Origin of the sequence: Mycobacterium sp. 852002-50816_SCH5313054-b, from assembly GCF_001667185.1 — a bacterium.
Lineage (GTDB): Bacteria > Actinomycetota > Actinomycetes > Mycobacteriales > Mycobacteriaceae > Mycobacterium.
The window spans coordinates 1-57671 of record NZ_LZIC01000115.1 but is presented as its reverse complement, the minus strand read 5'-3'; the positions used below and the strand labels follow the sequence as shown (position 1 = coordinate 57671).

At 67.5% G+C, this 57671-nt stretch carries 49 protein-coding genes and 1 pseudogene (1 of these 50 running past the window's edge); 23 read left to right on the top strand and 27 right to left on the bottom strand.

Features of this window, described 5'->3' with window-relative positions:
• The 3 genes and pseudogenes from ileS to A5787_RS27465 all read left to right on the top strand — a co-directional run.
• Positions 1 to 979, top strand: partial view of an isoleucine--tRNA ligase gene (gene ileS, locus A5787_RS21120; RefSeq protein ID WP_066970628.1) — the 3' end only. It extends 2171 nt beyond the left edge of the window; the window shows 979 of its 3150 coding nt (coding positions 2172-3150); its start codon lies off the left edge, out of view; its stop codon occupies positions 977 to 979.
• 93 nt (positions 980 to 1072) lie between these two features.
• Positions 1073 to 1935, top strand: a pseudogene (locus tag A5787_RS21115) (DUF559 domain-containing protein).
• Between the two features lie 162 nt (positions 1936 to 2097).
• A complete protein-coding gene (locus tag A5787_RS27465; RefSeq protein ID WP_066970626.1) occupies positions 2098 to 3009 on the top strand; it encodes a hypothetical protein in 912 nt (303 codons plus the stop codon).
• Positions 3010 to 3090: 81 nt separating this feature from the next.
• On the opposite strand, the gene A5787_RS21105 is transcribed toward A5787_RS27465, so the two are convergent.
• Positions 3091 to 3585, bottom strand: a complete 495-nt coding sequence (locus A5787_RS21105; RefSeq protein WP_066970624.1) for a hypothetical protein — start codon at positions 3583 to 3585, stop codon at positions 3091 to 3093.
• A 49-nt stretch (positions 3586 to 3634) separates the two neighbouring features.
• On the opposite strand from A5787_RS21105, the gene A5787_RS21100 reads away from it, so the two are divergent.
• A complete protein-coding gene (locus A5787_RS21100; RefSeq protein WP_066970652.1) occupies positions 3635 to 5020 on the top strand; it encodes a DNA polymerase IV in 1386 nt (461 codons plus the stop codon).
• On the opposite strand, the gene A5787_RS21095 is transcribed toward A5787_RS21100, so the two are convergent.
• Complete coding sequence (locus A5787_RS21095) at positions 4985 to 5923, bottom strand: asparaginase (protein ID WP_066970654.1); 939 nt, start codon at positions 5921 to 5923, stop codon at positions 4985 to 4987. The genes A5787_RS21100 and A5787_RS21095 overlap by 36 nt on opposite strands.
• 43 nt (positions 5924 to 5966) lie before the next feature.
• On the opposite strand from A5787_RS21095, the gene lspA reads away from it, so the two are divergent.
• Together lspA and A5787_RS21085 are read left to right on the top strand one after the other, a co-directional pair.
• The gene (lspA, locus tag A5787_RS21090) at positions 5967 to 6557 is read left to right on the top strand and encodes a signal peptidase II (RefSeq protein WP_197507324.1); all 591 of its coding nucleotides are present in this window, start codon (positions 5967 to 5969) and stop codon (positions 6555 to 6557) included.
• A complete protein-coding gene (locus A5787_RS21085; protein ID WP_082977353.1) occupies positions 6554 to 7480 on the top strand; it encodes an RluA family pseudouridine synthase in 927 nt (308 codons plus the stop codon). Before lspA ends, A5787_RS21085 begins: the two co-directional genes overlap by 4 nt.
• Here the strand turns inward: A5787_RS21085 and A5787_RS21080 are convergent, their stop codons facing one another.
• Together A5787_RS21080 and A5787_RS21075 are read right to left on the bottom strand one after the other, a co-directional pair.
• A complete protein-coding gene (locus tag A5787_RS21080) occupies positions 7481 to 8239 on the bottom strand; it encodes a class I SAM-dependent methyltransferase (RefSeq protein WP_066970618.1) in 759 nt (252 codons plus the stop codon).
• A 54-nt stretch (positions 8240 to 8293) separates the two neighbouring features.
• Positions 8294 to 8698, bottom strand: coding sequence for a group 1 truncated hemoglobin (locus A5787_RS21075; protein WP_066970616.1), 405 nt, complete (start codon positions 8696 to 8698; stop codon positions 8294 to 8296).
• A gap of 223 nt (positions 8699 to 8921) precedes the next feature.
• On the opposite strand from A5787_RS21075, the gene A5787_RS21070 reads away from it, so the two are divergent.
• Genes A5787_RS21070 through A5787_RS21060 form a run of 3 tightly spaced genes read left to right on the top strand, consistent with a single transcriptional unit; the run spans position 8922 to position 11180 of the window.
• Positions 8922 to 9941, top strand: coding sequence for an SDR family NAD(P)-dependent oxidoreductase (locus tag A5787_RS21070; RefSeq protein ID WP_066970614.1), 1020 nt, complete (start codon positions 8922 to 8924; stop codon positions 9939 to 9941).
• Between the two features lie 4 nt (positions 9942 to 9945).
• The gene (locus A5787_RS21065) at positions 9946 to 10749 is read left to right on the top strand and encodes an SDR family oxidoreductase (protein ID WP_066970612.1); all 804 of its coding nucleotides are present in this window, start codon (positions 9946 to 9948) and stop codon (positions 10747 to 10749) included.
• Positions 10749 to 11180 (top strand): SRPBCC family protein, encoded by a 432-nt coding sequence (locus A5787_RS21060; protein WP_066970610.1) that lies wholly within the window; start codon positions 10749 to 10751, stop codon positions 11178 to 11180. The genes A5787_RS21065 and A5787_RS21060 overlap by 1 nt, the downstream gene beginning before the upstream one ends.
• Here A5787_RS21060 and A5787_RS21055 read toward each other — a convergent pair.
• The 3 genes from A5787_RS21055 to A5787_RS21045 all read right to left on the bottom strand — a co-directional run bounded on the left by A5787_RS21055 (position 11152) and on the right by A5787_RS21045 (position 15243).
• A complete protein-coding gene (locus A5787_RS21055) occupies positions 11152 to 14064 on the bottom strand; it encodes an RND family transporter (protein WP_066970607.1) in 2913 nt (970 codons plus the stop codon). The two genes, A5787_RS21060 and A5787_RS21055, sit on opposite strands and share 29 nt — an antisense overlap.
• Entirely contained in the window at positions 14061 to 14492 is a 432-nt protein-coding gene (locus A5787_RS21050) for an MmpS family transport accessory protein (protein ID WP_369829151.1), read from the bottom strand. Before A5787_RS21050 ends, A5787_RS21055 begins: the two co-directional genes overlap by 4 nt.
• 142 nt (positions 14493 to 14634) lie before the next feature.
• Entirely contained in the window at positions 14635 to 15243 is a 609-nt protein-coding gene (locus A5787_RS21045) for a TetR/AcrR family transcriptional regulator (protein WP_066970604.1), read from the bottom strand.
• 99 nt (positions 15244 to 15342) lie between these two features.
• Between A5787_RS21045 and dnaE the strand changes: the two genes are divergently transcribed.
• Positions 15343 to 18882, top strand: coding sequence for a DNA polymerase III subunit alpha (dnaE, locus tag A5787_RS21040; RefSeq protein ID WP_066970603.1), 3540 nt, complete (start codon positions 15343 to 15345; stop codon positions 18880 to 18882).
• A gap of 91 nt (positions 18883 to 18973) precedes the next feature.
• Here dnaE and A5787_RS21035 read toward each other — a convergent pair whose 3' ends face one another.
• Together A5787_RS21035 and A5787_RS21030 are read right to left on the bottom strand one after the other, a co-directional pair.
• Positions 18974 to 19921 (bottom strand): MBL fold metallo-hydrolase, encoded by a 948-nt coding sequence (locus A5787_RS21035; protein WP_066970601.1) that lies wholly within the window; start codon positions 19919 to 19921, stop codon positions 18974 to 18976.
• Positions 19918 to 20364 carry a PPOX class F420-dependent oxidoreductase gene (locus A5787_RS21030; RefSeq protein WP_066970599.1) on the bottom strand — a complete coding sequence of 149 codons (447 nt, stop codon included), beginning with the start codon at positions 20362 to 20364 and terminating at the stop codon, positions 19918 to 19920. The genes A5787_RS21035 and A5787_RS21030 overlap by 4 nt, the downstream gene beginning before the upstream one ends.
• A 60-nt stretch (positions 20365 to 20424) precedes the next feature.
• On the opposite strand from A5787_RS21030, the gene A5787_RS21025 reads away from it, so the two are divergent.
• The 4 genes from A5787_RS21025 (at position 20425) to A5787_RS21010 (ending at position 25126) form a co-directional block, all read left to right on the top strand.
• Positions 20425 to 20814, top strand: a complete 390-nt coding sequence (locus tag A5787_RS21025) for a MerR family transcriptional regulator (protein WP_066970597.1) — start codon at positions 20425 to 20427, stop codon at positions 20812 to 20814.
• Between the two features lie 14 nt (positions 20815 to 20828).
• Positions 20829 to 21308, top strand: coding sequence for a VOC family protein (locus tag A5787_RS21020; RefSeq protein WP_197507320.1), 480 nt, complete (start codon positions 20829 to 20831; stop codon positions 21306 to 21308).
• Between the two features lie 72 nt (positions 21309 to 21380).
• On the top strand, positions 21381 to 23207 hold the full coding sequence (gene fadD11 / locus A5787_RS21015) for a fatty acid--CoA ligase FadD11 (protein WP_066970595.1): 1827 nt from the start codon (positions 21381 to 21383) through the stop codon (positions 23205 to 23207).
• Entirely contained in the window at positions 23204 to 25126 is a 1923-nt protein-coding gene (locus A5787_RS21010) for a lysophospholipid acyltransferase (RefSeq protein WP_066970593.1), read from the top strand. The genes fadD11 and A5787_RS21010 overlap by 4 nt, the downstream gene beginning before the upstream one ends.
• A gap of 15 nt (positions 25127 to 25141) precedes the next feature.
• Here the strand turns inward: A5787_RS21010 and A5787_RS21005 are convergent, their stop codons facing one another.
• From A5787_RS21005 to A5787_RS20995, 3 genes are read right to left on the bottom strand one after another with little or no spacing between them, the layout of a single operon-like run.
• On the bottom strand, positions 25142 to 25576 hold the full coding sequence (locus tag A5787_RS21005; RefSeq protein ID WP_066970592.1) for a VOC family protein: 435 nt from the start codon (positions 25574 to 25576) through the stop codon (positions 25142 to 25144).
• 10 nt (positions 25577 to 25586) lie between these two features.
• Positions 25587 to 26039: a helix-turn-helix transcriptional regulator gene (locus A5787_RS21000; RefSeq protein WP_066970590.1), complete on the bottom strand. Its 453-nt coding sequence runs from the start codon at positions 26037 to 26039 to the stop codon at positions 25587 to 25589.
• 8 nt (positions 26040 to 26047) lie between these two features.
• Positions 26048 to 27061 (bottom strand): DUF4331 family protein, encoded by a 1014-nt coding sequence (locus A5787_RS20995; protein WP_066970587.1) that lies wholly within the window; start codon positions 27059 to 27061, stop codon positions 26048 to 26050.
• A gap of 117 nt (positions 27062 to 27178) precedes the next feature.
• Here A5787_RS20995 and A5787_RS20990 point away from each other — a divergent pair, with 117 nt between their 5' ends.
• From A5787_RS20990 to A5787_RS20980, 3 genes are read left to right on the top strand one after another with little or no spacing between them, the layout of a single operon-like run.
• Positions 27179 to 27616 carry a nitroreductase family deazaflavin-dependent oxidoreductase gene (locus A5787_RS20990; protein ID WP_066970646.1) on the top strand — a complete coding sequence of 146 codons (438 nt, stop codon included), beginning with the start codon at positions 27179 to 27181 and terminating at the stop codon, positions 27614 to 27616.
• Positions 27617 to 27648: 32 nt separating this feature from the next.
• Positions 27649 to 28938, top strand: a complete 1290-nt coding sequence (ilvA, locus tag A5787_RS20985; RefSeq protein ID WP_066970585.1) for a threonine ammonia-lyase — start codon at positions 27649 to 27651, stop codon at positions 28936 to 28938.
• A gap of 8 nt (positions 28939 to 28946) precedes the next feature.
• The gene (locus tag A5787_RS20980; protein WP_066970583.1) at positions 28947 to 29852 is read left to right on the top strand and encodes a phosphatase PAP2 family protein; all 906 of its coding nucleotides are present in this window, start codon (positions 28947 to 28949) and stop codon (positions 29850 to 29852) included.
• On the opposite strand, the gene A5787_RS20975 is transcribed toward A5787_RS20980, so the two are convergent.
• Positions 29840 to 30493 (bottom strand): pyridoxamine 5'-phosphate oxidase family protein, encoded by a 654-nt coding sequence (locus A5787_RS20975; RefSeq protein WP_066970581.1) that lies wholly within the window; start codon positions 30491 to 30493, stop codon positions 29840 to 29842. The two genes, A5787_RS20980 and A5787_RS20975, sit on opposite strands and share 13 nt — an antisense overlap.
• A gap of 40 nt (positions 30494 to 30533) precedes the next feature.
• Between A5787_RS20975 and A5787_RS20970 the strand changes: the two genes are divergently transcribed.
• Positions 30534 to 31841 (top strand): aminotransferase class I/II-fold pyridoxal phosphate-dependent enzyme, encoded by a 1308-nt coding sequence (locus A5787_RS20970; protein ID WP_066970579.1) that lies wholly within the window; start codon positions 30534 to 30536, stop codon positions 31839 to 31841.
• Here A5787_RS20970 and A5787_RS20965 read toward each other — a convergent pair.
• Complete coding sequence (locus tag A5787_RS20965) at positions 31831 to 32424, bottom strand: mismatch-specific DNA-glycosylase (RefSeq protein WP_082977352.1); 594 nt, start codon at positions 32422 to 32424, stop codon at positions 31831 to 31833. The genes A5787_RS20970 and A5787_RS20965 overlap by 11 nt on opposite strands.
• Positions 32425 to 32507: 83 nt before the next feature.
• Complete coding sequence (locus A5787_RS27855; RefSeq protein WP_197507319.1) at positions 32508 to 32663, bottom strand: DUF6131 family protein; 156 nt, start codon at positions 32661 to 32663, stop codon at positions 32508 to 32510.
• Between the two features lie 92 nt (positions 32664 to 32755).
• Here A5787_RS27855 and A5787_RS20960 point away from each other — a divergent pair, with 92 nt between their 5' ends.
• Positions 32756 to 33427: a response regulator transcription factor gene (locus A5787_RS20960; RefSeq protein WP_066970577.1), complete on the top strand. Its 672-nt coding sequence runs from the start codon at positions 32756 to 32758 to the stop codon at positions 33425 to 33427.
• Here the strand turns inward: A5787_RS20960 and A5787_RS20955 are convergent.
• The 7 genes from A5787_RS20955 to A5787_RS20925 form a co-directional block, all read right to left on the bottom strand.
• Positions 33424 to 34338 (bottom strand): class I SAM-dependent methyltransferase, encoded by a 915-nt coding sequence (locus A5787_RS20955; protein ID WP_066970575.1) that lies wholly within the window; start codon positions 34336 to 34338, stop codon positions 33424 to 33426. The two genes, A5787_RS20960 and A5787_RS20955, sit on opposite strands and share 4 nt — an antisense overlap.
• A gap of 82 nt (positions 34339 to 34420) precedes the next feature.
• Complete coding sequence (gene treZ / locus A5787_RS20950; RefSeq protein ID WP_066970573.1) at positions 34421 to 36148, bottom strand: malto-oligosyltrehalose trehalohydrolase; 1728 nt, start codon at positions 36146 to 36148, stop codon at positions 34421 to 34423.
• Positions 36141 to 38441, bottom strand: coding sequence for a malto-oligosyltrehalose synthase (treY, locus tag A5787_RS20945; RefSeq protein ID WP_066970571.1), 2301 nt, complete (start codon positions 38439 to 38441; stop codon positions 36141 to 36143). Before treY ends, treZ begins: the two co-directional genes overlap by 8 nt.
• Positions 38442 to 38444: 3 nt before the next feature.
• Entirely contained in the window at positions 38445 to 40640 is a 2196-nt protein-coding gene (gene glgX, locus A5787_RS20940) for a glycogen debranching protein GlgX (protein WP_066970569.1), read from the bottom strand.
• A gap of 37 nt (positions 40641 to 40677) precedes the next feature.
• Positions 40678 to 42825 carry an acyltransferase family protein gene (locus A5787_RS20935; protein ID WP_066970567.1) on the bottom strand — a complete coding sequence of 716 codons (2148 nt, stop codon included), beginning with the start codon at positions 42823 to 42825 and terminating at the stop codon, positions 40678 to 40680.
• A 92-nt stretch (positions 42826 to 42917) separates the two neighbouring features.
• On the bottom strand, positions 42918 to 43682 hold the full coding sequence (gene ripD, locus A5787_RS20930; protein ID WP_066970565.1) for an NlpC/P60 family peptidoglycan-binding protein RipD: 765 nt from the start codon (positions 43680 to 43682) through the stop codon (positions 42918 to 42920).
• A gap of 298 nt (positions 43683 to 43980) precedes the next feature.
• A complete protein-coding gene (locus A5787_RS20925; protein ID WP_082977358.1) occupies positions 43981 to 44403 on the bottom strand; it encodes a hypothetical protein in 423 nt (140 codons plus the stop codon).
• A gap of 62 nt (positions 44404 to 44465) precedes the next feature.
• On the opposite strand from A5787_RS20925, the gene A5787_RS20920 reads away from it, so the two are divergent.
• The 3 genes from A5787_RS20920 (at position 44466) to A5787_RS20910 (ending at position 47262) form a co-directional block, all read left to right on the top strand.
• A complete protein-coding gene (locus A5787_RS20920) occupies positions 44466 to 45770 on the top strand; it encodes an adenosylmethionine--8-amino-7-oxononanoate transaminase (RefSeq protein ID WP_066970561.1) in 1305 nt (434 codons plus the stop codon).
• 117 nt (positions 45771 to 45887) lie between these two features.
• Entirely contained in the window at positions 45888 to 46358 is a 471-nt protein-coding gene (locus A5787_RS20915) for a hypothetical protein (RefSeq protein ID WP_066970559.1), read from the top strand.
• Between the two features lie 367 nt (positions 46359 to 46725).
• A complete protein-coding gene (locus A5787_RS20910) occupies positions 46726 to 47262 on the top strand; it encodes a PE family protein (protein WP_197507317.1) in 537 nt (178 codons plus the stop codon).
• A 46-nt stretch (positions 47263 to 47308) separates the two neighbouring features.
• Here A5787_RS20910 and A5787_RS20905 read toward each other — a convergent pair whose 3' ends face one another.
• From A5787_RS20905 to A5787_RS20890, 4 genes are all read right to left on the bottom strand, one after another.
• A complete protein-coding gene (locus A5787_RS20905; protein ID WP_066970555.1) occupies positions 47309 to 50224 on the bottom strand; it encodes an RND family transporter in 2916 nt (971 codons plus the stop codon).
• A gap of 143 nt (positions 50225 to 50367) precedes the next feature.
• Complete coding sequence (locus A5787_RS20900) at positions 50368 to 53238, bottom strand: RND family transporter (protein WP_066970553.1); 2871 nt, start codon at positions 53236 to 53238, stop codon at positions 50368 to 50370.
• Entirely contained in the window at positions 53235 to 53651 is a 417-nt protein-coding gene (locus A5787_RS20895; RefSeq protein ID WP_066970642.1) for an MmpS family protein, read from the bottom strand. The genes A5787_RS20900 and A5787_RS20895 overlap by 4 nt, the downstream gene beginning before the upstream one ends.
• Before the next feature lie 321 nt (positions 53652 to 53972).
• Positions 53973 to 55385 (bottom strand): hypothetical protein, encoded by a 1413-nt coding sequence (locus A5787_RS20890; protein WP_066970551.1) that lies wholly within the window; start codon positions 55383 to 55385, stop codon positions 53973 to 53975.
• A gap of 367 nt (positions 55386 to 55752) precedes the next feature.
• Between A5787_RS20890 and A5787_RS20885 the strand changes: the two genes are divergently transcribed.
• Complete coding sequence (locus A5787_RS20885) at positions 55753 to 57021, top strand: glycosyltransferase (protein WP_066970549.1); 1269 nt, start codon at positions 55753 to 55755, stop codon at positions 57019 to 57021.
• A 51-nt stretch (positions 57022 to 57072) separates the two neighbouring features.
• On the opposite strand, the gene A5787_RS20880 is transcribed toward A5787_RS20885, so the two are convergent.
• The coding region (locus tag A5787_RS20880) for a GMC family oxidoreductase (protein WP_231994093.1) at positions 57073 to 57671 on the bottom strand (599 nt) is incomplete at its 5' end.

Genomic DNA, 57671 nt, shown 5'->3' with positions numbered 1-57671 from the left:
GGAGTCGATGGAGACCTGCGACATTTCCGGGGCCTGCGAGCAGCTGCGCCAGTTCACCGAGGCGCTGACGAACTGGTATGTGCGACGGTCGCGTTCGCGGTTCTGGGAGGAAGACGCCGAGGCCATCGACACCCTGCACACCGTGCTGGAGGTGACCGCTCGGTTGGCCGCTCCGCTGTTGCCGTCCGTCACCGAGGTCATCTGGCGGGGGTTGACCTTCGGGCGTTCGGTGCACCTGACCGACTGGCCCGGAGCGGACGTCCTATCGGCGGATCCCGATCTGGTCGCCGCCATGGATCAGGTGCGGGAAGTCTGCTCGGCGGCGTCGTCGCTGCGCAAGGCCAAGAAGCTGCGGGTTCGCCTGCCGCTGCCGAAACTGACCGTGGCGGTGGGCAATCCGCAGCGGCTGGAGCCGTTCGTCGACCTGATCGCCGACGAGCTCAACGTCAAGCGTGTCGAACTCACCGACGCGATCGACACGTACGGCCGGTTCGAGCTCACCGTCAACGCGCGGGTGGCGGGGCCGCGGCTGGGCAAACACGTGCAGGCCGCCATCAAGGCGGTCAAGGCCGGCGAGGGCGTCGTCAACCCCGACGGCACCCTGACCGCGGGCCCCGCGGTGCTGCAGCCCGAGGAGTACAGCTCCCGCCTGGTGGCCGCGGATCCGGACTACACCGCGGCGCTGCCCGACGGGTCCGGTCTGGTGGTGCTGGACGGCACGGTGACGCCCGAGCTGGAGGCCGAGGGTTGGGCCAAGGACCGGATCCGCGAGCTGCAGGAGCTGCGCAAGTCGACCGGGCTGGATGTGTCCGACCGCATCAGCGTGGTGATGTCGGTGCCCGCCGGGCGGGCCGACTGGGCGCAGGCGCACCGTGATCTGATCGCGGGGGAGATACTCGCGACCAGTTTCGAGTTCGGCGAACCCGCCGACGGCGCCGAGATCGGTGACGGCGTGCGGGTAGCTATCGCGAAGGCATGACCGCGAGAGTGCAACTGGCGACACGTTTCCCGAGTAGGGGTGTCGCCAGTTGCACTTTCGCGCGGTGTCGGAGGCCCATGGCATTCTTCGGCCATGGGGAAGGGGACACCATTTATCGGCACGCACGCGGTCGATGCGGGCACCGTCACGGAACGTGAGCTCCGACGGTCGTGCACGCGGATTATCGCAATGTCTATCAACGGGGTGGCAGCGTCCTGACCGCGAAGGATAGGGCGGTGGCCGCCTGGCTGTGGTCGGGCAAGACGGCGGTTGTCGCCGGGAACTCCGCCGCCGCCTTGCTCGGCGCGGAGTGGGTCGATCCGCACGCGCCGGCGGAGCTCATCAGCAGTCGCAAACGCTCGCCGCGGTTGATCGTCACGCGGAACGAGTCGTTGTTGGCCGGGGAGATCACCTCAATGAATAGCGTGGCGGTCACGTCGCCGGCCCGCACCGCGTTCGACTTGGGACGGCGTCCCAGGCTGGTCCCCGCCGTTGTCGCTGTCGACTCGTTGGCGGGGGCCACCGGCTTTCCGGTCGATGAGGTACTGCCGCTGATTGAGGCGCACCGCGGCGCTCGCGGCGTGAGGCAGTTGCGACAAGTGCTCGCTCTCGTCGATGCGGGAGCAGAATCGCCGCAGGAGACTCGGACCCGGCTCGCGATCATCTCCGCCGGCTTACCCAGACCCCAAACCCAAATACCGGTCCGCAACGAGTGGGGCGCCGTGCTGGCGCGCATCGACATGGGGTGGGAGCAGTGGCGCGTCGGTGTCGAATACGACGGAGCGCAGCACTGGACCGACCCGCGGATTCGCGCCAGGGACATCGACCGCGCCGCTGAGTTGGAGCGACGGGGCTGGCGGATCATCCGAGTCAGCGCCGACCTGCTGCGGAACCGACCCGACATCGCCATCGCCCGGATCCGCGGAGCTCTGGTGGCGGCGGGCTGTCCCTGTTGACCGCGAAAGTGCAGCTAGCAACGCATTTCGCGAGTGAGGGCGTCGGTAGTTGCACTTTCGCGGCAAAAAGTTCCGAAAAAACTGTCCGAGCCATCGGGGGTGGCTGCTCCTACCTGTGACGGCGGCCCAACGGGGGTCGCGACCACAGTTAAGGAACACGCCATGAGCACCATCGAAGACTTCCAGTCGAGGACCTTCGCCGCCCTTCGGCCCGACGACCTGACGGTTGCCGCTATGCCCCACGAGGACCTCACCGTCGGCGAGGCGTGGGCGTCGAGCCCCCTGGGCGACCCCGCGATCGAGGACGGATCGATGTCCACGCCCGCGGAATTCGAGGACTTTGCGCCCACGACCGTGACCGCGAAGCCGCGCTCCAGGGGCACGAACTTCTTGGTGGCGGGGGCGGTGGTTGCGGCGCTCGGCGCGGTCGCCGGCGTCGGCCTGATGCTCATCGATGGGTCGGGCAAGGAGCAGAAGCCGGCCGTCGTGGTGCCGAACTCCGTCGTCAGCCCGGCGTCGCCCCAGGCCCCCAGCGCGGTTGCGCCGCCGGCCGTGGCGCCGGCTCCGCCCTCGGCGGCCACGCCTCCCGACGCCGCGCAGGTCTCACCCGGTGCGACCGGACCCGCCGGCGGCGGGGAAGCGCCCGTCGTGGTCCTGCCCGCGCCTGCGCCGGCGCCCGTGGCGGCCCCGGCCGATCCCGGTGCCCCGGCCGACCCGGGCACCCCGCCGCCCCCTCCGTCGGTGACGGTCAACGTCCCGGGAGTGATCCCGGTGCCCGTGCCCGTGCCCGTTCCCGTTCCCGTGCCGCCGCAGCAGGGTGGCGGCCAGCAGCAGGGTGGTGGCCAGCAGCAGGGTGGTGGCCAGCAGCAGGGCGGTGGCCAGCAGCAGGGCGGCGGGCAGCAGGGTGGCGGCCACCCGCCGGTCCAGTGCCTTGCCTGCCAGCAACATCCGATCCAGCAGCAGCCGATTCACCCACTGCCGATCCAGCAGCAGCCGATCCACCCGCAACCGATCCAGCAGCAGCCCGTTCACCCGCAGCCGATGCAGCAGCTGCCGACCCCCGGGAAGAAGTGAGCCCGGTTGCTCAACCGCGAGAGTGCAACTGCCGACAGGTTCCCGAGAGGGCCGGTCGGCAGTTGCGCTTTCGCGGTCTGGTTACCCGCGCGACCGAAGCGCGCGGCGGGCGTGCGGCCAGAACGGCATCCCCGCCACGACCGTCGCGCCGGTCGCGATGACGCCGACCGCGACGTCGACGCTCTGACGGCCGTCGCGCGCCCAGTAGACGTCCTTGAGGTCCAGCAGCAGGGCCAGCTCGTCGACGATCATCGCGTTCGCGGCGCCGTACGCGATCGCCGCCGCGGGGTGCCGCCGCTGCTTCTCCGATCCGCGCAGACCCACGCCGGCCACCGTCGCCAGCATCCCGATGCCGATGTTGTAGTGGTGAAAGTGCTTGCCGCCCAAGCTCACTCCGCCACCCGACGGCCCGTGGCCGGCTCGGATCCAGTGCGTGAGCCCGCGCAGACCGGCAAACGTGAGCGTGAACGACGTCCAGGCCAGCACGGTGGCCTGCTCACCGGGTAGCAACCGCTGGTCCCACTGGTGGCGCAACCGCGCCAGCCGGGGCTTCGGCGCGCTTCGCTCGGCGTCCATACCCCAGGACGTTAGACCAATAGCATCTGCAGTTGTGGAGTCCCGCTGGGTGCTGCACCTGGACATGGACGCGTTCTTCGCCTCCGTCGAGCAGCTGACCCGACCGACCCTGCGGGGGCGGCCGGTGCTGGTCGGCGGGCTGGGCGGCCGGGGAGTGGTGGCCGGCGCCAGCTACGAGGCGCGGGTGTTCGGCGCCCGGTCGGCCATGCCGATGCATCAGGCGCGCCGGCTGATCGGTGTGACCGCGGTGGTACTGCCGCCGCGCGGTGTGGTGTACGGGGTGGCGAGCCGCCGGGTCTTCGACACGGTGCGCCGCCTGGTGCCCGTCGTCGAGCAGCTGTCCGTCGACGAGGGCTTCGGTGAACCGCAGGGGCTGGCCGGGGCGGCGGCCGGGGAGGTCGAGGCGTTCTGCGAGCGTTTGCGGCGACGCATTCGCGACGAGACCGGGCTGGTCGCCTCCGTCGGCGCCGGTTCGGGCAAGCAGATCGCCAAGATCGCGTCCGGCCTGGCCAAACCCGACGGCGTGCGGGTGGTCCCGCACGCCGAGGAGCAATCGCTGCTCGGGGGGTTGCCGGTGCGGCGGCTGTGGGGCATCGGCCCGGTCGCCGAGGAAAAGCTGAATCGGCTCGGCATCGAGACGATCGGGCAGCTGGCCGCGCTGACCGACGCCGAGGTGGCCAACCTGCTCGGCGCGACGGTCGGTCCGGCGTTGCACCGCCTGGCCCGCGGCATCGACGACCGCCCCGTCGCCGAGCGTGCGGAGGCCAAGCAGATCAGCTCGGAGTCGACCTTCGCCGTCGACCTGACCAGCCTCGAGCAGCTGCGCGACGCGATCGACCCGATCGCCGAGCACGCGCACCAACGCCTGCTGCGCGACGGCCGCGGCGCGCGCACCGTCACGGTCAAGCTGAAGAAGTCGGACATGAGCACGCTGACCCGCTCCGCGACGCTGCCCTACGCCACGACCGAAGCGGGCGCGTTGATCGCGCTGGCCCGCCGGCTGCTGCTCGACCCGCGCGAGATCGGGCCGATTCGCCTTCTCGGCGTAGGGTTTTCGGGCCTGAGCGACGTGCGCCAGGAGTCGTTGTTTCCCGACCTGGACCTGGCGGGGGAGGTGTCCGACGAGCAACAGGTGCAGACGGCGACCGAGGCGATGTTCGCGCCCGCCCCGGAAGCGTCGGCGTGGCGGATCGGCGACGACGTCTCCCACCGCGAACTTGGGCACGGCTGGGTGCAGGGCGCCGGCCACGGGGTGGTGACCGTGCGGTTCGAGACCCGCGGCTCGGGGCCGGGCCCGGCGCGCACGTTCCCCGCCGACACGAGCGACCTCACCGGCGCCAACCCCGTCGACTCCCTGGACTGGCCCGACTACATCGGCGCGCTGCAGGCCGACGCGGTGCTATCCCCAGCGGTCGATGACGTCGGCGACGGGTAGCCCCGCGGCCAGCGCGGCCATCGCCAGGACCCGCGCCTGCGGCGGCCGCAGCCTCGGCACCATCACCGCGCCGGCGGCCGCCATCTCGTGGCCGGGGCCGTAACTCGCGCCGACCCGCCCGCCGGGGACGCGGGTGGACACCGCGATGACCACCCCGGCGCCGCAGTGCCGGCGCACCCCCTCGACCACCGCCGCTCCGGCGTTGCCCGAGCCCAGCGCCTCCAGCACGACGGCTCGGGCGCCCGCGGCCACACAGGCGTCCAGCGCCACCGAGTCACTGCCCAGGTACGCCGCGACGATGTCGACCCGCGGCGCGCCAACGGCGCTGAGGTCGCCGAGATACGGTCGCGTCTTGGCGCCCGCCAGCGTCACGTCGCCGCGCACCGCGCCGACGAGCTCGCCGGCGAAGCCGCTCAGCTCGTCGGTGGCAATCTTGTGCATGCCCAGCGGCTGCAGGACCCGGCCGGCGAAGCACACCAGGACCCCCAGGCCGCGGGCGGCGGGGCTGGCCGCGACCGCCAACGCATCGCGCAGGTTCCCCGGGCCGTCGGCGTCGGGGGCGTCGGCGCTGCGCATGGCCCCGGTCAGGGCGACCGGAACGTCGCCCGCGTGGGTGAGGTCCAGCCACAGGGCGGTCTCTTCCATGGTGTCGGTGCCGTGGGTGATGACCACACCCTCGGCGCCGTCGTCGATCGCGGCGCGCACGGCGTCACGGATGCGGTCCCAGTCGGCCGGCGTCAACTCCGAGCTGTCGAGGGACATCAGGTCGACGACACTGACGTCGAACGTCCCGCTGAGGGGCGCTGTGAGGTCCGCGCCGCTGTAGGCGGGTCGTCGCACCCCGTCGGCGCCTTTGCCGGTCGATATCGTGCCTCCGGTGGCGATGACGGTAAGGCGGCCCATGGTGGCATCATCGCGCACGTTCGGCTTAGGGGATGATGGTGACGTGTCCGACGAACCATCAGGGCCGGCCCCGGAGGTGGCCGAAGCCGAACCCGCACCCACCAGGCCGCCGAGGCGGCTGCGCCTGCTGCTGTCGGTCGCGGCGGTGGTGCTGGCCCTCGACATCGTGACGAAGGTGCTCGCCGTCAAGCTGCTGCCACCGGGCCAGCCGGTGTCGATCATCGGCGACACGGTGACCTGGACCCTGGTGCGCAACTCGGGCGCGGCGTTCTCGATGGCCACCGGGTACACCTGGGTGCTGACGCTGATCGCGACGGGCGTGGTGGTCGGCATTTTCTGGATGGGGCGACGGCTGGTGTCGCCGTGGTGGGCGGTCGGGCTCGGAATGATCCTCGGCGGCGCCATGGGCAACCTCGTCGATCGCTTCTTCCGGTCGCCCGGGCCGCTGCGCGGCCACGTCGTGGACTTTTTGTCGGTCGGCTGGTGGCCGGTATTCAATGTCGCCGACCCGTCGGTGGTCGGCGGGGCCATCCTGCTGGTGGCGCTGTCGATCTTCGGCTATGACTTCGACACCATAGGTCGTCGGCGGCCCACCACCCCGGAGAGCGGCCGGCGAGAGGCCGGCCAGCGTTGAGCGAACGATCGATGCCGGTCCCCGAGGGACTGGCGGGCATGCGCGTCGACGCCGGGTTGGCGCGCCTGCTGGGGCTGTCGCGCAGCGCGGCGGCCGCGCTGGCCGAAGGCGGTGGCGTCGAACTCGACGGGGCGCGGGCGGGCAAGTCCGACCGCCTTACCGGTGGCGCCTTCCTGCACGTGCGCCTGCCCGAGGCGCCGGCCCCGCCGGAAAACACGCCCGTCGACATCGAGGGCATGACGATCCTGTATTCGGACGACGACATCGTCGCGGTCGACAAGCCCGCCGCGGTGGCCGCCCACGCGTCGGTGGGCTGGACCGGTCCCACGGTGCTCGGCGGTCTGGCCGCCGCCGGTTACCGGATCACCACCTCCGGCGTGCCCGAGCGGCAGGGCATCGTGCATCGCCTCGATGTCGGCACCTCCGGGGTGATGGTGGTGGCGCTGTCCGAGCGCGCCTACACGGTGCTCAAGCGGGCGTTCAAGCAGCGCACCGTCGACAAGCGTTACCACGCGCTGGTGCAGGGACATCCGGATCCGTCCAGCGGGACGATCGACGCCCCGATCGGACGGCACCGCGGCGGCGAGTGGAAGTTCGCCGTGACCAAGGATGGCCGGCACAGCCTCACCCACTACGACACCGTCGAGGCCTTCGTCGCGGCGAGCCTGCTCGACGTGCACCTGGAAACCGGTCGCACCCACCAGATCCGGGTGCACTTCTCCGCGCTGCACCATCCGTGCTGCGGTGACCTCGTCTATGGAGCCGACCCGGTGCTGGCGAAAAGACTTGGGCTGGAACGGCAATGGCTGCACGCTCGTTCGCTGTCCTTCGCCCACCCGGCCGACGGCAGGCGGATGGAGATTGTCAGCCCTTACCCACCCGATCTGCAGCACGCGCTCGACGTGTTGCGCGCCGAGGGCTGATCACCCCGCCCTGCGGGCCTCGACCAGGACGCGCGTCGGGTGCGCGACGAAGGGCCCGTCGGCCTCGATCTGCTGGTGAAGTTGCCGCAGCCGGTCCCGGTAGCGCTCCACGGTGAAGTCCGGCACCGTCCACACCACCTTGCGCAGGAAGTAGACGACGGCGCCGATGTCGAAGAACTCGGCCCGGAGCCGCTCCGCGCGCAAATCCACGACCTGCAGGCCCGCGGCCTCCACCTGCGCGCGCACGGAGTCGGGGTGAAACTCGGCCCATTTCTCCGGTTGTGGCCCGATGAAGTACTCGACGAGCTCGCCCATGGTGGCGGGCCCGATGTGCTGCGCGAAGTAGGTGCCGCCCGGCCGCAGCACGCGACGGATCTCGGCCCACCACACCGAGATCGGATGACGGGTGGTCACCAGATCGAACGCCTCGTCGGCGAACGGCAGCGGCGGCTCGTCCCGGGTGGCCACGAGGACCACGCCCAGCGGATGTAGGCGTTTGGTCGCCAGCGCCGCGTTCGGGGGCCACGTCTCGATGGCCGCCATGGTGGGCGGAAACGGCCCCGCGCCCGCCAGCACCTCGCCGCCGCCGGTGTGAATGTCCAGCGCGGCCGACACCGTCGCCAAGCGACCGCTCAGCTTCCGCTGGAAGCCCCAGGACGGCCTCTCCTCGGTCGCGCGGCCGTCGAGCCAGGAGAAGTCCCAGCCGTCGACGGGTACGGAATCGGCTTCGGCGACCAGATCTTCGAATGTGCGGGACATGCATTGCATTGTCGCCGAAGCTCCGAGATCGCCGCCATGGTCGCGGCCGGCGGGTCAGACCGTGCTGGTTTCGGGCGAGGCGATCTCCGGGGCCAGCGGCGCGATGGCGCTGAGGATGTCGGTCACGGTCCCCGACGGCACCCCGGCGGCGGCGAGCGCCTCGGCCAGGTGCCCGGCCACCAGGCTGAAGTGATGCATGTTGATGCCGCGCCCCTGGTGCACCTGCTTCATCGGCGCGCCGGTGTAGGGCTCCGGCCCGCCGAGCGCGGCCGCGAAGAACTCGACCTGCTTGCCCTTGAGGCGGTTCATGTTCGTGCCGGTGAAAAAGCCCGACAGTTGGTCATCGGCAAGCACCCGAACGTAGAAGTCCTCGACGACGACTTCGATGGCCTCGTGCCCGCCGATCCGGTCGTAAATCGTGGTCGGCTCAGGTTTGCGGAAGCGTGCCAAAATTTTCATATAGCCGATTGGAACATTGCGGCGTTGCCCACCAGTTAGTGCACGATCACACCCCGATTACCCTCTGTAACACGGGGATTGCCCTCGACTGGCCGCGGCTCGGGTCGTCGTGTGAGCCGAGGGATCACGGTTCACCTGGCGGCAATCCTGCCTCCGACGGCCGGCGGATGCCCTAGGTTGGTTCTATGACCCACGTCACATTGCCCGTCAGGAGCGAACGCCGATGAATCTCCTTGGTGACTTGACCAGCCTGGTGGAAAAGCCATTCGCGGCGATGTCCAGCATCATCAACACCCCCAACTCGGCCGGGCGATACCGGCCGTTCTATCTGCGGAACGTGCTGGATGCGGTGCAGGGCCGCACCCTCAAGGATGCCGTTCGGGGCAAAACCGTCCTGATCACCGGCGGGTCCTCGGGCATCGGGGAGGCCGCCGCCAAGAAGATCGCCGAAGCGGGCGGCGTGGTGGTGCTGGTCGCGCGCACCCGGGAGAACCTCGAGAAGGTCGCCTCTGAAATCGAGGGCAACGGCGGAACGGCCCACGTCTATCCGTGCGACCTGTCCGACACGGACGCCATCGCCGCGATGGCTGACCAGGTGCTCGACGACCTCGGGGGCGTCGACATCCTGATCAACAACGCCGGGCGGTCCATTCGGCGCTCGCTGAAGCTGTCCTACGACCGCATCCACGACTACCAGCGGACCATGCAACTGAACTACCTCGGCGCGGTCCAGCTCATCCTCAAGTTCATCCCCGGGATGCGGGAACGCGGCTTCGGGCAGATCATCAACGTCTCCTCGGTCGGCGTGCAGACCCGCGCGCCGCGTTTCGGCGCCTACATCGCCAGCAAGGCCGCCCTGGACAGCCTGTGCGACGCCCTGCAGGCCGAGGTGGTGAACGACGACGTCAAGTTCACCACCGTGCACATGGCGCTGGTGCGCACGCCGATGATCAGCCCGACCACGATGTACGACAAGTTCCCCGCGCTCACGCCGGACCAGGCGGCCGGGGTGATCGCGGATGCGATCGTGCACCGGCCGAGGCGGGCGAGCTCGCCGTTCGGGCAGTTCGCCGCGGTCGCCGACGCGGTCAACCCGGCGGTGATGGACCGCCTGCGCAACCGCGCGTTTGGCATGTTCAAAGACTCCGACGCGGCCAAGGGCGGCGAATCGTCGGGCGATGCAGAACATTTCGACAAGCGCAGCGAGACGTTTGTCCGGGCGACCCGAGGGATACATTGGTGACAACATGAGTCTTCCGAAACCTGACACCGATACCACCGTCGTCATCACCGGCGCCTCCTCCGGCATCGGCGCCGAATTGGCTCGCGGCCTGGCCCGCCGCGGATTCCCGCTGCTGCTGGTCGCGCGGCGCCGCGAGCGGCTCGACGAACTCGCCAACGAGGTGGGCCAGGAATACTCGGTGGCGGTCGAGGTGCTGCCGCTGGACCTCAGCGATCCCAAGAGCCGCGCCAAGCTGGCGGACCGGCTGCGCACCGAGCCGATCGGCGGGCTGTGCAACAGCGCCGGTTTCGGCACCAGCGGGGTCTTCTACGAGCTGCCGCTCGATCGGGAGAGCGAACAGGTCACACTCAACGCGCTGGCATTGATGGAACTCACCCACGCGGTCCTGCCCGGCATGGTCGAGCGCGGCGCCGGCGCGGTGATGAACATCGCGTCGATCGCCGGTTTCCAGCCGTTGCCCTACATGGCCGTGTATTCGGCCACCAAGGCGTTCGTGCAGACGTTCTCCGAGGCCATCCACGAGGAGCTGCACGGAACCGGGGTGTCGGTCACGGTGCTGTGCCCGGGCCCGGTCCCCACGGAATGGGCCGAGATCGCCAACGCCGAGCGGTTCAGCATCCCGGTGGCGCAGGTTTCGCCGCGCGACGTGGCCGAGGCGGCCATCGGCGGGATGCTGGCCGGCAAGCGCAGCGTGGTTCCGGGCATCGTGCCCAAGGTCGTCAGCACCGGCGGCAGGTTCGTGCCGCGCACCTTGCTGCTGCCCGGGCTGCGGATCGGCAACCGATTCCGCGGCGGGCCAAGCCGCTGATGGCCGCGGTTGACCTGACCGCCGACATGCCGATGACCCCGCAGGACATGTGGGGCCACGTCTCGGACCTGTCGGAATTGGGCGAATGGCTGGTGATGCACGAGGGCTGGCGCAGCGAGCTGCCCGACGAGATCAGCGAGGGCACCGAGATCGTGGGAGTGGCGCGGTCCAAGGGCCTGCGCAACCGGGTGACGTGGACGGTGACGAGGTGGGACCCGCCGCACGAGGTCGCGATGTCGGGGTTGGGCAAGGGCGGAACGAAATACGCCGTCACGCTCACGGTGCGCGCCGCCGGGGACGGGTCCACCCTGGGCCTGCGCCTCGAACTGGGGGGACGCGCGTTGTTCGGCCCGGTAGGTTCCGCCGCGGCCCGCGCGGTCAAAGGGGACGTCGAGAAGTCGCTCAGGCAGTTTGTGGAGCTGTACGGCTAGGCAGCACCGCCGGGTCGTCGTCCTCCCATAGGAGCAATTGCCGCACCGCCGCGCGCGACCCGTAGGGCTGCAGCATCTGGCTGGCCGGCCGCGGCCGCACGCGTTGCGGCCACCAGAACCAGCGCCCCAGAAGCGTTGCGACGGAAGGCGTCATGAAGGAACGCACGATCAGCGTGTCGAACAACAGCCCCAAGCCGATGGTGGTCCCGATCTGGCCCAGCACTTGGAAACCGCTGAACACGAACGCGCACATGGTGACCGCGAAGACGAGGCCGGCGGAGGTCACCACCGAGCCGGAGCCGGCCATCGAGCGGATGATGCCGGTCTTCAGGCCGGCATGGATCTCCTCTTTGAATCGCGAGATCAGCAACAGGTTGTAGTCGGACCCCACCGCCAACAGCAGGATCACCGCCAGCGCCAGCACGACCCAATACAGCTTGATGCCGAACATGTACTGCCACACCAGCACGGACAGCCCGAAGGAGGCGCCGAGGGAAAGGGCCACCGTGCCCACGATGACCAGCGCCGCGACCAGGCTTCTCGTGATGATCATCATGATGAGCAGAATGAGGGCCAGCGCGGCGAGCCCGACGATCAGCAGGTCGTACTTGGCGCCGTCCTGGATGTCCTTGTACGTCGCGGCGGTGCCACCGATGTAGATCTGGGCGTCGGCCATCGGCGTGCCCTTCAGGGCCTCGTGCGCGGCGGTGACGATCGGGTCGATGTGGGAAATGCCTTGCGGCGTGGCGGGATCGCCGTCATGGGTGACGATCATCCGGGCCGCCTTGCCGTCGGGCGAGAGGAACAGTTTCAGCCCGCGCTTGAAGTCGGGGTTGTTGAACACCTCGGGGGGCAGGTAGAAGCTGTCGTCGTTCTTCGCGGTGTCGAAGGCCCGCCCCAGCGCCGTCGCATTGTCGATCGCGGCCTGCGTCTGGGCGTTGATGCCGCCCTGGGTGGCGTGGCTCGCCAACGCCAGTTCGCGGTTGGTCTCCTGGCTGTCGATCTGGGGCGGGATCAGTGCGACCAGTTTCGGCTGCAGCGCGTCGAGCTTGTCCAGGGTGGCCGTCAGGTTTTCGAATTTTTCGGTGAGCTGATCGACGCCGTCGAGGGCGTCGAGGACCGAACGGATCGCCCAGCAGGCGGGGATGTCGAAGCAGTGTCTCTCCCAATAGAAATAGCTGCGGATCGGCCGGAAGAAGTCGTCGAAATTCGCGATCTTGTCCCGCAGGTCCCTGATCGTGTCGACCGTGTCGTGAAAGCTCTGCGTTTCGGCGTGGGTGGCCGAGGCGAGCTGCTGCTGCAGGGCGTACTGCTGCTTGAGGATGTTGATGGTCTTCGCCAGTTCGCCGGCCTGCTTCAGCAGGTCGTCCGCCCGATCCCGTTGGTACGTCAGGTTTTCCTGCTGGGCGGCGCTCTGATTGCTGATCACGAAGGCCAGCGAGCTGTGGTCGAGCGGGGTTCCCAGCGGCCGGGTGATGGTCTGGACCTGCGCGACGCCGCGCACGTGGAACACCGCCTTGGCCACCCGGTCCAGGATGAGCATGTCGGCCGGGTTGCGCATGTCGTGATCCGTTTCGACCATCAGCAATTCGGGCTCGAGCCGGGCGCGCGAGAAGTGCTTCTCGGCGGCGGTGTAACCGATGTTGGCCGGAGCGTTGGCGGGCATGTAGGGGCGGGTGTCGTAGCTCGTCTTGTAGCCGGGCAACGCGAGCAGGCCGACCAGGGCCAGGGCGCATGCCGCCGTGAGGATGGGGGCGGGCCAACGGACGATCGCCGTGCCGATCCGTCGCCAACCGCGGGTTCGCATCGCGCGTTTCGGCTCGAACACGCCCAGGGCGGCGCCCAGGGTGAGCACCGCGGGGCCCAGGGTGAGCGAGGCGAAAAGCGCCACGAGGATGCCGAGAGCGGCTGGGATGCCCAGGCTTTGGAAATACGGCAGCCGGGTGAAACCCAGACAGGCCACCGCGCCGGCCACGGTCAGGCCCGAACCCAGGACGATGTGGGCCGTCCCGTGATACATGGTGTAGTAGGCGTTTTCCTTCTCCTCGCCGGCACCGCGCGCTTCCTGATAGCGGCCGACGAAGAAGATCGCGTAGTCCGTTCCGGCGGCGATCACCAGCAACGTCAGTAGGTTCGTCGCGTACGTCGACAGCCCGATGATCCCGGCGTTGCCCAGGAAGGCGACGATCCCTCGGGCGGCGGACATTTCGATGAGGACCGTGACGAGCACGAGCAGCATCGTGAAGAGGGAACGGTAGACGAACAGCAACATCACCGCGATCACGCCGACGGTGATCGCCGTGACCTTCGCGGTGCCCTTGCTGCCGACGTCGAACTGATCGGAGATGAGCGGCGCCGCGCCGGTCACATAGACCTTGACGCCGGGCGGGGGTTGCATGTGCTCAACGATGTCGCGGACGGCGCCGACGCCCTCGTTGGCCAGCGCCGAGCCCTGATTGCCCGCGAGGAACAGCTGGACGTAAGCGGCCTTGCCGTCGCCGCTCTGCGATCCCGCAGCGGTCAGGGTGTCGCCCCAGAAGTCCTGAACGTGCTCGACGTGCTTGCGGTCCTGCTCGAGCTTGCGGACCATCTCGTCATAAAAGCGGTGTGCGTCCGCGCCGAGCGGCTTGTCGCCTTCCAGCACGATCATGGCCGAGCTGTCGGTGTCGAACTCGTGAAACGCCTGACCGATGCGCTTGATCGCCTTCAGCGATGGCGCGTCGGGGGAGTTCAGCGCCACGTTGTGGGTTTTTCCCACCTCTTCCAGCTGCGGCACCGCGATGTTGGTGATGGCGGCCAGCGCCACCCAGAACAGCAGGATCGGCACCGAGAGCCGGCGGATGGTGTGCGGCAGGCGGGGCCGCGTCCGTTGATCGTTGCTCATCCCGACTTATCCAGACAGAAGGTGTAGGCGTCGACTTCGTTCACGGTGCGTTCGTCCTTGACCTCGCCGTTGACGGTGATCCGGCAGCCGAGGGTGCCGCCGGTGCCCTGCGCCACCACGTTGCCGACGACCGCGGGCTGCGTGGTGGTGATGGTGTACGACCAGGGCAGGGGCGCGTTTCTGACTTGCTGCGGCTGAGCGTTGACGTCCAGGTAGTTGATCGTCGCCACGGCGCCCGGCGTGCCGAAGACTTCGAGAACCACCTGTTTGGGGTTGAACGGCACGATCTCGTTGGACAGGCCGCTGTTGGCCGAGACGTTGGAATGGGAGCCGAAGATCCCGTGCAGGCGATAGATCGCGAATCCCGTGAGCACGACGACGAGCACCGCGACCAACGGTATCCACCGTCGCCTGACGACGGATGTAATCGAAATCCCCTTCACCCGTTGGCCTTTCGATGCTCGGGCGACGCCATCACGCTGCCGTGGTAAGCGCGATCGCTGGGTATGACCCTACGGTACTGATCAGTACTGTGCAAGAGACGGGACCGTACACTTCGCGGACCATCTATCAACTGGCCTGATATCCGCTGGAGCGGGTGAGTCCGGGCAGGATGAAGTCGTCCACCAGGGCCTGCACGGTGTGCCGCGTGGGCGGCCGGCCGGGAATGATCGAGCGGAAGATCAGGTATCCGGGCAGCAGGTCCCAGAGCTCGTCGGCGATGGCGGTCTCGTCGATCTCGCCGCGGTCGGCGGCCTGTCGCAGGATGTGCTGGATCGCGGTCTTGCGCTCGTCGAGGAATTGGTGCTGCAGGGCGTCACGCAGGGCGGGGTGGCGCGACACCTCGACGAGCACCGCCCGGATGGTGCCGGCGTTCAGTAGGCCCTGCTGGTAGATGTTCTCGCCGATCTGGAGCAGATCGCCGCGCAACGTGCCGGTTTCCGGGGGGACCGCGACCTGGCGGATGCCCTCGATGAAGGCGGCCAGCACCAGTTCGGCTTTCGAGGGCCAGCGCCGGTACACCGTGGCCTTGCTGGCCCGGGCCTCGCTGGCCACGGCGTCGACCGTCAACCCGTCGTAACCGTGCTCCTGCAAGAGCCGCAACGTCACCGCGAGCAACTCGGCCTCGCGCGGCGACCACGGCGACGGCCCCGCGCACCGGTCGGCAGTCTGGCGCATGCGCCCACCTTAGATCCGCGGGGCCCGGGCGCGTGAGTTAAAGACACACTCGCGACACGCCGGGGTTGCGTCGGTGGTCGGTCATAGACTGGCGTCCCTATGAACCAGTCGTCCTTCGTGCACCTGCATAACCACACCGAGTACTCGATGCTGGACGGGGCCGCGAAGATCACGCCGATGCTCGACGAGGTGCAGCGGCTGGGGATGCCTGCGGTCGGGATGACCGACCACGGGAACATGTTCGGCGCCAGCGAGTTCTACAACGCGGCCGCCAAGGCGGGGATCAAGCCGATCATCGGGGTGGAGGCGTACATCGCCCCGGGTTCGCGCTTCGACACCCGGCGCGTCACCTGGGGGGACCCCAGCCAGAAGGCCGACGACGTCTCCGGCAGCGGTTCCTACACGCACCTGACGATGGTGGCCGAGAACGCCACCGGCCTGCGCAACCTGTTCAAACTGTCCTCGCTGGCCTCCTTCGAGGGCCAGCTGAGCAAGTGGTCGCGGATGGACGCCGAGCTCATCGCCGAACACGCCGAGGGCATCATCATCACCACCGGCTGCCCGTCCGGGGAGGTGCAGACCCGGCTGCGCCTGGGCCACGACCGGGAGGCGCTGGAGTCGGCCGCCCGATGGCGCGAGATCGTCGGGCCGGACAACTACTTCCTCGAGCTGATGGATCACGGCCTGTCCATCGAACGCCGGGTCCGCGAGGGCCTGCTCGAGATCGGCCGCAAGCTCGGGATCCCGCCGCTGGCCACCAACGACTGCCACTACGTCACCCGCGACGCCGCCCACAACCACGAGGCGCTGCTGTGCGTGCAGACCGGCAAGACGCTGTCGGACCCCAACCGGTTCAAGTTCGACGGCGACGGCTACTACCTGAAGTCGGCCGCCGAGATGCGTCAGATCTGGGACAACGAGGTGCCCGGCGCCTGCGACTCGACGCTGCTGATCGCCGAGCGCGTCCAGCCCTACGACGAGGTGTGGGCGCCCCGCGACCGGATGCCGGTCTTCCCGGTGCCCGAGGGGCACGACCAGGCGTCGTGGCTGCGGCATGAGGTGGACGCCGGGTTGCGCCGGCGGTTTCCCGGGGGCGCGCCGGACGGTTACGCCGCGCGCGCGGAATACGAGATCGGCGTCATCTGCGGCAAGGGCTTCCCGTCCTACTTCCTGATCGTCGCCGACCTGATCAATTACGCCCGCTCGGTGGGCATTCGGGTGGGCCCCGGCCGCGGTTCGGCCGCCGGATCGCTGGTCGCCTACGTGCTGGGCATCACCGACATTGACCCGATTCCGCACGGCCTGCTGTTCGAGCGGTTCCTCAACCCCGAGCGCACGTCGATGCCCGACATCGACATCGACTTCGACGACCGTCGCCGCGGTGAGATGGTGCGCTACGCCGCCGACAAGTGGGGCTCCGACCGGGTGGCCCAGGTGATCACCTTCGGCACCATCAAAACCAAAGCGGCGCTGAAGGACTCGGCGCGCATCCACTACGGCCAGCCCGGTTTCGCGATCGCCGACCGGATCACCAAGGCGCTGCCGCCGCCGATCATGGCCAAGGACATCCCGCTGTCGGGCATCACCGACCCGAACCACGAGCGCTACAAGGAGGCCGCCGAGGTCCGCGGCCTGATCGAGACCGACCCGGACGTGCGCACCATCTACCAAACCGCACGCGGCCTGGAGGGTCTGGTCCGCAACGCCGGCGTGCACGCCTGCGCGGTGATCATGAGCAGCGAGCCGCTCACCGAGGCGATCCCGCTGTGGAAGCGCCCGCAGGACGGGGCCATCATCACCGGCTGGGATTACCCGTCGTGCGAGGCCATCGGCCTGTTGAAGATGGACTTCCTGGGCCTGCGCAACCTCACGATCATCGGCGACGCGATCGAGAACATCAAGGCCAACAAGGGAATTGACCTCGATCTCGAGTCCGTGCCGCTGGACGACAAGGCGACGTATGAACTGCTGGGCCGCGGCGACACGCTCGGGGTGTTCCAGCTCGACGGCGGGCCCATGCGCGACCTGCTGCGCCGCATGCAGCCGACCGGGTTCGAGGACATCGTCGCGGTGCTCGCGCTGTACCGGCCCGGCCCGATGGGCATGAACGCCCACAACGACTACGCCGACCGCAAGAACGGGCGCCAGGCGATCAGGCCGATCCATCCCGAGCTCGAAGAGCCGCTGCGCGAGATCCTCGCCGAGACCTACGGGTTGATCGTCTACCAAGAGCAGATCATGCGCATCGCGCAGAAGGTGGCCAGCTACTCGCTGGCCCGAGCCGACATTCTGCGCAAGGCGATGGGCAAGAAGAAACGGGAAGTGCTGGAAAAGGAGTTCGAGGGCTTCTCCGATGGCATGAAGGCCAACGGCTTTTCGGCCGCGGCCATCAAGGCGTTGTGGGACACCATCCTTCCGTTCGCGGACTACGCGTTCAACAAGTCGCACGCCGCGGGCTACGGCCTGGTGTCCTACTGGACGGCCTACCTGAAGGCCAACTACGCGGCCGAGTACATGGCCGGCCTGCTCACCTCGGTCGGCGACGACAAGGACAAGGCCGCGGTCTACCTCGCCGACTGCCGCAAGCTGGGCATCACCGTGCTGCCGCCGGACGTCAACGAGTCGGGACTGAACTTCGCCTCCGTCGGCGCCGATATCCGCTACGGGCTGGGCGCGGTGCGCAACGTCGGCGCGAACGTGGTGAGCTCGTTGATCGGCACCCGCGGCGAGAAGGGCAAGTTCACCGACTTCTCGGACTACCTGAACAAGATCGACATCTCCGCCTGCAACAAGAAGGTCACCGAGTCGTTGATCAAGGCGGGCGCCTTCGACTCGCTTGGGCACGCCCGCAAAGGCCTGTTCCTGGTGCACACGGACGCCGTCGACTCGGTGCTGGGCACTAAGAAGGCCGAGGCGATGGGACAGTTCGACCTCTTCGGCGGCTCCGAGGGGGAGGGGGCCGCCGACTCCGTGTTCACCATCAAGGTGCCCGAGGACGAGTGGGAGGACAAGCACAAGCTGGCCCTGGAGCGAGAGATGCTGGGGCTGTACGTGTCCGGGCATCCGCTCAACCGGGTGGCCCACCTGCTGACCGCCCAGGTCGACACCGCCATCCCGGCGATTCTGGACGGCGACGTCGCCAACGACACGCAGGTGCGGGTGGGCGGCATCCTGGCTTCGGTGAACCGGCGGGTCAACAAGAACGGAATGCCCTGGGCATCGGCGCAATTGGAAGACCTCACCGGTGGCATCGAGGTGATGTTCTTCCCGCACGCGTACTCGACGTTCGGCGCCGACATCGTCGACGACGCGGTGGTGCTGATCAACGCCAAGGTGGCGATCCGTGACGACCGCATCGCGCTGATCGCCAACGAGCTTGTGGTGCCCGACTTTTCCAGCGCCCAGGCGGACCGGCCGATCGCCGTCAGCCTGCCGACACGGCAGTGCACCTTCGACAAGGTCAGCGCGCTCAAGCAGGTGCTGGCTCGCCATCCCGGTACCTCGCAGGTGCACCTGCGGCTCATCAGCGGGGACCGCATCACCACCCTCGAGCTGGATGCCTCGCTGCGGGTGACGCCCTCGCCCGCGCTGATGGGCGACCTGAAGGCGCTGCTCGGCCCGGGGTGCCTGGGGGGTTAGCCGGTCAGTCCGGGCCGCGAGGGTGCGCAGATGTACACGATTTTCGGCGTGTCGCCGTACAAACACGCGCGCTCGCGGGGGAGGGGGACAGCTAGGCGGGCAACTGCAGCGCCGCCTGATGGTCGTGGGTGGGGATGATCGTCACCGCGCGCCGCGCCAGGTGCAGGCGGTGCAGCGTTCGGAAGGTTTCGTCGCGATCCTCGTCCACCAAAGCGCCCGGGTAGCTTGACTTTTGCCGGACCTTCTCGATCTGCAGCGCGTGCCAGGCCGCGTCGCCGGCGATCAGGATCCAGCCCCGCGCGGTGTGCAGCAGCACCCCGACGCTGCCGGGCGTGTGCCCGGCCAGGTTCACCAGGAGGACGGAGCCGTCACCGAAGAGATCGTGGCTGCTGGTGAAGGTCAGCACCGGCGGTCCGTCCAGGTCGTATTCGACGACGGGCCGAGCGCGCAGCGAATCGCGGACGCCGCCGACGGGCGCGACCGGTCCCGACCCGATCCACTCGCTTTCCGTGCGGTGCAGGTGCACAGGGAGACCGGGCATGTCCAGCAGGCCCGACACGTGATCCCAGTGCGCATGAGTGGGCAGCGCGAAATCCAGCCGCGGCGATTCGGGCAGCCCGGTCAGCGCCGTGATCGTCGGGATTGTCTCGGCGGGCGGCCGAACCGCGACGCGCAGCACCGCGGGCAGCTGGGCGATCGCCCGCCGCTCGACGTCCGTGCACACCGCTGGGTCGACGATGAACGTGGCCTCCGGATGCCTGACGACGAACGACGTCAGCGAATTCTCGACGCGCGCAGGGGCGAACGTGCCCTCGACGATCGCGGCGGTCGGCACCGGGCGCGGCACCTGGGGCAGCGCGGTCACCGCGACGGTGCGGCCGGGATCCGGCAGTCCCGCGTCGGCGATGCCGCGGAGGAACCGCCGGTCGGGGCGCCGCGGCCGCACCAGGCCGCGGACGAGTCCGGCTGCGGCGGTGCAGCATTGGCGGATGGTGGGGGAGCGGACGGGGTCGGGCGCGGGGGTGGCGGTCTGGGTCATGGCAGCTCCACCCGCACGATCACGCTGTCGGGCCAGACGCGACGGTCGCGCGCGCGCCGCAGCTTCTCGCGGACGCACAGGTCCCGATGGACGTTGGTCACGCCCGGGACCTTGATCAGCGGAACGACGTTCCACTGCCAGCCGTAGCGTCGGTGCAGTACGCGGTTGGCCCGCTCGGCGTCGGCGCCCGACAGGATCGTGGCGCGGCCGGCGACCGTCGTAGCCCCGGCCGGGACCCGGCCCCGGTAGTCGCAGGCGGCGAGTTCGACGTCGCGCCGCGCCGCCAGCCGCCTGGTCTTGGGGCCCACCTTGGTCCGGAACAGCAACGCGTCACCGTCCAGCCCGAACCAGACGGGGGTGTCGGCCGGTGTGCCGTCGCGGCGGAAGGTGCGCAGCAGCGCGTATCGGGCGCGGCCCAGCTCGTCGAGCGTTTGTTTGTGCATGGACGTAGTCAACGACTTAGAGTTAGCTCTAAGTCAAGCATCGAATTCTCGGGAGGCCCCATGGCTGCACGGCTGACGATCGGGGAGGTGGCGCGCCACGCCGGGGTCGCGGCCACCACGCTGCGCTACTACGAGCAAATCGGGCTGGTTTCGGCGCCGGCGCGCCTCGGCGGCCAGCGCCGCTACGACGATTCGGTGCTCACCCGACTCGAGGTGATCCGGCTCTGCAAATCCGCGGGCTTCGCGCTGGAGGAGATCCAGCTCCTGTTCGCCGACGACGCGCCGGGGCGGCCCGCGAGCCGGGCGCTCGCGGAGGCCAAACTCGCCGAGATCGACGCCCAGATGGAGTCGCTGGCCCGGGCGCGGGCCGTCATCGAGTGGGGTATGCGCTGCACGTGTCCGTCAATTGACGCGTGTACCTGTGGGATTCATACTGCGGTGCCCGCCTGAATAAAGGAGCAGCAGTGAACCAACCGCATTCCCTTGCCGTGCAGAGCTTCTCCCACGTCTGCGTCGGCGTCTCGGATATCGAGGCGTCGTGCAAGTTCTACACCGCGGTGCTGGGCATGGACGTCGTGTTCGACGTCGAGCTGGCGGGGGCCGGATTGGACTCGGTGACCGGCGGGGCCGCGCAGCAGGGCCGCATGATCGGAGGGCTGATCGGCGGCGTCATGGTCGAGCTGTTGTCGCTGGGCGCGGTGCCCGAAACCCCGAGCGGGCCGCACCTGGGCTACACCAACGTCTCGTTCCGCGTCGACGATCTCGACGCCACCTACGACACCGTGCGACGGCACCACCCCGACGTCCGGGCCGAGCCGCCCGTCGACATCGGCGGAGTCCGGATGTTCTTCATCTACGACCCCGACGGCACCCCCATCGAACTTCTGGAGTTACCCGGCGGCGCGTCGAGCACCGTGCAGCTCTGGCGTCCCGATGCCGGGTGATGTATTCCGTGCCCCTGAGCACGGACGTACGCTCACGAAGGGCAATCTGACCCCGCGCCAAGGAGGACGGCAATGACAGCACCCGAACGTCCGGCCACCTTGTGCGAGGCGTTTCAGCGCACCGCGGCGATCGCCCCCGGCGCCGTCGCGCTCCGGACGCCCGGCGACACCCAGACATTGACGTGGCGAGAGCTTGCGGAGCGGGTGCGCCAGGCCGCCGCCGGCCTGGCAGGCCTGGGCGTGGGGCGGGGCGACACCGTGTCGCTGATGATGGCCAACCGCATCGAGTTCTACCCGGTGGAAATCGGCGCCCAACACCTGGGCGCCGCTTCATTTTCGGTCTACAACACGCTGCCCGCCGAGCAGCTGACCTACCTGTTCGGCAACGCCGGCACCAAGGTCGCAATCTGCGAAGAGCAATACGTGAACCGCATTCGCGCCAGCGGGGCGCCCATCGAGCACATCGTCTGCATCGACGGTTCGCCGCCCGGCACCATCTCGCTGGACGACCTGTATGCCGCCGCACACCCGGTCTTCGATTTCGAGTCGACCTGGCGCGCGGTAGAACCCGACGACATCCTGACGCTCATCTACACCTCCGGGACCACCGGAAGCCCCAAGGGCGTGGAGATGACGCACGCCAATTTGCTGTTCGAGGGGTGCGCCCTCGACGCCGTTCTCCCGATGAAGTTCGGCGACCGCGTGACGTCTTTCTTGCCGACGGCGCACATCGCCGATCGGGTGATGGGGCTGTACGGCCTGGAGATTTTCGGCAGTCAGGTGACCGTCGTCTCCGATGCGCGCGCCATCGCCGCCGCCCTGCCGGACGTTCGGCCCACGGTATGGGGCGCGGTGCCGCGGGTGTGGGAAAAGCTCAAGGCCGGAATCGAATTCGCCGTCAGCCATGAGGCGGACGAGACCAAGCGGCAGGCGTTGCGGTGGGCGATGTCGGTGGCCGCCCGGCGCGCCGACGCCCTGCTGGCCGGCGAACCGATGCCGGAGCAACTGGCCGCCGAGTGGGACCAGGCCGACGAGTTGGTGTTGTCAAAGCTGCGGGAGCGGCTCGGGTTCGGCGAGCTTCGCTGGGCGGTGTCCGGGGCGGCGCCGATCCCCAAGGAGACGCTGGCCTTCTTCCTCGGGATCGGGATCCCCATCGCCGAGGTGTGGGGCATGTCGGAGCTGAGTTGCGTTGCCAGCGTGAGCCATCCGAGCGACGCGCGCCTGGGCACCGTCGGCAAGCTGCTGCCCGGACTGGAGGGCAGGACCGCCGAGGACGGGGAGTTTCTGGTGCGCGGTCCGCTGGTGATGAAGGGCTACCGGAGGGAACCGGCCAAGACCGCGGAGGCGATCGATGCTGACGGCTGGTTGCACACCGGCGACATCCTCGAGGTCGACGACGAGGGCTATCTCAAGGTGGTCGACCGCAAGAAGGAGCTGATCATCAACGCGGCCGGAAAGAACATGTCGCCGGCCAACATTGAGAACACCATCCTGGCCGCCTGCCCGATGGTGGGCGTGATGATGACGATCGGCGACGGACGGCCGTACAACGCGGCGCTGCTGGTCTTCGACGCCGAATCGGTCGGTCCGTACGCGGCGCAGCACGGCCTTGCCGACGAGTCGCCCGCGGCGCTGGCGGCCCACCCGGAGGTCATCGCGCGAATCGCCGCCGGCGTGGCCGAGGGGAACGCGAAACTGTCCCGGGTGGAACAGATCAAGCGCTTCCGGATACTGCCGACGGTGTGGGAACCCGGCGGGGACGAGATCACCCTGACGATGAAGCTCAAGCGCAAGCCGATCATGACGAAGTACGCCGGCGAGATCGAGGAACTCTATGCCGCCGACCCGCACCCCGACGTCCACCAGCCCGCCGAAGCCGCCACGGTGCAGCCGGCATGAGCGGGGGCCCGGGGGCGACGGCGCGCGAGATCGGGCGCGCCGGAGTGCGAAAGCTGCTGCAGCGCGGCGGGATCGTCGACGAGTCGACGGCACCGTTGCCGACCGATCCGGACGAAGTCGTCCAGCTCTTGGCGGCGCCGTGGTACGACGAGCGGCTGGGCAAACTGGCCGAGGAGCTCGGGCGTAACCATGACGACGTGCGCGCCGAGGCCGCCAGTTACCTGCGGGAGATGGCGCCGTCGCTCGACGAGCGGGCGGTGCAGGCCTGGCGCAGTTTCTCTTGCTGGCTGATGCGGGCCTACGACATTCTGGTCGACGAGGATCAGATCGCCCAGCTGCGCAGGCTCGATCGCAAAGCGACTCTGGCGTTTGCGTTTTCGCACCGCTCCTATCTGGACGGCCTGCTGCTGCCCGAGTCAATCCAGGCCAACCGGCTCTCGCCCGCGCTCACCTTCGGCGGCGCCAACCTGAACTTCTTTCCGATGGGCGCCTGGGCCAAGCGCACCGGCACGATCTTCATCCGGCGCCAGACCAAGGACATTCCCGTCTATCGCTTCGTGCTGCGCGCGTACGCCGCCCAACTGGTGCAAAACCACGCCAACCTCACCTGGTCGATCGAGGGGGGCCGAACGCGGACCGGCAAGCTGCGGCCCCCGGTGTACGGGATCCTGCGCTACATCAGCGACGCCGTCGACGAAATCGACGGTCCCGAGGTCTATTTGGTGCCGACCTCCATCGTGTACGACCAGCTGCACGAGGTGGAGGCCATGACCAGCGAGGCCTACGGCGCGACGAAGCGCCCGGAGGACTTCCGGTTCCTGATCCGGCTGGCGCGACAGCAGGGGGAGCGACTCGGCCGCGCCTACCTGGACTTCGGCGAACCGCTGCCGCTGCGCAAGCGCCTCGAGGAGCTGCGCGCCGAGGAATCCGGGACGGGGACCGAGATCGAGCGCATCGCACTGGATGTCGAGCACCGGATCAACCGCGCGACCCCGGTCACCCCCACGGCGGTGGTCAGCCTCGCGCTGCTGGGCGCGGACCGCTCGCTGTCCATCAGCGAGGTGCTGGCCACCGTGCGGCCGCTGGCCAGCTACATCGCGGCGCGCAACTGGAAGGTGGCCGGCGCCGCCGACCTGACGAACCGCTCGACGATCCGCTGGACGCTGCATCAGCTCGTCGCCTCCGGTGTGGTCAGCGTGTACGACGCCGGGACCGAACCGATCTGGGGGATCGGCGCCGACCAGCACCTGGTCGCGGCGTTCTACCGCAACACCGCGATCCACATCCTGGTCGATCGCGCCATCGCCGAGACGGCGCTGCTGGCCGCCATAGAAGACGCCGAGAACTCCGTGGACCGCCCGGTGTTGCCGACGGCCGTGCGCGACGAGGCGCTGCGCCTGCGCGAGTTGCTGAAGTTCGAGTTCTTGTTCTCGGCGCGCGCGCAGTTCGAAAAGGAGCTCGCCGACGAGGTGCGCCTGATCGGCCGGGTGGAAGACACCAGCAAGGCCGCCCCCGCGGCCGACGTGCGCGGGCTGCTGGAAAAGGCCGACCTGCTGCTGGCGCACCTGGTGTTGCGCCCGTTCCTGGACGCCTACCACATCGTCGCCGACCGGCTGGCCGCCCTCGAGGACGAATCGTTCGACGAGGAGGAGGAGTTTCTCGCCGAGTGCCTCGAGGTCGGCAAGCAGTGGGAACTGCAGCGCAGGATCGCCAGCGCCGAATCGAGGTCGATGGAGCTGTTCAAGACCGCGCTGCGGCTGGCGCGGCACCGCGAGCTGGTGGACGCGTTCGGGGATCCCGATATCGCCAGGCGGCGCCGGGAGTTCGCCGACGAGATCGCCACCGTCAGCCACCGGGTCAACGCCATTGCCGAGTTGGCCAGACGGGCCCTGAGTTCGGGGGTTACGTCAGCGCCGTGACCCCGGCCCAGGTGTTCACCCGCCGGTACTGGCGCCGATTTCGGACAGCTGGGTCAACCGGACACTGTTGCCGGACGGGTCGCGGAAACCGCAGTCGATGCCGTACGGCATCTCGTGCGGCTCCTCGGTGAACTCCACGCCCCGCGACCTCAACTTCTGGTAGGTGGCCCGGCAGTCGTCGGTGGTGAGGAACAATGTGGCGGCGAAACCCTTCGCCATCACTTCGCTGACCTGTTTTCGCGTCGCCTCATCCATCACCGGAGGACCGGGGATCGCCATCAGCACGACGGACACGTCGTCCTGGCCCGGTGGGCCGACGGTGAGCCACCGAAAGCCGAGCTCCGGCAACGAAACATCTTGGCGCACTTCCATACCCACCTTCTCGGTCCAGTATTTCAGCGCCACGTCCTGGTCATGCACCCACAGCTGGGCACTTGCAATTCTCAACATGGCTACGACGCTACGGTCCGCCGGTGCCGTCCGTCTTCTTCCCGTGTGCTGTCTTGACGCGGCTGTCGGCGGGCCGCCGGGTGTCCCGCCGCAGGATGCAGCTGGGCACTCGTGCGTGAACCGACGCCGGCGGAAGGCTCGCCCGGTAGGCGCCGGGGGGTAACCCGTACGCACGCGCGAAGCTGGTCGTGAAAGAACCGACGCTCTGCAGACCGACCATGACGGCGATGTCCGCGACGGACCGGTCGGTGAAGCGCAGCAGCGCGGCGGCTCGTTCCAGCCGCCGGGTCTGCAGGTAGGAGCGCGGTGATTCACCGAACGTCCGAGTGAACATGCGGCTGAAGTGGGCCCGCGACAGCCCGGCGGCGGCCGCCAGATCGTCCACCGTGATCGGCTCGGCGTAGCGGGCGTCGGCCAAGTCTTTGGCGCGCAGCAGATAACGGGCCGGCGGAACTCGCGGCATGGGCTGGCCTAACTCGTCGATCGGTGTGGTGGCCCAAGGTAGGGGAATTCGGTGAGCGTGTCGGTGTGCGGGCTCAGGCCGGTGGGTGGGATATCGCCTTTGGACAGGAAGCCGAGGCGGTAGTCGATGACGTCGTCGGTGAAGACCCGGCCGTTGGGGTACCGCGCGGGCTTCGACGGATCGAATGTCAGCATGTCCGGCAGGGTGCCTTCGGCTTCGATGGCGGCGATCGCCTCCTCGCGGCTGTACCCACCGGTGTGGCCCATCAGGTGCACGAACATGTCGGTCCAGCGGGTCTTGTCGTTGACCGGTTGGCTGGCGTTGTACTCCTCTTTGGTGTCGTCGGTGTTGAAGAAGCTGCTTACCGAGGGATGGCCGGCGCGGTCGACGTGCAGGAGTTCGCCGCCGCGGCGCAGGCTGCACCGGCCCCAGATGCGGATGTCGGGGTTAGCGCCGAGCGCGCTGGTCGGCAGTTCGAGCACGGTGGAGAATACGTTGGCTTCGGTGTTGGAATCGACGCCGGTCCAAGGGGATTCGCCACCGAGATGTGGGGCGGTGAAGTTACGTCCCCCCGAGGTGTCGAAGAGATTCTTGATGCCGTCGAAGTCGAAGAAGAAGGCGTCGCTGCGGGCGCCGGCGAAGAACGTCATGTCGCCGGAGGTGGCGATGTTGGGCTCGGGGCCGAAGGACACCTGTAGGCCGGAGAAGACTTTGTCACCAACGGGTTCCGCCGAGCGGGCCTCGTCACCGGTGGCCATGAACACGTCCACGGTCTGGGTGCCATCGCGCGGCGCGGAGAAGACGTAGCTAAATGCGATGTCGTTGACCAGGTCCCCGTCGTTATCGATCGCGAGTCGGTAGATGGCATCGGGGTGCAGCGCATCGGCCTGGGGGTTGGCGTTGAGGATCAGCACCGTCCGCCCGGGCTCGGCCGGAGACTGAAAGGCGTAGAGGTCACACAGGTCCAGACGCTGGTCTCCGAGGGGAGGTCCGAGGCTTAGTCCGGTGAAGTGGTTTGACACGATTGGACTCCCGGGATGTCGATGCAGGGATCGTCGTCGAGGCGACGGTAGGCCAAACAGTACAGCCGATCCGGCAGGTGGGCTGCGCGAGCGCGCGTGGGCCCTACAGTGGATGGCATGCCGCTTACAGGTGAATACGCCCCGTCGCCCTGGGATTGGTCTCGCGAGCAAGCCGACAAGTATGCCGAATCCGGTGGAGCCGAGGCCGCCGACATGAAGGGGAAGCCCATCATCCTGTTGACCACCATCGGGGCCAAGACCGGCAAGCTTCGCAAGACCCCGCTCATGCGCGTCGAGCACGACGGCGAGTACGCGATCGTCGCGTCGCTCGGCGGCGCCCCCAAACACCCGGTCTGGTACCACAACGTCAAGAAGAACCCGCGCGTCGAGCTGCAGGACGGCGGCGTCACCCGCGATTACGAGGCCCGCGAGGTGTTCGGGGACGAAAAGGCCACCTGGTGGGAGCGCGCCGTCGAAGCGTGGCCCGACTACGCCGACTACCAGAAAAAGACCGACCGCCAGATTCCGGTGTTCGTTCTGACCCCGGTGAGCTAATTCCCAGCTGGGCGGCATGGCACCATTGATCGGTGTCCGCTGAATTCAGCCAGAGCCCGAGCAGGTCGCCGCTGTGCGCGGCTGACATCGACGCCGCGGCGCAGCGGATTGCCCCGGTGGTCACGCCCACCCCGCTGCAGCAGAGCGATCGGCTGTCGGCGATCACCGGCGCGCAGGTGTACCTCAAGCGCGAAGACCTGCAGGTCGTGCGCTCCTACAAGCTGCGGGGCGCCTACAACCTGCTGGTGCAGCTGTCCGGCGAGGAGCTGGCCGCGGGCGTGGTGTGCTCGTCCGCGGGCAACCACGCGCAGGGCTTCGCCTTCGCCTGCCGGGCGCTGGGGGTGCACGGCCGGGTCTACGTGCCGGCCAAGACGCCCAAGCAGAAGCGCGACCGGATCCGCTACCACGGCGGGGAGTTCATCGAGCTGATCGTGGGCGGATCGACTTACGACCTCGCCGCCGAGGCGGCTCTCGCGGACGTCGAACGCACCGGGGCCACCTTGGTCCCGCCGTACGACGACCTGCGCACCATGGCCGGCCAGGGCACCATCGCCGTCGAGCTGCTCGACCAACTCACGGAGCAGGTCGGGGAGCCCGACCTGGTCGTCGTCCCGGTGGGCGGCGGCGGCTGCATCGCCGGCATCACCACCTACCTGGCCGAACGGACGACCAACACCGCGGTGCTGGGCATCGAGCCGGCCGGTGCCGCGGCGATGATGGCCGCGCTGGCCGCCGGCGAGCCCGTCACGCTGGACCACGTCGACCAGTTCGTCGACGGCGCCGCGGTGCGGCGGGCCGGGACGCTGACCTATGCCGCGCTGGCCGCCGCCGGCGACATGGTGTCGATCACCACGGTCGACGAGGGAGCCGTGTGCACCGCCATGCTGGACCTGTATCAGAACGAGGGCATCATCGCCGAGCCCGCGGGCGCGTTGTCGGTCGCGGGTCTGCTGGAGGCCGACGTCGAGCCCGGCTCCACCGTGGTGTGCCTGATCTCCGGCGGCAACAACGACGTGTCGCGCTACGGCGAGGTGCTGGAGCGCTCACTGGTGCACCTCGGGCTCAAGCACTACTTCCTGGTCGACTTTCCGCAGGAGCCGGGCGCGCTGCGCCGGTTCCTCGACGAGGTGCTCGGGCCGAACGACGACATCACCCTGTTCGAGTACGTCAAGCGCAACAACCGCGAAACCGGGGAGGCGCTGGTCGGCATCGAGTTGGGATCGGCGGCGGGCCTGGAGGGTTTGATGGCGCGGATGCGCGCCACCGAGATCCACGTCGAGGCCCTCGAGCCCGGTTCGCCGGCCTACCGCTACCTGCTCTAGGCGCCGACATGGGCGAGCCGTATGGGTTGGGTACGGCCGGCTTCGGCGTCGTCAGCGCCGGCACCGTGGTGTTCGTGGCGCTGCTGGCGGGGGCGGCGATCTGGGTCGGCCGGCGCGGGCCTTTGTTGCGTCGACTCTGGGCGCGGGCGTCCGGCGCCGCAGCGATCGGACGGCTGCTGAACTGGGGGCGCGAGCAGATCCGTGCCAGGGGATGGCCGTTGGCGGGCCGGTTGCCCGCGGACGAGGTCGCCGGTGTCGCGCTGCTCCTGGGCTTTGTCGTGGTGGCGGCCGTGGCGGTGGGCTTCACCGAAGTGCTCGAGGACGTGCTCGAGGGCGATGGCATCGCCGGAATCGACCATCCGGCGGCGCGGTGGCTTGCCGACCACCGCGATCTGTGGCTCACCGCGACGCTGCGGGTGGTCACCGTCGGAGGCGATCCCCTCATCCTCACCGCGCTTGCCCTGTCGATTTCGGTTCTTGCCGGCTGGCGATGCCGCTCGTGGCGGCCCGTGGTGCTTGGTCTGGTGGGAGGCGGTGGGATGGCACTGGTGCTCTTCACCGCCAAAGCCTTGGTAGGCCGGCAACGCCAACCCCTGCCCTTCGCCGCGGTCGCCGGGGACGGATATTCCTTTCCCTCCGGACACGCCACCGGCACCGCCACGATCATGGTGCTGTCCGCCTGGATGATGACCCGCTGGGTGATCACCGGCTGGGCCGGGCGAGTGTTTGTCTGGGCGATGGCGATCGGCTCGGCGCTGGTGATCGGGTACTCACGCGTGTATCTGGGGGTGCATTACGTGAGCGACGTGCTGGCCGGCTGGCTGCTGGGTATCGCGTGGGCCGGCATCGTGATGCTGGTCGGATCGTGGTGGACGACGGCCGGTGGCCGCGTCGCGCGGCGTCAGGTCAGGTAGGCCGGCACCGGCGTGCCGGGATCGAGGTCGTCGGCCGGCACGGGCGTTCCGGCCGTCACGCCGAGCGGCACCACGCCTGCCCAGTGCGGCAGCGCGGCATCTTCCGGATCGTCGACCGGGCCGCCGGTGCGCAGCTTGGCCGAGACCTCGACAAGGTCGAGGGCGAGCATCCCGGTCGCGGCCAGTTCGCGGGCGTTGGGCGTCCGGCAGTCGTCCGCACGCCCGGGCCGGATGTGGTCGAGCAGGCAGCGCAGCGCGCGCAGCTTCTCCGCGGGATCCTCGACCACGCGCGCGGAGCCCAGCACCACCACCGAGCGGAAGTTCACGGAATGGTGCATGGCGGCGCGGGCCAGCACCAGCCCGTCAACCAGGGTGACGGTGACGCACACCGGCAGGCTCGAGCCCGATGTTGTGGCCGCCTTGGCCGCGAGCAGCGGGCCGCCGCCGGTCGAGCCGTGCAGGTAGAGCGTCTCGCCGAGGCGGGCGTGCGTCGTCGGCAAGACGACCGGCCCGCCGGCGCTGAGGTAGCCCAGGTGACAGATCAGGGCCTCGTCGAGGATCTGGTGCACGGTCGCGCGGTCGTAGTCGGCGCGCTCCCGGTAGCGGGTGGGCGTGGTGCGGGCGGTGGGTTGGTAGCTCAACGGATTGCTCTCGACTTTGCGCTAGTACATACTAGTTCTCGTGCCAGTACAATATACGGGGACGGGCGCGGAATCCATAGCCGCCAGCGTGGAGGAGGCCATCTCCCAGGGCGCGTTGGCGCCCGGCGCGGCGCTGCCGCCAATCCGCGAACTGGCCGGACGGCTCGGCGTCAACGCGAACACCGTGGCCGCGGCGTACCGCCTGCTGCGCGAGCGCGGGGCCGTCGAGGCCGCCGGGCGGCGCGGCACCCGGGTACGGCACCGCCCGGCGACCACACCCCGCTCGCTGCTGGGGCTGGACGTCCCCGCGGGCGTGCGCGACCTGTCGACGGGTAACCCGGACCCGGCTCTGCTGCCCATCGGATCCATCGAGACGCCGAGGGCCAGGCCGCTGCTCTACGGTGAGCCGGCCATGTCGGCCGAACTGCTTCAACGGGCGCGCGCCGCGCTGGCCGCGGACGGCGTCCCGGCTGATCATCTCGCGGTCACCAGCGGGGCGCTCGACGGCATCGAGAGGGCGCTGGCCGCACACCTGCGCCCCGGCGACCGGGTGGCCGTCGAGGATCCGGGCTGGGCCAATCTGTTGGATCTTGTCGCGGCGTTAGGGTTTTCGGCCGAACCGGTGCGCGTCGACGACGACGGACCGCTGGTCGCCGACGTGCAGCGCGCCCTGACCCGTGGCGTGCGCGCACTCGTCATCACCGGGCGGGCTCAAAACCCAACGGGCGCGGCGTTATCCGCGACCCGCGCGGATGAGCTGCGTGACCTTGTTTCGGGCGCTGACCTGTTGGTGGTTGAGGACGATCATTGCGCGGGAATTTCGGGCGCGCCGCTGCACACGCTGGCCGGTTCGACCGGCCAGTGGGCCTTCGTGCGGTCGGCGTCCAAGGCGTACGGCCCCGACCTGCGCGTCGCCGTGCTCGCCGGGGACCGGCGCACCGTCGAGCGGGTGCACGGGCGCCTGCGGCTCGGTCCGGGGTGGGTGAGCCACCTCCTGCAAGACCTCGCGGTCCGCTTGTGGGCCGACGAAGGGGCGTCGCGTCTGATCGCGCAGGCCGAGGAGCAGTACACCCGCAACCGCACCGGGCTGTGCGAGGCGTTGGTTCGGCGCGGCGTGCGGGCGCACGGCCGGTCGGGACTCAACGTATGGGTGCCGGTGCCGGATGAGACGGTGGCGATCACGCGGCTGCTCGCATCCGGTTGGGCCGCGGCGCCGGGCACGAGGTTCCGCATGCGCACGGCGCCCGGAATACGCGTCACCGTGGCCGATTTGGGCGCGCGCGAGATCGATCCGCTGGCCGATGCGATCGCCGAGGCGGTGCTGGCTACCGGCCGTCCTAGCGTGTAGGGATGCCGGCGGCGCGGGCGACTTCGCCGTAGGCGGCGGCGAGGCCGGACAGCGACGCATGGGCGTTGCGGCCACTGGGATTGGGGACGACCCACAGTTCGGTCGCGGGATACGGCGATACCTGCTTACCCGCCTTTGCGCGGCGCTCGCCAAAGGCGTCTCGGAAGGCGGTGATCCCCAGCACGGCTACCACCGCGGGGGAGTACTTCCGCACCGTCCGGTCCAGCTTCCGGCGGCCCTCGACCAATTCGGCGACCGTGAGTTCGTCGGCGCCCGCGCTCGCCCTCTCGACGAGGTTCGTGATGCCGAGTCCGCGACGCAGCAGGTAATCCCGGTCGGCCGGGACAAACCCGGACGAGGCATCGATCAGATGCTCGGTGATGCCGGCATGGAAGAGCGCCGGCCAGAACCGATTGCCGCGGGGAGCGAAATGGGCCTGCACCGCAACGGTTCTCAGGCCGGGATTGATCCCCACGAACAACAGTTGAACTTCGTCGGAGATGAGGTCCGGCAGCGTCTTGCCTGCGAAACGTTTCAGCGCGTCGCGGGTGAATCGCCGTTGCTCCGGTGCGGCGTTGTCCACAGCGCAGTATTGCAAATGCGCGTCACGGCCACCGCTTGAGCGGGCCCGAGATCGATCCGCTCAAGCGGTGCTCGTCGACGCGATCAGTACCAGTGCCTGCGGCCCGCGACGGCGCGCCCGGTGGAGCCGAGGATCCACAGGATGGCACCGATGACGAGCAGGACGATCCCGATGGTCCACAGGATGGAGATCTTGAGCAGGAATCCCGCGACCAGCAGGACGATTCCGAGAATGATCATGACGAGCCTCCTCTTCGGTGATGTCTGGCCCATCAAGCCGACCACCCTTAAGGGGGGTAGCGATACACCCCTAGGTAGGTAATGTTGCCGGCATGCCCTCGCCGAGTTCGCGCGCGCCGATCACGGTCGCGCTGGTCGACGACTACGACGTCGTGGTGAAGGGCGTGGCCAACATGCTCGACGCGTACCGGGATCGCATCGTGATCGCCGAACTCGACTCGACGATGCCGGTCGAGGACACCGTCGACATCGTCCTGTACGACTCGTTCGCCCAACCCGAATCCGACCATGAAGAGATTGCCGTCCTGGTGGCCAATCCCCGGGCGCACCGAGTTGTGGTTTACACCTGGAACTTTCACCCCGACCTCGTCGACAGCGCGCGGCGACAAGGCGCTCACGGGTACCTATCGAAGACCCTGCCCGCGCGCGAGTTGGTCGCCGCGCTGGAGGACATACATTCCGGCCGGGAGGTCATCAGCGAGGTGGCCTCCCGGGCCCGCAGCGCCCCCGGGCTCGACTGGCCCGGCCGCGGCGAGGGGCTCAGCGACCGCGAGGCCGAGATCCTGGCATTGATCACTCAGGGCAAAAGCAACGCCGACGTCGCGCGGCTGACCTACCTGAGCCCCAACACGGTCAAGTCCTACATCCGCACCATCTACCGCAAGCTGGGGGTCGCCAGCCGGACCCAGGCAGTGCTGTGGGGCGTGAACCACGGGTTCACTCCCGATCATCACCGCATCGAACACTGGCGCGGCGGCCCCTAGCGCACGCCCTCGTCCAGCATCGCCGTCAAGTAGCCGGAGCCGCCGCCGAACGCGGCCATCTCGTCGTTGGGCAACTGGAACCCGTTGGCGGCGTAGCACTGTTCGGTGGTTCGGATGTTGACCCGCCAACCGTGCCCGGTGAGGTACTCGGCGGCGGTGTTGCGCTCGCCGGTGTAGAACAACTCGGCCAGGTTGATGTTGGAGCCGATGCGCCGGGACCGCTCGGTCAATCGTTGCGCCCAGTCCGACGGGACGTTGCGCAGGTCCAGGTGTTCGGTTGCGATCCGGCTGCCGCGCGCCGAGAGCGCGACGATGTTGTCGAACAGGCGGTCCTGCGCCTCGGGCGGCAGATAGGGGAGAAGGCCCTCGGCGCTCCAGGCCGTCGGCCGCCCGGTGTCGAACCCGGCCGCCACCAACGCCGACGGCCAGTCGTCGCGCAGGTCGATCGCGACCGTGCGGCGCTGCGCGGTCGGCTCGGCTCCCAGGCCCGCCATCGTCCGTGTCTTGAAATCGATGACCGCCGGTTGATCGATCTCGTACACCACCGTGCCGGCCGGCCAGGCCAGCCGGTAGGCCCGGGTGTCCAGGCCGGACGCCAGGATGACGGCCTGCCTGATGCCCGAGCCGGTCGCCTGCCTGAAGAAATCGTCGAAGAAGCGGGTGCGCACGGCGATCTGCTCTTTCATGGTCCGGCGGTTCAGCGCCGGGTCGTCGTCGCCGGGCCCGATCTCGCCATCGATGAGCTTGATGAACGTCTCGATGCCCACCGCCCGCACGAGCGGATCCGCCCACGGGTCGTCAAGAAGGGGATCGGGGCCCTGGGACGCCATCGCGCGCGACGAGGCGACGGCCGTGGCGGTCGCGCCGACGCTGGACGCCAGGTCCCAGGTGTCGTTCTCGGTGCGGCTCATCCGCGAGCTCCTTTTCCACGCAGCCATGCGTTACTTAGGTCATATAAGCGTTATGGCCACTGTACGCGCCCGCGGGCGCGGGTCATCCGCAGCGCAGAATGGCGAACGAATGGCCGTCCAGCACGGTGCCGTCGGTGCCGACCTTCGGCTCGCCCCACGCGAGGACCACGTCGCCCGTCACGGGCACCGTCGCCGACTCGGTGCCCAGGTTGCACGCGATGCGCAACCCGCCGCGGTGCAGGCTGATCCAGCGTTGCTCTTCGTCGTAGTCGACCGTGAGGTGCTCCAGCCATGGGTCGGCCAGGTCGGCATCGTTGTGCCGCAGGGCGATCAGATCCCGGTACACGCGCAGCAGGCGGGCGTGTTCGCCAGAGTCGACCTCGTCCCAGTTCAGCTTGGAACGCAGAAATGTCTGCGGATCCTGGGGATCGGGAATCTGGTCGGCGTCCCAACCGTGTTCGGCGAACTCGGCCTTGCGCCCCTCGGCGGTGGCCCGCGCCAGCTCCGGCTCGGGATGCGAGCTGAAGAACTGGAAGGGGGTTGACGCCGCCCATTCCTCGCCCATGAAAAGCATAGCGGTGTAGGGCGAGCCGAGTGCAAGCGCGGCCTTGACCGCAAGCTGGCCGCCAGTCAGGTTCTGCGACGGGCGATCACCGAGCGCCCGGTTGCCGACCTGATCGTGGGTGCAGGTGTAGGCGACCAGCCGAGTGGCCGGAATTGTGGATGTGTCCAGCGGGCGCCCATGCCGGCGGTGCCGGAATGTCGAATGGGTGCCGGCGTGAAAGTAGCCGTGCCGCAGCGTTTCCGCCAGCGTTTTGAGAGACCCGAAGTCGGCGTAATAGCCCTGGCGCTCGCCGGACACCGCGGTGTGGATGGCGTGATGAATGTCGTCGGCCCACTGCGCGGTCAGCCCGTAGCCGTTGCGCTCGCGCGGGGTGATCAGCCGCGGGTCGTTGAGGTCGCTTTCGGCGATCAGCGACAGCGGCCGGCCTAACTGGCTTGCCAGCCAGTCGGTTTCGGTGGCGAGCTCCTCGAGGATGTGGATGGCCGTGGTGTCGACCAGCGCGTGCACGGCGTCCAGGCGCAGCCCGTCGGCGTGGAAGTCGCGCATCCAGCGCAGCGCGCAGCCGATGATGTAGCGCCGCACCTCGTCGGAGTCGGCGTCGGCGATGTTGATGCCTTCGCCCCACGGGTTGCTCGCCGACGACAGGTAGGGCCCGAAGCGCGGCAGGTAATTCCCGGACGGTCCGAGGTGGTTGAACACGGCGTCGATCAGCACCCCCAGGCCGCGCGCGTGGCACGCGTCCACGAACCGGACCAGGCCGTCGGGGCCGCCGTAGGGTTCGTGCACGCTGTACCACAGCACGCCGTCGTAGCCCCAGCCGTGGGTGCCGGCGAAGGTATTGACCGGCATCAGCTCGACGAAGTCGATGCCGAGATCGACCAGGTAGTCCAGCTTTTCGGCGGCGGCGCCGAAAGTGCCCGCCGGGGTGAAGGTCCCGACGTGCAGTTCGTAGATCACCGCGCCGCCTGCCACGGACCGGCCCGGCCAATCGCCGTCGGTCCACCGCGCTCCGGCCGGGTCCCACAGCTGTGACCGGGCGTGCACGCCGTCGGGCTGGCGGGCCGAGCGGGGGTCGGGCAGCACGCTGGGGTCGTCGTCGAGCAGGTACCCGTACCGGGCGTCGGACGCCGTCGCGACGTCGGCGTGCCACCAGCCGTCGTCGGAGCGGGTCATCGGGTGTACCGAACCGTCGACGTCAAGGCGCACCAGCGACGGCCTGGGGGCCCACACCCGGAACTCAGTCATGCCGGCGCTCCAGCAGCACCACGGGCAGGTCCGAGAACAGCTGGGTGGCCGATGTCGCCCCGCTGGCCACGGCGCCGTTGAGCGCGTCGGTCCAGGTGCCCTCGGGCAGCGGCAACACGGTGTTGCCCCAGCCCTTTTCGGCCAGCCGCACGGTCCAGCGGGTCACCGCAACCAGCACGTCGTCACCGCGGCGAAACGCCACGACGTGGTCGCTGGCCTCGCCGTCGGCGAGCACCGGGACGTAGGCGCCGTGCAGGAACGTGTCCGGGCGCGAGCGCCGCACCCGAAGCGCCGTGGTGACGACGCGAATCTTCGGGTGATGCAGGTCTTTCAGGGCGCCGCGCCGGGCGGCGTAGTCGACGGCGCGACGGTTGTCGGGGTCCACCAGGCTGTCGTCCCACAGCTCGGTGCCCTGGTAGACGTCCGGTGTCCCCGGCACCGTCAGCGCGAGCAGCTTCTGGCCGAGCGCGTCGCTGGCCGCATGCGAATTGAGTTGCGCCACCAGTTCGGTCAGCTGGCCGGCCACCGGGCCGTCGAGGACCGTGTCCAACCAGCGGTGCACCGCGTCCTCGAAGTCGGTGTCCGGGTCGTTCCACGACGTGTGCCAGGCCGCCTCGCGGATGGCTTTCTCGGTGTACGCGTGCAGCCGGGCGCGCAGCTCCTGCGTCACCTGGCCGCCCACCGGCCAGACGCCGAAGATGTTCTGCCACAGGAACTGTCCGGTCGCCGGATCGGGGGAGGGGGCCCGGACCTCCCAGCGGGCGAGGAACTCGGTCCACAGCGACGGAACCTGCGACAGCACGCCAATCCGAGCCCGCACGTCCTCGCCGCGCTTGGTGTCGTGGGTGGTCAGCGTCGTCATCGTGTGTGGCCACAACCGGAGGCGGGTGCTGGCGCTGTGGTGAAATTCGGCCAGCCCGACGCCGAAACGATGCGGTTCGCCGCCCACCTCGTTGAGCGACACCAGGCGGGCGTCGCGGTAGAAAAGGCAGTCCTCGACGGCCTTGGCGGTGACCGCGCCGCATAGTTGCTGCAGCCGGGTGGCCGGCTCGCCGGCGCGGGCCAGCGCCGCCGCGAGCACCTCCAGCGCGGGCCCCAATTGTGGTGATTCCGCCTGGGTTTCGGCCAGCGCGGTGGGCAACAGCGCGGCCAGTCCGGGGTAGTCGCTGCGGTAGACGCCGATGTGGGTGAGCAGGCCGGCGACCGCCTCGGGCAGCAGTGGGTGATCGGCGCCCGCAGCGGCCGCGACGGCCCGTCGCAGCCGGGCCAGCTCGCTGGCCAACGTCACAGTGGCCGCGCGAATCTTGAGCTCGGCGAGCAGCTTCGGCATGGTGTGGTAATCCACCCCGGCCGACTCGACGAGTTCGGTCAGCGCCTCCTCGCCGGCCGGGTCGACGAAGACCCCACCGACCTGGCGGAGCACGTCGTAGCCGGTGGTTCCCGCCACCGGCAGGGTGGGCTCGAGCGCCTCGTCGACGGCCAGGATCTTCTCGATGACGATCCAGGCATCCGGGCCGGCCAGCTCCCGCAGCCTCGCCAGATAGCCGCAGGGGTCGGACAAACCGTCGGGGTGGTCGATGCGGACGCCGTCCACCAGGCCCTCGTCGAACCAGCGGGCCACCTCGGCGTGGCTGGCGTCGAACACTTCGCGATCCTCCTGCCGCAGGCCGGCCAGCGAGGTGATCGAGAAGAAGCGCCGGTAGCCGCAGACCCCGTTGCGCCAGCCCACCATCCGGTAGTGCTGGCGGTCATGGACTTCCGGGCCGGTGCCTTCCCCGGTGCCGGGCGCGATGGGCAGCGCCAGATCGCCCAGCCGCAGCAGGTCTCCATCGACCTTCAGGTCGGCGGCGTCGTCGTCAGAACCCAAGATCGGCAACACGATTCGGCCGGCCTCGTCGAGGTCCCAGTCGATGTCGAAGAAGCCCGCGTACCGCGAGTCCCGGCCGTGCCGCAGCACGTCCCACCACCACGCGTTCTGCTGCGGGTCGTCGATGCCGACGTGGTTGGGCACGACGTCGATGATCAGGCCCATGCCGCGCGCCCGGGCCGCCGCGGACAACCGCGCCAGGCCGTCGGGGCCGCCCAGCTCGTCGGAGACCGTGGTCGGGTCGGTGACGTCGTACCCGTGGTGGGACCCGCGCGCCGCGGTCAGGACCGGGGACAGGTACAGGTGGCTCACCCCGAGGTCGTCCAGGTAGTCCAGCAGGTTTTCGGCGTCGGCGAAGGTGAACGCGAATCCACTGGAGTCACCACGCAGCTGGAGCCGGTAGGTGGACAGGACTGGTAAGGCCATGCGTCACAAGGTCTTACGAAGGACCAGCAGCGAACGCGAGGGCAGCGAGACCTTCTCCTCGGCGTTCATCACCTGACCGGCGTCGCCCGCGGGATGGTTGGTGTCCAGCTCCGCGGTCCATTCCCGGGCATAGTCGTCGGGCGGCATCACGAACTCGACCGGTTCGTCGCCGGCGTTGAAGCACAACAGGAACGAGTCGTCGACCACCCGCTCACCGCGGGCGTTCGGCGCGGTGATGGCGTCGCCGTTGAGGAACACGGCCACGCACTTGTGGATGCTTTCGCCCCAGTCCTCATGCGTCATCTCGCGGCTGCTCGGATTGAGCCAGGCGATATCGCGGACCTCGTCGCCGCTTCGGATCGGCTCGCCCTCGAAGAACCGGCGCCGGCGGAACACCGAGTGGTTCTTGCGCAGGACGGTCACCTTGCGCGCGAACGCCAGCAGGTCCGGGTTCTTGTCGACCAATGACCAGTCCATCCAAGATAATTCGGAGTCCTGGCAGTAGACATTGTTGTTGCCGTTCTGGGTGCGCCCGAACTCGTCGCCGTGCGCGATCATCGGCGTGCCCTGGCTGAGCATGAGGGTGGCCCAGAAGTTGCGCATCTGGCGGCGGCGCAGCTCGATGATGTCGGGGTCGTCGGTGGGGCCTTCGACGCCGCAGTTCCACGATCGGTTGTGGCTTTCCCCGTCCCGGTTTTCCTCGCCGTTGGCCAGGTTGTGCTTTTCGTTGTAGGAAACCAGGTCGTTGAGTGTGAATCCGTCGTGGGCGGTGACGAAGTTGATGCTGGCGCTCGGCCGTCGGCCGGTCGCCTCGTAGAGGTCCGACGACCCGGTCAGCCGGGAAGCGAACTCGCCCAGGGTTGCGGGCTCGCCCCGCCAGTAGTCACGCACAGTATCGCGATACTTCCCGTTCCACTCGGTCCACAAACCCGGGAAATTCCCGACCTGGTAGCCGCCCTCGCCGACATCCCAGGGCTCGGCGATCAATTTGACCTGGCTGACCACCGGATCCTGCTGCACCAGGTCGAAAAACGCGCTCAGCCGGTCGACATCGTGCAGCTCGCGGGCCAGCGTGGCGGCCAGATCGAAGCGGAACCCGTCGACGTGCATCTCGACCACCCAGTAGCGCAGCGAGTCCATGATCAGCTGCAGCACGTGCGGGTGGCGGGGATTGAGGCTGTTGCCGGTCCCGGTGTAGTCCTTGTACAGCCGCGGATCCTCGTCGACCAGGCGGTAGTAGGCGGCGTTGTCGATGCCGCGGAAGTTGATCGTCGGACCGAGGTGGTTGCCCTCGGCGGTGTGGTTGTAGACCACGTCGAGGATGACCTCGATGCCGGCCTCATGAAAGCTGCGCACCATGGATTTGAACTCGGCGACGCTGGCCTTGCGGCTGGCCGCGTACTGGTTGTGCGGTGCGAAGAAGCCAAACGTGTTGTAGCCCCAGTAGTTTCGCAGGCCGAGGTCGAGCAGCCGCGAGTCGTGCATGAACTGGTGAACCGGCATGAGCTCGATGGCGGTGACGCCGAGCGACTTGAGGTGATCGATCACCACCGGGTGGGCCAGCCCTGCGTAGGTGCCCCGTAACTCCTCGGGGACGCCGGGATGGCTTTGCGTCATGCCCTTGACGTGGGCCTCGTAGATGACGGTCTCGTGGTACGGGGTGAGCGGGGCCCGGTCGGACGCCCAGTCGAAGAACGGGTTGCTGACCACGCTGGTCATGGTGTGGCCGAGCGAGTCGACCATCGGCGGGGTCCCGGGGTCGGCCCCGTCGGCGTTGGGGCCGTCGGGGGTGACGGCCTCGAGGTCGTAGGAATACAGGGCCTGCCCGAAGGTGAAGTCGCCGTGAAACGCCTTGCCGTACGGATCCAGCAGCAGCTTGCTCGGGTCACACCGGTGCCCGGCGGCCGGATCCCACGGCCCGTCGACACGAAACCCGTAGCGTTGCCCCGGGGTGATGTTGGGCAGGTACGCGTGCCAGACGTATCCGTCGACCTCATCGAGGGGGATCCGCGACTCCTCGCCGTTGTCGTCGATCAAGCACAACTCGACCCGCTCGGCGATCTCGGAGAACAGCGAAAAGTTGGTTCCCGCGCCGTCATAGGAGGCGCCGAGTGGGTACGGGGTGCCCGGCCAAACGGTGGCCAGCGTGGGCCGTTGGTTACCAGCGCCTGTTTCTGAAGCGGGTTTGTCGGTCGGCATCACTTGACCTTATCGGCGCCCGCGGTGCGGCCGCCTGTCACCACCAACCGGTGCTGGCCCCGATCTGCCGGCCCAGCTCGGTCGTCATCGTACGTACGTAGGTGGGGGACAGGTGATGAGCGCCGTGGTAAATCAGCACGTTTCCCTCGACGGGGCGGCAGACGTCGGCGCGGCAGATCGCGTCGGACATGTCCAGGACCTTCAGCAGCGGGAACTGCGCGACGAAGTCGAGGGTCTGATTGTGATCGGACAACACGTCGGAACGCTTCACCGCGCAGGACTGCGGGCTGCCACCCTTCTTGGCCAAGCAGTCCGCGGGGTCGAACGGCTTGCCGTCCTTGACCAGCCACGGGGTGTCGCGCATGCCGAGGATCGGAATGTTGTTGTCCGACAACGTTTGCCAGATGCCGATGTAGGTCGCCGGCATCACGTCGCCGGCCTTGATGTTCCACGGCCGGGTCGTCGTGGTGAACACATAGTCCGGCCGGTCGTCGACCAGCTTGTTCATCGTCCGCTGCACCCACTCGCGGCACTGCATGTACGGGGCGTTGTTGCCCATGATCAGCGGCACTTCCTCGGTGGACAGCGGGCAGCCCATCTTGAGGTACGTCACCACCTTGAAGTGATGCATGCGGCCGAGCAGGTCGAGCGCGGGTAGCCAGTGCTCGGCGTGCGACCCGCCGGCCAGGGCGATGGTCCGCGTCGCGGCGAGGTCGCCGTAGGCGCAGTTGACGACGGTCGGGTTGACGAAGTCGCTGATGCAGCCGTCCCGGGTCGAGATCGGAAGGTCGTCCTTGATCTCCAGGACGCTGGGCCGCATCGGCAGCGCCGGCACCCGCGCGTGTTCAGTCAGGGCGCGCGCGCCGGGGTAGTCCTGCGGGTTGAGGACGCTGAGTTCCTTGCCCGCCGCGCGCAACACCGTGACGTGCTGCCGCCAGGTGAACGACGTCGCGGTCAGAGTGACGCCGAGCAGCACCACCATCGACCCCAGCGCCATCGTCGGGCGGCGCAGCCGCAGCCACCAGGGGACCGTCGGGACGGTCACCGCCGGCGCCGCGCCGGCGGGCGCCCGGTAGCGCAGCGGGTCCTCGACGAGCCGCGTGGTCAGGTAGGCCAGCACCCCGGACACCAGCAGCAGCACCGTGCCCTCAACGAAGCCGGCGTGCTTGTGGCCGCTGTAGGACAGCCAGAAGATGAGCAGCGGCCAGTGCCACAGGTACAGGGAGTAGGCCATCGCGCCCAGCGCCACCAGGGGCCCGGCCGCCAGCACCCGGTTCGGCAGCGGCAGCCGGCCATCGGCGCCCAGGTTGGCCCCGGCGAGGATCATCAGCATGGTGGCCCCGACGGGGACCAGCGCCCACGGGCCGGGAAACTCCCTGACGCCGTCGATCAGGGCCCCGCACGACACGATCGCGGCCAGCCCGACGGTGGCGACGACGGTGCGCAGCCACGCCGGCCAGCGGACGTAGGGCACCACGGCGCCGACCAGCGCGCCCAGCAGCAACTCCCACGCCCGGGCGAAGCTGTCGTAGTAGGCGATCGCCTGGTTGTCCTGGTGGGCGACGATCGCATACCCGAACGAGGCGGCCGTCAGCGCGCTGAGCAGCACCAAAAACACCGTCCGGCGGCGCTCGCCGAGGCCGCGGCACGCGTACGCGCAGCCGGTGATCAGCAGCAGAAAGGCGATGTAGAACTGGCCCTGCACCGACATGGACCAGATGTGCTGCAGCGGGGTGACGGCTTCACCGGCCCGCAGGTAATCGGAGGCGCTGTTGGCCAGCTCCCAGTTCTGGTAGTAGCCCAGGCTGGCCAGGCTCTGATCGGCGAAGGTCTCCCAGCGGGTCTCCGGCTGCACCAGGATCGTCAGCAGCCCGCAGCCGGCCAAAACCACGACCAGCGCGGGGAGCAGGCGGCGGACCAGCCGCATCACCTCGGCCACCGGCGACAGCGCGAGGTCCGGGTTGAGCGCAGCGCGCAGGATTTTTCCGCCGAAAAAGAAGCCGGACAGCGCCAGGAAGACGTCCACCCCGCCGGAGACGCGGCCGAACCAGATGTGGAACATGGCGACCAGCGCGATCGCGATGCCGCGCAGGCCGTCGAGGTCGTAGCGATAAAAGCCCGGGGCACGCGCAGCGACCGGTTTCGCAGCGACAACCGGTGGGCGGGGCGGTGACAGGCTCTGCATGGTTGACCGCCAATTTACCCAAAACCGCCACCCGCTCCTGAGGGGAGCGAGTGGCGGGTGTCCGGCGCGTCGGGAAGTGCCGCGCCAGGGGGTTACCGCGTGATGCCGAACGGAGCCGGCTGCACCGGCGCCTGCTGAGCCGGCGCCTGCAGCAGGGGCAGCTGCTGCAGGGGCGCCTGCTGCGCCGGAACCTGCTGAGCCGGGGCCTGCTGCGTCGGGATCTGCTGGACCGGGGCCTGCTGCGTCGGGGCCTGTTGGGCGGGCAGCTGCTGGACCGGGGCCTGCTGCGCGGGCAGCTGCTGCGCCGGGGCCTGTTGCGCGGGCACCTGCTGTGCCGGGGCCTGCTGGAACGGCACCTGCTGTACCCCGAGCACCCGGACCAGGTAGGGCGTCATGCCGTTGGCGCGCACGGGTGACACCTGCACGACGTCGCCCACCTCGAGCATCTGGTTGTTGCCGAGGTACATCGCGACGCTTTGGGTGCCTTCGGGACCGTAGAAGATCAGGTCGCCGCGGCGCGCCTGCTGCGGCAGGACCTTCTGGCCGAGGCGGTACATCTCACCGGAGGAACGCGGCAGCTTGATGCCCGCGCCCGCGTAGGCGTACTGCATCAGGCCCGAGGCGTCGAACCCGACGGTCATGGCGCCGGTGCCCTTGCCGCGCGAGGGGCCGGTGATACCGCCGCCGGCCCAGGAGAACGGCACCCCGCGCTGCGAAAGGCCGCGCATGACGACCACGTCAGTGGCCTGCTGGTAGTCCATCGACCTGGCGCCCGGGTCGGCGGTCGCGATGCTGGCGGCCCCGGTGGCTACCGCCAGCATCGCGACACCGATCGCGAAAGCGTAGATGCGTTTCATTGGGATCCCCACCTTCTTGGGTCCTGGGCCTCCGACGCGGTGACTTCGCGCATCGGCCGCTATTGCAGGCGGCCAGGGCCTCCCCGTCGGGGCCCGATGCCGCTGCATGACGCTTGGAATGAATCGGGCCGGCTAGCCGGCTGAATTCACACCAGTCACTACAGACACTTTTACAACAGAAGGCGCGGCCGGAAAATAGCTGGTGAGCTCCACGAATGATTATTTGTCGTAACGTGACCGGACGGTGACTGGCGGGCCCAATCCGGCCCGTGCAGTTGTGATTTGGGTCTCAGTCCGCTCAGAGCCAATAGCGCGCGCTGAACGTGGTCAGGATCGAACCCGCCACGGACGCGACCATGAGTAGGGCCAGGGACAGGACCGGCCAGAAGGACATGTACCAGCCCTTCAGGAGGGAAACGAAGGGGCCAATCCCGGCCGCGGCGATGGCGGCGCCGATCCCGCCCCACACCAGCGGGCGGATGTAGTAGTCGACCCCGAAGGGCACCGCTCCGCACGTGTCGCCCTCGCACACGTTCGCGAGGAAGCCGAAAAGCCGGGCCGGCCACGTCGTCGCCGTCGCGAGGACCACCAGCAGCACCAGCAGCGCGACCGTGCAGACGACGTCCCAGGGGACTATCCGCAGGCGCAGCACCCGGGGTGCCTGGTGGGGCTGGTCGGGCGCCGGTGGGGCGGCGACGCGGTCACCCGGATCGGGGTTCATGGCCATAGATGGTCCCCGATGGCCGCGATTTGCGCGAGCCGGCTGCTTTACGCTCGGTCTCTATGCGTGCGGCGAGGGCCGGGTTGACGCCCGAGCAAATCAGCGCGATCGACGCGGCGCACCTGTGGCACCCCTACAGCACCATCGGCGGCGAGGCGGTGGCGCCGGTGGTGGCCGTCGCGGCCCACGGCACCCTGCTGACCCTGGTCCGCGACGGCCGGCGGATCGAGGCGATCGACGCGATGAGCTCCTGGTGGACCGCGATCCACGGGCACGGCCACCCGGAGCTGGACGCGGCGCTGTCCACACAGCTGGCCACGATGAACCACGTCATGTTCGGCGGGCTGACCCACGAGCCCGCCGCCCGGCTGGCGCAGCTGCTGGTGGAAATCACGCCGGCGGGCCTGGAGACGGTTTTCTTCAGCGACTCCGGATCGGTGTCGGTGGAGGTCGCGGTGAAGATGGCCCTGCAGTACTGGCGCAGTCGGGGCCGGCCCGGCAAGCACCGGCTGATGACCTGGCGGGGCGGGTACCACGGCGACACCTTCACCCCGATGAGCGTCTGCGACCCCGACGGGGGCATGCACTCACTGTGGACCGACATCCTGGCCCGCCAGGTGTTCGCCCCGCAGGTGCCGCGCGAGTACGACCCCGCCTACGTCGCGGCGTTCGAGGGTCAGCTGGCGCAACACGCCGCCGAACTGGCGGCCGTCATCGTCGAACCCGTCGTGCAGGGGGCCGGCGGGATGCGCTTCCACGATCCTCGGTACCTGCGCGACCTGCGCGAGCTGTGCCGGCGGCACGACGTGCTGCTCGTCTTCGACGAGATCGCGACCGGGTTCGGGCGCACCGGGGAGCTTTTCGCCGCCGACCACGCCGGGGTGAGCCCGGACATCATGTGCGTCGGCAAGGCGCTGACCGGCGGATACCTCAGCCTGGCCGCCACGCTGTGCACGACGGACATCGCGCAGGCGATCAGCTCGGGGGAGGCCGGCGCGCTGATGCACGGGCCCACGTTCATGGCCAATCCGCTGGCCTGCGCGGTGTCGGTGGCCAGCGTCGAACTGCTGCTCGGCCAGGACTGGCGGTCGCGGGTGGCCCACCTGGCCGCGGGGCTGGCCGAGGGGCTGGCAGCCGCCCGGGCGCTGCCCGGCGTCGCCGACGTGCGGGTGTGCGGCGCCATCGGTGTGATCGAATGCGCGCGGCCGGTGGACCTGGCCGTAGCCACTCCCACGGCGCTGGACCGTGGCGTCTGGCTGCGCCCGTTTCGCAACCTCGTGTACGCGATGCCGCCGTACGTCTGCTCGGGCGACGAGATCGCCCGGATCACCTCCGCGATGGTCGAGGTGGCTCGGCTCGCCGGCTGAGACCGCACCAAGGTCTCGGTCGGGGAACGCTCGCTCAGCGAATTATCAGCAGATTCTTCGTTCCCGCCAGGGTTCTCTCAAAGGGTCCGCAAAGCCGCGGGCCTCAGACTAAGGCGCATGACAGCTCAGTCGCTCTCCAGGAACCTGATCGAACGCTATCTGTCGACCTCCGGGCTGCGGTTCCTCAGGGGTGAGCACGATGGCGAATACTTCTGTGTCGTCAACGCGGATTCCGGGCGGCTCCATGTCCACCTCGGGATCTCCCCGTCATTCGGCGACATGTTGACCATCGGGGTCGCTCCGGCGTCCTCCTTCCGCGCCGCCGACCGCCCCTGGCTGACCCGGTTAGCTGACACGTGGAACAAGCGGAACCGCAAAGTCACCGCGATCGTGCACGGTTGCTCCGATCCACAACGCGTCGGCCTCGTGGCCCGTGGATCCCGGTGGATCCAGGACAGCATCTCTTTCGAGGATTTCGCCTCCTTCATCGACCGCACCATCGCCGAGGCCGTCGATCTGTTTGCTGAGGCGACGGTGGTTGTCGAGTTGCCCTCGGCCGCGCAGCCGATGCTGCGAGACGCGGGCTGAGACTGCGGCCGGAGGGCCGCGCGCGAAGCCACTGCGATCCCGCCGGCCGGGGACGTCCCGGGAGCCCGACCGTCGATGATGAAGTTGTGGCTTATCGAGGCCATCCGGCACGGTTTCAGGAGCGGCTCCAAGCGCGCGGCCCGGTAGGAACGCGACGACCCGGAGGACCGCACGCTTTTCGGGCTTTTTCGACCAGGTCGGAAGCGGCAGTTGCAGCCGGTTTGCACTGCCGCCAAGTTTTGTTCGGCGCGATCAGCCGAAGCTGCCCCGCGCAGTTGTACTTGTGTGTAATCTCCGTGACGGGCGCGACCCAGTCATGCTTCTCGCTTTGCCGCTGGGTCGTTGATGACCGGCCTGGAGGATGGATATGGCGTATGTGATCGCGTCACCCGAGATGGTGGCGGCCGCGGCAACGGATGTTTCCGCTATTGGTTCGACGCTCGGCGCCGCACACACGGCGGCGGCGGCCTCTATCGCCGCGGTGCTACCCCCGGCCGCCGATGAGGTGTCGGCGGCCATCGCACAGGTGTTCTCCGGGGCCGCCCAGGAGTTTCAGGGGCTGCTCGGGAAGGCCACGGCGTTCGGTGAGCACTTCGCGCAGCAGTTGACCGCGGGCGCCGGCTCCTATGCGGCCGCCGAGGCAGTCAATGCCGCGTCGGTGGCTTTCGATCCGAACTCGATTATTCAGGGGCTCATCGACGCGCCGGCTAGCCTGCTCTCGGCGTTTAATGGTCTCTATAACAGCACGACAGGCGTCTTGAAATTCTTCTTAAGCTTCCTCGAGCTACCGGTTTATATTGGATACGAGGCACTGGTTCTGACATATTTGACGCTCGCTGGATTGATCGCCTTGGAGCAAACCTTGGCCAAACTCCTGACTGGCGCAACGATTCCGATACCATAATCGGATTTCGTGAAATGCCTTGGCGCCCTTGAACGCGCAAGGCGACCTAGACGGATAGCTTAGGGAGCTCCATCGTGGCCGCGTCGTCGCCGCGGTCGTCCTCCCTGAGCAGCAAAGCCCTCACCAGTGGACGTGGCCCGGAGTCACGGAGCATGTAGCTGGCCGGGCGTGGGCGCACTGTCTGCGGCCACCAGAACCAGCGTCCGAGCAGCGCGGCGATGGACGGTGTCATGAACGAGCGCACGACCAACGTGTCGAACAACAGGCCCAAGCCGATGGTGGTGCCGAGCTGGCCGATAATCCGCAAGTCGCTGAAGATCATCGAGGCCATCGTGAAGGCGAACACCAGGCCCGCGTTGGTCACGACCTTTCCGGTGCCGCCCATGGCGCGGATGATGCCGGTATTTATGCCGGCGGCGATTTCCTCTTTCATCCGGGCTACCAGAAGCAGGTTGTAGTCCGATCCCACCGCCAAAAGGACGATCACCGACATCGGAAGCACCATCCAGTGCAATTTGACGCCCAGAATGTACTGCCACACCAAAACCGACAGCCCAAACGATGCGCCCAAGGACAGGACCACCGTGCCCACGATGACCAGGGCGGCCACAAAACTTCGCGTCAGGGCGAGCATGATGACGAAAATAAGGCAAAGCGCACCCACGAGCGCGATCCACAGGTCGTATTTCGAGCCGTCGCCGAAGTCTTTGTAGGTCGACGCGGCGCCGGCGATAGAAATCGTGGCGCTGTCCAGCGGGGTCGTCTTGAGCGCTTCCTCGGCCGCCTTCCTGATCGGATCGATCCGCGCTATGCCTTCGGGCGTCGCGGCGTCGCCCCTGTGCGAAATGATGAACCGGGCCGCTTTCCCGTCCGGAGACACGAAGGAAGCCATCGCGCGCCGGAAGTCCGCGTCCTGGAAGACCTGCGGCGGCAGGTAGAAGGAGTCGTCGTTCTTCGCCGCGTCGAACGCCTGGCCCATGGCGGTCGCGTTTTGGCTCGCGTCGTCCAGCTGACCGAGAAGCCCGGACGTGGTGCTGTGGTTCGTCAACAGCGTTACGCGCGTAGCCTCGGCGATCGCGATCAGTGGCGGGGTCAGCTCCAGTAGCTGCGCCGCCAGTTCGTCCGCCTGCACCGCATCTTTAATGACTAGGTGCAATGTATCGCGCAGCGCATCGACACCGTCGAATAGCTGAAATATCGACCTCAGGGCAAAGCATATGGGGATATCGAAGCAGTGCTTTTCCCAGTAGAAGTAACTTCGAATCGGCCTGAAGAAATCGTCGAAATCCGCGACGTGGTTTTCCAGCTCATCCACGATGCTTTCTATATCTTTTGAAACGGCGACCGTGTCATGGGCAACGGCGGTGAGCTGTTTCTGCAATTCGTAGAGGTGCTTCAATATCGCGATCTGTTGAGCCAGCGAGTCGGCCTCTTTGAGCATGTCATCCATGCGGGCTTTCATGAATTGCAGGTTTTGTAGCATCGACGCATTTTGCAGGCTGATCAGGAAAGGGATCGAAGTGTGTTCAATGGGTGTTCCCTCGGGCCGGGTAATGCCCTGCACCCGGGAAATCCCTGGCACCCGAAAAATCGCTTTCGCTATTTTGTGGAGAACGAGGAAGTCCGCCGGATTGCGCATATCGTGATCTGCTTGAACCATCAGAATGTCGGGCAACATTCGCGATTGCGAGAAATGGCGGTCGGCCGCCGCATACCCCAAATTAGCGGGAAGGTCCCTGGGTAGATAAGATCGGTCGTCATAGCTTGTTTTGTAGCCCGGCAGCGTCACCAGGCCGACCAGGGCGACGGCCAACGTTGCGACGAGAATGGGTGCGGGCCAGCGGACAATCGCGGTGCCGAACCCTCGCCATCGCTTTTGCGCGATCCTCCGCTTGGGGTCGCACAGTCCGAAGCGACTTCCGGTCGTCAGAACCGCCGGAACCAGCGTGACCGCCACCGCGACCGCGACGAGCATACCCACAGCGCAGGGCACACCTATGGTCTGGAAAATGGGCATCCGGGTGAAGCTCAGGCACAACATTGCCCCGGCAATAGTCAAACCGGAACCCAAGACGACGGGAGCGACGCTGCGATAGGTGGTGTAGTAGGCCGTTTCGGGGTCCTCGCCGGCCTGACGGGCCTCCTGATAACGCCCGAAAAAGAATATTCCGTAATCGGTCCCGGCCGCCATTGAAAGGGCCACCAGCAAATTGATGGCAAATGTCGAGAGCACGACAAAGTTGTGATCGGCGAGAAACGCGATGATCCCTCGAGCCGAGCCCACTTCGACCCCGACTCCGATCACCACCAGAATCACGGTGGTGACCGAACGGTAGACGAGTAGCAGCACCACGAAGATGATCACTCCGGCTATCAGCGTCATCTTCAGCAGAGAGTCGTTGCCGCTGCGCACCATGTCCGGGATGAGCGCTGCCGGGCCGGTGAGATGGACCTGGACACCGGGCGGGGGCGGCCGCTGCTTGATGATCTGCCGGACCGCCGCCACGGATTCCTGCGCCAGGCTGGTGCCCTGGTTGCCGGCCAGATTCAATTGCACATATGTGGCCTTGTGGTCGGGGCTCTCCACGCCCGACGCCGTGAGTCGATCTCCCCACAAATCCTGCACGTGTTCGACATGCCGCGGGTCGTTTCGTAACTCACGAACCAACTCCCGGTAATAGGTACGAGCGTCCTCCCCGAGCGGTTGCTGCCCCTCCAGCACGATCATCGCGAAGCTGTCCGAATCGGACTCCTTGAAGGCCTTGCCCATGCTCGTCATGGCCCGCACCGACGGCGCGTCTTGGGGAGCCAGCGGTACGGAATGCTGTTCGCCGACCCGCTCCAGAGGAGGCACCCCAAACGTCACAACCAGCGTCAACGCCACCCACGCCAGAATGACCACAAGCGAAAGCCCGCGGATCATCCGCGCGAAGAAGGGTCGCCGAGGGTGTTCGGTGCTCATGCGGCCTTCAACACGCAACCGGTGGGCGCGCCCACTCCGCACGACGCGAAGCGGCAGCCACTGGTTTCGCTATCGCCCTGTGCCACGATGCTCTCCACGGTTGCCGGTCTCGTCCTGAACTGGAAATGCGCCACTGACTGCCGCTATCTCAGCAATAAGGCGCGTACCAACGGACGGGGTCCCGTAGGCCGAAGTAAGGAACTTGCGGGACGGGGGCGAACCTGTTGCGGCCACCAGAACCAGCGGCCCAGCAGCGCGGCGATGGACGGCGTCATGAACGCGCGCACGACCAGCGTGTCGAACAACAAACCGAGACCGATCGTCGTGCCCACCTGGCCGATGGTGCGCAGATCGCTGACGAGCATGGACCCCATGGTGAACGCGAAGACCAGCCCCGCGTTCGTCACGACTTTGCCGGTGCCACCGATGGCGCGAATGATGCCGGTGTTTATGCCGGCGCCGATCTCCTCTTTCATCCGGGCGACCAGCAGCAAATTATAGTCAGACCCCACCGCCAGCAGAACGATCACCGACATCACCAGCACTGACCAGTGTATTTGTATGCCGAGCAAATTCTGCCAGGCAAACACGGAGAGCCCGAAGGACGCGCCGAGCGAAAGCAATACCGTGCCGACGATAACCAGCGCCGCAACAAAGCTCCGCGTCATGATCAGCATCACGATGAAAATCAGGCAGAGCGCCGCGATTCCCGCGATCATGAGGTCGATTGTGGAAGCCCGCACCTGGTCCCGCACCGAGGCTGCGGTGCCGGAGAGGTAGATCTTCGAGTCTTCCAGCGGAGTTCCCTTGAGCGCCTCTTCGGCCGCGCTCTTTATCCCGTCAACCCGCGAAAGGCCTTCGGACGACGAGGGGTCGCCCTTCTGCAGGATGAGCATGCGGACGGCCTTGCCATCCGGCGACACGAATATGTTCATGATCCGCTGGAAGTCTTTGTTCTTCAAAGTTTCCGGCGGCAGGTAGAAAGAATCGTCGTTTTGGGCGGTGTCGAACGCTCTTCCCATCGAGGTCGCATTATTGTTGTTGTCGCCCATGTTTCCGAGAACGCCGGACATGGTGCTGTGCATGGTAAGCAACATGGTCCGCGATTCCTGCATTATCGCGATCGTCTGCGGCAGCTGGGCGAGGATCTGCGGCAGCAGCGCGTCGACCTGATCGAGATCTGCTACCAGCAGAATCAGCTTATCGCTCACCGCGTCAACACCGTCGAGCGAATCAAATACGCTTCTGATCGAGAAGCAAATCGGAATGTCGAAGCAGTGCTTTTCCCAGTAGAAGTAGCTGCGGATCGGTCTGAAGAAATCCTCGAAATTCGAGATGTTGTCCCGCAGCTCGCTGGTGAGGGCCTGCATTTCATGCGTGTGGCCGACGACGTCATGCGTGGTGGCGACTAGTTGCTTCATCACGTCATACATGCGCTGCGTGACGTTGATCGCTTCCGTTATCAGATCGGCCTGCTTGAGCAGGTCCTTCATGCGCTCCCGCTGAAAAGTGAGGAATTGCTGCTGGCCGGCGGCTTGCATGCTGAGCAAATACGGGATCGTCGTGTGCTTGATCGGGGTTCCCTCGGGCCGTGTTACGGCCTGCACGGTCGAAATGCCCGGCACGGCGAGGACCGCCTTGGCCAGTTTCTCCAACACCAGAAAATCGGCCGAATCCCGCAGATCGTGATTGGTCTCGACCAGCAAGATTTCGGGCGCCATCATTGCGGACGGGGGAAAATGTCGCGACGCGGCCTCATACCCCAAATTTCCGGGGATATCTTTGGGGATAAATTTCTGGTCGTTGTAGCTGGGGCTGTAGCCCGGCAGCGTCAACAACCCGACAAGCGTTACTGCCAGCGCCGCGACGAGAATGGGCGCGGGCCATCGAACAATCGCCGTTCCTACCCGCCGCCATAGGCGATAGCTGATTTTCCGCTTGGGTTCGAACAAACCGAAACGGCTTCCGACCGTAAGAACCGCCGGGATCAGCGTGATAGCGACCGCGACGGCGACCAGCACGGCCACGGCGCATGGGACGGCCAGCACGTAGAAGGAGGGCAGCCGGGTAAAGACCAGGCAGTAAAGTGCCCCGGCGATCGTCAAACCCGAGGCCACGACGACCTTGGTGACTCCGTGGTACGTAGTGAAGAACGCCGTTTCTCTGTCCTTGCCGGCCTGACGCGCCTCCTGATACCGCCCGATGAAAAATATCCCGTAGTCAGTTCCAGCCGCGATCACGAGGGATACCAGCAGATTGACGGCGAGGGTGCTCAGACCGATTATCCCGTGATAACCAATGAATGCGACAATTCCGCGGGCCACCATTAGTTCGATGCCGACCACCATGAGCAACAGAATTACGGTGACGATAGAACGGTAGACGAGCAGCAGCGTGATGAAGATGACCGCGATGCTTACCAGGGTTATTGTGGCAACCGTTCTGTCGCCACTATGGCTCATGTCCGAAATGATCGCCGCAGGCCCGGTGACAAACGCTTTGACTCCCTGCGGCGCGGGCGTCCGCGCGACGATATGCTGAACGGCTTCGATCGAGTCGTTGCCCGCAGTGAGAATCACCAAGACATATGCGGCCTTACCATCGGCGCTCTGCGCGGCCTGTCGGGTTAATTCATCACCCCAGAAATCGTTGACATGTATCACATGTTTCGGATCGTCTTTCAACTGAGCAATTAAACGATCGTAATATCTGTGCGCATCGTCGCCGAGGGGCTGCTGACCCTCTAAAACGATCGTCGCCACACTGCCGGAGCCCGATTGGCCAGTTTGGTCAGCTGCCTTGAAGTCTTCATTCAGCCGCTGCGACGCGGTGGCGGACGGCGCATTTGTGAGAGTGGGAGAGACCGAATGCTGGTTCTCGACCTGCTCCAGTGGGGGGACGAAGAAATTGAGCACGGCTATGATCGCCAACCACCCCAAGATGATGGCGACCGAAAATCGACGGATCGTCCGCGCTACCAACGGCTGACTGTCCTGTAGCTGATGGTTGGTCATGAGCCCTTCAGCATGCAGGACGTGAAGGCGCCTACCTCGTTGGTGACCTTCTCGGACTTGACCACTCCGTCCAGAAGGATGCGGCAACCGATGCTGTCAGTGTCACCCTGCGCCGCGACACTTCCGATGCCCGTCGCCGCGGTGACCGCGAATTCCAATGACCATGGCAGCCTTGCCGCGTCAACATGCTGCGGGGAACCAGTGTCGTCGTAATAGCTGATCAAGGCCACGGTTCCTGGCGGGCCGTAGACCTCGTACCTCAGGTGCTGGGGATTGTAAGGCTTGTTGTCGACCCTGGTGTCGGCATACGAGAGGCGCTTCTCGGAGCCGAAGAGGCCGTGCAGTCGCGACACGGTAAATCCTCCAACGGCGATCACCATCAGTACGACCAAAGGGATCCAAAGCCGCCGCAGGGCCCGGAAAATCAGAGGCCCCGAATTTCGGCGACTCGTTCCAGATCCAACTTGTGCCCGAAGTGCGGACGAAGGTTGGCGAGAGCCTCGAAAGAGAACACGTCGGGGGCCGGGCGGGAGGCCGGCATCTTGGCCGGTCTCGACGGCGATATCGGATCGCGCCGGCTCAACATCGTGCACACTGCCCCAGACCACCGCACCACCCTAACCGACACGAGTTGAATTACGGATGCAAACCTAATGGAGGCCAACAGCGTCTGACCGGGATTTAAGGAAGTTCTCAGTATGGCGTCGTGAAGCGGCCTCAGCCACAAGCCTCAGTTAGTCGATCTCACCCGTCAGCCCGAAGTCGGCCAGTGTGCGCGCAGCCAGTGCGCGCAGAGCGGGCTTGGTGTTTTCAGCGCCCGGCTGGTAGGCGACGACGGTGAGGTAGATCTTGCCGATCGCGGGCGTGCGGCACGACACCAGCTGCATATAGCCGCCCGTTCGCTCAAGCTGTTGGTGCGTCGCGTGTGCCTTCGTACCTCGTGCCCAGGCGTGCTCGCACTGAGTGCCGTCGGCACGGCTCACCACCGAGCCGGCGTCGCCGAGGTTGGAATAAATCACCGGCATATCGGGGTCGTTGAGCTGCGTCTCGACTCCGCGTCTCCACATCCGCTTCGGGGTGAACGGGGACAGCGCCGCCAGTTGTAAAGATTCATCTGGCGCGCTCTCTAAAGCCTTCAGCGCCTGCTTGATGGCGGCTCGGGTGTCGCGCAGATCCGCCGTTAACGCGGTCGGGTCGAGGCTGACACGGGCAAACGACACCGCGAGCGCACGCGTATCGCCGTCGGCGCGGTCGGTCATAACGACTTGCAGAGTGACCGCGCCGTCGGAGTCCCGCCGACGCCCCAGGTGCTCTGCGAGTTTCACGGTGAACCCTGCGGCCAACGTGGTACTCGTCCCGCCGAGAGACTTCGCACGGGCATCCCATTGATCCAGGTCGACGAGGATCGCGACACCCGGGAGGATTATCGGGTCGGCACCGTCGTCTCTCCGGCGGGTGACAGCTTTCGGTGCTGGCGGTGATTGGGCAGCATCGCGCCGCTGACGGCGGGTCAGTTTTGCCAACGCGACGAACGCCCGGGCGGCCTCAGGTGTGTCTTGAGCTGTTTGGCGGAGATCCCGTGTCACCGCGCGCAGTCGATTCCGCGAGCGCGGCGGCGGATAGCCAAGATCGCGGTTCGTGCCCAGGATCGCATCAGCTACCGCGACGAGACCCCCGACGCCGTCAATAATGTAGTGGGAGATCACCCAGGTGACCGCGGTCGAGCCGTCCGTCAGGGGGAGGACGCAGAGATGCCAGCCGGGACCTTCCTCCGGATCAACGGGCACTTGTGAACGTTCATCGGCCCAGTCGCTGAGTTCGGCGCGGGGCCGGGCGCGATCGGCGAATTCGATCTCCGCCGGCCCTCGATCGAGGACCCACCGATGCCGGCCGAACGGCAGCGGCGACCGCTCAATAAGCCGTCCGGACAACCCGTGACCGAGGTTGTGGTGGAGGCGTTTCAGCCCGTCAAAGTCTATGGGGTGCTCATAGACCCACACGACCTGCATGACTTCCGTCTGGCCGACGGCGCGCTGGCCGTCAAAGAAGCCTTGGTCCACCAGTGCCAGCAGATTGTCCGGCCGCGCCTCGCCATTGGAGCCGCGACCGTTAGAGGATGCGCGTGCGCGGCGTATCCGAATTGGCACTGATTAGCCTCCTATGACAGAAGATTCGCCGGCGACGGCCGGCATTAATGCGGTCGAACCGATTCATAGCAGATTAGCCTCGGGTGCATCCGCTCGGCCGAGCATTTGGCCAAGACCTAACTGCGTTCGGTGAGGCGACGTCCGGTGGAATTTCACCGGAGTGCGCGGTCGCCTGATGTCTGAAATTCAGTCTGTGGAGGCCAAATCGGCGTCGTAGACGACGGTATCGGTGTGGCCGTCAAACTTCGAGATTGTCCGTAGCTCGCGCCGGTATCGGGGTTATGCTGCTGGGCGGCTGAGCTGGGCACCCGGTCTGCCGCTTTCATTTCGCAGAACGCGCACGGCAAGTGAAGGGCCACATCACGCGATGAAATTTGTGCTGGCGTTCTATGGAACTCGCGGCGATGTCGAACCCGGCGTCGCTGTCGGCCGTGAGTTGCTGCGCCGCGGGCACGACGTGTGCATGGCCGTCTCGCCGGACCTGGTCGGTTTCGCGGAGGCGGCGGGGCTCGCGGCGGTCGAGTACGGGCCGGATGTTCAGGCGTGGCTGGAATCGACCCGCAACTTCTGGGCATATTTCTTCCGGAACTTCTGGAGGATCCGGGATGTGCGCGCGTTTTTGCGTGAGTCTCGGGAACCGGGCACCCGCTACTGGGCGGACATGAGCACGATGCTGGCCTCGGTGACGGACGGGGCCGACCTGCTGTTGACCGGGATGAGTTACCAGGAGCTCGCCACCAGCGTCGCGGAGTTTCGCGACATTCCGTTGGCCACGCTGCTGTGGTTCCCGATACGGGTCAACGGACGCCTCGTCCCGACGCTGCCGCCGCCGATCATCCGCTCAGCGATGCGGGTCTACGAGTGGCTGGTTTGGCGTGGGGTGAAAAAGGTCGAGGAAGCGCAGCGCCGGGAATTGGGCCTACCCAAGGCCACGGGTCCCGCGCCGGGGCGGATCGCCGGACAAGGATCGCTGGAAATCCAGGCTTACGACGAGGTGTGTTTTCCGGGCTTGGCAACCGAATGGGCGAAGTGGGATGGACAACGGCCCTTTGTCGGCACGCTGACGATGGAATCACCGACGGATGCCGATGAAGAGGTGGCCTCGTGGATTGCCGCGGGAACACCGCCGATCTTCTTCGGGTTTGGCAGCATCCCGGTCGAATCCGCCGCGGATACGATCGCCATGATCGGCATGGCCTGCGCGCAGCTGGGCGAACGGGCGCTGATTTGCGCCGCCGCCTCTGACTTCAGCAACGCCCCCCATTTCGAGCACGTCAAGGTGGTGGGCGCGGTGAATTACGCGACAATCTTTCCGGCCTGTCGCGCGGTCGTGCACCACGGTGGTGCGGGCACCACGGCCGCGGGCCTGCGCGCCGGAGTCCCGACGTTGATCCTCTGGATGGCAGACGTTCAGGGCATCTGGGGAGCCGCGGTCAAACGGCTGAAAGTGGGCACCGCCCGTCGCTTTTCGACCGCTACCGAGAAATCATTGGTCGCAGACCTGCGGATCGTTCTCGCTCCGCAATACGTCGCTCGGGCCCGCGAGCTCGCCACTCGGATGACCGCACCGGCCGAAAGCGTCGCGGCCGCCGCCGATTTCGTGGAAGACTTCGCCCGCCGCAAGCGCGTTGGCTGATCGGCGACGGCGAATCGCGGATCGATTCGCGCACAGACGAATTCAAGGGGGTCAGGTGGCGAAATGCGCCTGGTTCACATGTGCGGCCACCCGCAAGGCGTTGGCCGCGACCGTCAAACTGGGGTTCAAACCGCTGCTCGATGGGAAGAACGAGGCGTCCGCCACGTAGAGGTTGTCGACTTCGTGCGCCCGGTTTTGCGGGTCGAGCACGCTGGTTTTGGGATCGGTACCGAAGCGGCAGGTGCCGCAGACGTGGCCCAACGTCGAGTTGTTTTCACCGGTCCGCAGTGTGAGTGTGCGGAAGGGCTTTAACGCCTCTTTTATCTGCCGCAGAAACGCCGCGCGGCGTTCGATCTCTCCAGGGTTTAAACGGTATTGAAGTCGCAGCCGCTGGCGGCCGTCCGAGCCGGGTCGATCGGACGGAAGCACTCGGTTGTCGAGATAGGGCAGGTCTTCCATGATCGCGGCCAGCACCAGTCCACCGTTGATGATCCGCTCGTAGAGCGGCCGCACCGCCGGGCTCACCAGGCGCAGTGCCTTCGGCAGCCCGCCCGGCTGGTTGGTCATCATCCCCAAGGGGTGCCACGGAGCCATCGCGCCCGCAGACTGCAGGGTGCCGTATTTCTGCCCCTCGCAGAAGTAGAAGTCGT

Coding starts and splice junctions, on each gene's coding strand:
- A5787_RS20925 (WP_082977358.1), bottom strand. CDS start 44,403: ATGAACCCCGATCCGGGTGACCGCGTCGCCGCCCCACCGGCGCCCGAC.
- A5787_RS20900 (WP_066970553.1), bottom strand. CDS start 53,238: ATGACCAACCATCAGCTACAGGACAGTCAGCCGTTGGTAGCGCGGACG.
- A5787_RS21095 (WP_066970654.1), bottom strand. CDS start 5,923: ATGGGCCGCCTTACCGTCATCGCCACCGGAGGCACGATATCGACCGGC.
- A5787_RS21010 (WP_066970593.1), top strand. CDS start 23,204: ATGAGCGGGGGCCCGGGGGCGACGGCGCGCGAGATCGGGCGCGCCGGA.
- A5787_RS21070 (WP_066970614.1), top strand. CDS start 8,922: ATGAATCTCCTTGGTGACTTGACCAGCCTGGTGGAAAAGCCATTCGCG.
- A5787_RS21075 (WP_066970616.1), bottom strand. CDS start 8,698: ATGAAAATTTTGGCACGCTTCCGCAAACCTGAGCCGACCACGATTTAC.
- A5787_RS21105 (WP_066970624.1), bottom strand. CDS start 3,585: ATGGACGCCGAGCGAAGCGCGCCGAAGCCCCGGCTGGCGCGGTTGCGC.
- A5787_RS20915 (WP_066970559.1), top strand. CDS start 45,888: ATGACAGCTCAGTCGCTCTCCAGGAACCTGATCGAACGCTATCTGTCG.
- A5787_RS27465 (WP_066970626.1), top strand. CDS start 2,098: ATGAGCACCATCGAAGACTTCCAGTCGAGGACCTTCGCCGCCCTTCGG.
- A5787_RS20920 (WP_066970561.1), top strand. CDS start 44,466: ATGCGTGCGGCGAGGGCCGGGTTGACGCCCGAGCAAATCAGCGCGATC.
- A5787_RS21030 (WP_066970599.1), bottom strand. CDS start 20,364: ATGCACAAACAAACGCTCGACGAGCTGGGCCGCGCCCGATACGCGCTG.
- A5787_RS21060 (WP_066970610.1), top strand. CDS start 10,749: ATGGCCGCGGTTGACCTGACCGCCGACATGCCGATGACCCCGCAGGAC.
- A5787_RS21000 (WP_066970590.1), bottom strand. CDS start 26,039: ATGCCGCGAGTTCCGCCGGCCCGTTATCTGCTGCGCGCCAAAGACTTG.
- A5787_RS20885 (WP_066970549.1), top strand. CDS start 55,753: ATGAAATTTGTGCTGGCGTTCTATGGAACTCGCGGCGATGTCGAACCC.
- A5787_RS27855 (WP_197507319.1), bottom strand. CDS start 32,663: ATGATCATTCTCGGAATCGTCCTGCTGGTCGCGGGATTCCTGCTCAAG.
- dnaE (WP_066970603.1), top strand. CDS start 15,343: ATGAACCAGTCGTCCTTCGTGCACCTGCATAACCACACCGAGTACTCG.
- A5787_RS21080 (WP_066970618.1), bottom strand. CDS start 8,239: ATGTCCCGCACATTCGAAGATCTGGTCGCCGAAGCCGATTCCGTACCC.
- treY (WP_066970571.1), bottom strand. CDS start 38,441: ATGGCCTTACCAGTCCTGTCCACCTACCGGCTCCAGCTGCGTGGTGAC.
- fadD11 (WP_066970595.1), top strand. CDS start 21,381: ATGACAGCACCCGAACGTCCGGCCACCTTGTGCGAGGCGTTTCAGCGC.
- A5787_RS20955 (WP_066970575.1), bottom strand. CDS start 34,338: ATGAGCCGCACCGAGAACGACACCTGGGACCTGGCGTCCAGCGTCGGC.
- A5787_RS21025 (WP_066970597.1), top strand. CDS start 20,425: ATGGCTGCACGGCTGACGATCGGGGAGGTGGCGCGCCACGCCGGGGTC.
- A5787_RS20905 (WP_066970555.1), bottom strand. CDS start 50,224: ATGAGCACCGAACACCCTCGGCGACCCTTCTTCGCGCGGATGATCCGC.
- A5787_RS20935 (WP_066970567.1), bottom strand. CDS start 42,825: ATGCAGAGCCTGTCACCGCCCCGCCCACCGGTTGTCGCTGCGAAACCG.
- A5787_RS21045 (WP_066970604.1), bottom strand. CDS start 15,243: ATGCGCCAGACTGCCGACCGGTGCGCGGGGCCGTCGCCGTGGTCGCCG.
- A5787_RS21055 (WP_066970607.1), bottom strand. CDS start 14,064: ATGAGCAACGATCAACGGACGCGGCCCCGCCTGCCGCACACCATCCGC.
- A5787_RS21065 (WP_066970612.1), top strand. CDS start 9,946: ATGAGTCTTCCGAAACCTGACACCGATACCACCGTCGTCATCACCGGC.
- A5787_RS20910 (WP_197507317.1), top strand. CDS start 46,726: ATGGCGTATGTGATCGCGTCACCCGAGATGGTGGCGGCCGCGGCAACG.
- A5787_RS21035 (WP_066970601.1), bottom strand. CDS start 19,921: ATGACCCAGACCGCCACCCCCGCGCCCGACCCCGTCCGCTCCCCCACC.
- A5787_RS20980 (WP_066970583.1), top strand. CDS start 28,947: ATGGGCGAGCCGTATGGGTTGGGTACGGCCGGCTTCGGCGTCGTCAGC.
- A5787_RS20990 (WP_066970646.1), top strand. CDS start 27,179: ATGCCGCTTACAGGTGAATACGCCCCGTCGCCCTGGGATTGGTCTCGC.
- treZ (WP_066970573.1), bottom strand. CDS start 36,148: ATGACTGAGTTCCGGGTGTGGGCCCCCAGGCCGTCGCTGGTGCGCCTT.
- A5787_RS21005 (WP_066970592.1), bottom strand. CDS start 25,576: ATGTTGAGAATTGCAAGTGCCCAGCTGTGGGTGCATGACCAGGACGTG.
- glgX (WP_066970569.1), bottom strand. CDS start 40,640: ATGCCGACCGACAAACCCGCTTCAGAAACAGGCGCTGGTAACCAACGG.
- A5787_RS20960 (WP_066970577.1), top strand. CDS start 32,756: ATGCCCTCGCCGAGTTCGCGCGCGCCGATCACGGTCGCGCTGGTCGAC.
- ripD (WP_066970565.1), bottom strand. CDS start 43,682: ATGAAACGCATCTACGCTTTCGCGATCGGTGTCGCGATGCTGGCGGTA.